Origin of the sequence: Faecalibacterium sp. Marseille-Q4896 (genome assembly GCF_017377615.1) — a bacterium.
In the GTDB taxonomy this organism is placed as follows: Bacteria; Bacillota; Clostridia; order Oscillospirales; family Ruminococcaceae; genus Faecalibacterium; species Faecalibacterium taiwanense.
The window spans coordinates 57,672-115,342 of sequence record NZ_JAFREG010000007.1; the positions used below are offsets into that span (position 1 = coordinate 57,672).

The following is a 57,671-nucleotide window of genomic DNA, read 5'->3' on the forward strand; positions in this document are numbered from 1 at the left end:
AGAGTGCGCTCCATCTTGCCGCTGGAACGGCCGCGCCAGAAGTTGCCACCGCCAACCACGATACCAATCTGCACGCCCAGCTCGTGTGCTTTCTTCACGCCGCCGCAGATCGCGTCCATGGTGGGTTCATCAAAACCCATGCCCTTTTCGCCGCCCAGTGCTTCGCCGCTGATCTTCAGAAGGATACGCTGATATTTCAATGCCATAATCCAAACACCACCTGTTTTTATCTTCCGTCAGGGCATAGGCATACCCTGGCATTTTTTACTATAGCTTATTTTACAATAAAACATCCATAAAGTAAACAGGAAATCTGCGCGGAAATCCGGAAGCTTTTATGAACGGCTGCGCAGACCGCGCAGCAGCTGCTTCATTCCGGGCGGAATGCGGCGGCTTTCCACCGCTTTCTGGATGGCTTTGTTGTGGGTCCACAGATCCAGCCGCTTTTCTGTGAGCCACGGCAGCGCGGCATCCGGCTGCTTTGCCAGTGCTGTGGCAAAATACCATGCCCGCATCATATTGATATAGTATGCCGTGCTGTGCACATCGGCCACCCATTCCAGATATTCCGGCCGGAATGCATCATCCAGATAATAGCGCATCAGCATCTCCATGCCATAGCGCACGGTGTACACCTCGCCCGAATCCAGCCAGCGGCGAATGGGCACCAGCAGTTCCTTCTTGTACTTTGCAAACACTTTGGGGCAAAAGCAGTCGCAGGTGGCCCAGTTGTTGATGTAGGGCAGGAACGCTTCCGTTTCAGCCAGCGCCCTGTCGTAGTCCCGGATAAGTTCGATCAGAAACGCGTGGAGGTTGTTCTCTTCGTAGTATCCATGCGGCAGGGCCTGTAAAAACACTTCTGCCTGCGCTGTGCCTGCGAGCTGTTTTGCCAACTTGCGCAGAGCCGGAACGCGCACGCCGATCACCGTTTCCGGCGGCACGGTGGGCATCAACGCACTGTGAAAGGTGCGGTATGCTTCATCCCGCAGGGCAAGCAGCTGCGCACGAATGATCTCTGCTTCCGGCTCCATCCTCTCTCCCTCCGTTCTTTTCTATTGTAGCAGAGCCGTATGGAAAAGCAAGGCCGTTCCGGCATTCTTTTCCGGTGCTTTAAGGAACATACAAAAATTGGGCTGGACATTTGTGCCGGAACATGCTATAATATCGTTCGTAAATGCGGGCATCGTACATCGGCTAGTATATCAGCCTTCCAAGCTGAGGAGGTGGGTTCGATTCCCATTGCCCGCTCCATGCAAAAAAGCGCCGTGGCCTTTTGGGTCACGGCGCTTTTGTTTTGCTTTATCGGTCCCACTTATCGCACAGGGCATTGATCTGGTCGGCAAACTTGGCAAGGTCTTTGTTTGCGCCGCCCTCGTTGTGCTCGATGACCCGCAGCAGGCGCTTGCCGGCGCTGACCAGCCGCTGGAACACACTGGCCGCACGGCTCTGGCCTTCATTCGCCTTGTGCTCAATGCGGACGCGCATGCCCTCCTGCAGGCATACGGCTCCCTCGGCTCCGATGGCCCACTGTGCGCCGTTGTAGGGTGCGCAGGCAGTGAAGCCCTGTTCCGTCAAGGTCTGCACAAAGTGGTCCTCGGTCTCATCTTCGCCGTGCATCACGAACACACGCTTTGGTTTCTGCTCAAAGGAGTTCACCCACCGCAGCAGACCTTCTCTGTCCGCATGGCCGGACATGCCGGTGAGCTGGCACAGTTCTGCCTGCACCTCAATAGGTTCACCGAACAGTTTTACCGTCGTGGCACCTTCCAGCAGGGTGCGGCCCAGCGTGCCCACCGCCTGATAGCCCACGAACAGAATGGTGCACTCCGGCCGCCACAGATTGTGCTTGAGGTGGTGGCGGATGCGGCCTGCCTCGCACATACCGCTAGCCGAGAGGATGACCTTTGGCACGCGGTCTGCATTGATCATGCGGGATTCATCACTGGTCACCGTGACGCGCAGCCCCGGGAAGGTGATCGGATCAATGCCTTTTTCCAGCAGAGCGCGGGTGTCTGCATCAAAGCAGTCCGGGTCGGTATCTTTAAAGATGCGGGTCGCCTCGATGGCGAGCGGGCTGTCAATGTACACCGGGAAGTTGCCGTGTCCCTTCACAAGGCCCTTTTCCTTGATCTCACGGATAAAGTAGAGCATCTCCTGCGTGCGGCCCACCGCAAAGCTGGGAATGACCACATTGCCGCCCCGGTCAAAGGTGCGCTGCAGGATCTTCGTCAGTTCGCTCACATAGTCCGGCTTCGGGCCGTGGCTGCGGTCGCCGTAGGTAGATTCCATAAAGGCGTAGTCCGCCTCTTTGATGTAAGCAGGATCCTTGATGATGGGCTGATCCAGATTGCCGATATCACCGGAGAATACCAGCTTGGTCGTGGTCTCACCCTCGGTGATCCAAAGCTCTATGCTGGCCGAGCCAAGCAGATGGCCCACATCCACAAAGCGGGCTTCAATGCCCGGTGCAAGCTGGAAGCGCTGCTCATAGGCCTTGCCCACAAACAGCTTCATGGCTGCTTCAGCATCCTGCACAGTATACATCGGTTCCACCGGTTCTGCGCCGGAGCGCTGGCCCTTGCGGTTTTTCCACTCCGCTTCAAATTCCTGAATATGGGCCGAGTCCCGCAGCATGATGCCGCACAGCTCCACCGTGGGGTTCGTGGCATAGATCTTGCCGCGGAAGCCGTTGCGCACCAGCAGCGGCAGCATACCGGTATGGTCGATGTGTGCATGGGTGGCCAGCACCCAGTCGATCTCGCCGGGTGCCACCGGGATGGGCTGGTTCTCGTATACGTCCTTCCCCTGCTCCATGCCGCAGTCGATCAAAAAGCGCTGCCCAGCCGCTTCGATCAAAGTGCAGCTGCCGGTGACCTCATGGTTCGCGCCCAGAAATGTGATCTTCATAAAAACACCTCCGGCTTTATTTCTTCTGTACCCTTAGTATAGCATATTCTAAAGGTACACGCCGCACAAATCGCATGGCTTTTCTCAGGCATTTTGCCGAAAGGTTGAAAAATTTTTTATACAATCTTGACAAACCACCCCTTTCTGTTATAAACTTAAACTTGTATGACGTTCGTTCGTATTTTATGAGTTTTAATAATAGAGAGGTTGAATTTTATGGTTCGTAACGATTTGCGCAACGTTGCCATTATCGCTCACGTTGACCACGGCAAGACCACCCTGGTGGACGCAATGCTGCGTCAGAGCGGCGCATTCCGCGATAATCAGGTCGTGGCTGAGCGCGTCATGGACAGCGGCGATATCGAGCGTGAGCGTGGCATTACCATTCTGGCCAAGAACTGCTCCTGCACCTACAAGGGTGTCAAGATCAATATTGTCGATACTCCGGGCCATGCCGACTTTGGCGGCGAGGTGGAGCGCGTGCTGAAGATGGTCAACGGCGTTCTGCTGCTGGTGGATGCCGCCGAGGGCTGCATGCCCCAGACCCGTTTTGTGTTGCAGAAGGCTCTGCAGCAGAACCTGAGTCTGGTGGTGGCCATCAACAAGATCGACCGCCCCGATGCCCGCATCAAGGAAGTCATCGACGAAGTTCTGTACCTGCTGATGGATCTGGGCGCTACCGATGAGCAGCTGGACTGCCCCATGCTGTTCTGCTGCGGCCGTGATGGCACCGCAAGCCTGGACCCGGATGTGCCCGGCACCGACCTGATCCCCCTGTTCGATACTCTGCTGAGCACCATCAAGCCGCCTGAGGGCGACCCCGAGGCTCCCTTCCAGATGCTGGTGTCCTCTGTGGACTACAACGACTTTGTGGGCCGCATCGGCATTGGCCGCATCCAGAACGGCGTTGCCAAGGTGGGCGAGGAAGTTGTCGTCTGTGACTGGCACAATCAGGATCTGAAGATGCGCGGCCGTCTGACCAAGCTGTACGACTTCCAGGCCAATGGCCGTCAGCCGTGCGATAACATCACCGCCGGCGATATCGTGGCATTCTCCGGCCTGCCCGATGTGACCATCGGCAATACCCTGTGCAGCCCCTCCAATGTGGAGCCGCTGCCCTTCGTGAAGATCAACGATCCTACCGTTGAAATGACCTTCTCCGTCAATGACAGCCCGCTGGCCGGCCGCGAGGGTAAGTATGTTACCAGCCGTCAGATCCGTGACCGTCTGCAGAAGGAGCTGCTGAAGGACGTTGCTCTGAAGGTGGAGGATTCCGCCACTACCGATTCCTTCCGCGTTATGGGCCGTGGTGAGATGCACCTGTCCATCCTGATTGAGACCATGCGCCGTGAAGGTTATGAGCTGCAGGTCTCTCCCCCGCACGTCCTGACCAAGGTCATCGACGGCAAGACCTATGAGCCTATGGAGCATGTCGTCATCGATGTGCCCACCCAGTATCAGGGCGCTGTCATGACCGGTCTGGGCCAGCGCAAGGCTATCCTGCAGCAGATGGAATCTCTGGGCACCGACCGTGTGCGTCTGGAGTTCCGTATGCCCAGCCGCGGCCTGTTCGGCTACCGCAACCAGTTCCTGACCGATACCCATGGCGAAGGCATCATCAACCAGATCTTCGACGGTTACGATGTCTGGGCTGGCATGATTGCCAACCGCTCCACCGGTTCTCTGGTCAGCTTTGAGACCGGCGAGGCTGTCACCTACGGTCTGTTCAATGCTCAGCAGCGCGGCACCCTTCTGGTGGGCGCTGGTGAAAAGGTCTACGAAGGCATGGTCATTGGCTACACCGCTTCCGGCGAGGATGTGGATGTCAACGTCTGCAAGACCAAGCACCTGACCAACACCCGTGCATCCGGCTCCGATGATGCTCTGCGCCTGATCCCCATTAGCAAGCTCAGCCTGGAAGGCTGCCTGGAATTCCTTGCACAGGACGAGCTGCTGGAGGTCACTCCTGAAAATCTGCGCATCCGCAAGCAGATCCTGAACCACGAGCAGCGCATGAAGGCCAAGAGCAAGCTGAAATAAGCCTTTCCTTCTTTTATAATATGTACTTTACCGTCCTGCAGCGTTTCAAAACACTGCAGGACGGTTTTATTTTGCCAAAAATGATTCATTTTTTAAAAAAAGGCTTGCAAAAGGCATTCTTATGCGGTATAATATCTCTCGCAGTCACAAATGTGATTTGCCTCTTTAGCTCAGTCGGTTAGAGCACCTGACTGTTAATCAGGGTGTCGCCTGTTCGAGTCAGGCAAGAGGCGCCAGAAGAAAAGGCAATGTTCCACAGAACATTGCCTTTTTTGTTTGTCCCATACTACACCCTTTTTCTGTACAGCCATGCAGTCGTGTTTCTCCTCTGTTTTTTGGGCTTCTCTGTCCCAAAAACACAGCATCCATGCGAAAAAAGCATCAAGCATAATGATTTCTTAAAATTTGACTACTTGAAGAAGATGTCACATTGTGGTATACTGCTTATAAGCTTTGGGAATTTGTATCTGTTTTTCCAAAGTCCGGCACACAGATCAAAGGGTAGGTGCTCCCTTCTTTTGATAGCAGCCGACCGGTGTTTTGTCATGGTTCTCCGCAGGACAGGACAAAGCACCGGTCTCTGTGCTGTTGTTTCAGGCTCCGGCTCTTTTCACGTTGTCAGATCTGCGGCAGGCCGCTTCTTCAAAACGCCTGCCGCTGTTTGAATAAATTTGTATATGATCAAAGGAAGCATCTATGCGTTATACCTATGTCCGGCAGCACGACACTACTGACTGTGCGGCTGCCTGCCTCGCAATGGTGTGCCTCCATTACAAAAAGGAAGTTACCATCACCCGCCTGCGCGATATGATGGGTACCGACCTGAAAGGCACGAACCTTGTTGGTTTGCAGAAAGCCGCTAATGAGTTGGGTTTCACCACTGCAGCGGTTCGCGTAGACCGTGAAAATTTCCTCAGCGATTTCTCGCTGCCCTGCATTGCGCAGGTCATCACCGATCAGGGTCTGGCCCACTTTGTGGTTGTCTTTAAAAAGACCACCATCAAAGATGACGGTGAGCGTCGTCGGCACATGCTGAAAGAAGCCGAAGCCGCCAAGGAAGATGAGAAGAACGGCAAAAAACACAAGTGCAAGGATTATGTCGTGATCGGCGACCCCGGCAGCGAGCTGAAAAAGATCTCTCTGGATGAGTTCTACAAGAACTTTACCGGTGTTCTGCTGCTGATGAACCCCACCTCGGAGTTCAAGGGCGGTAAGATCGAAAAGGGCGGCATGTTCAAGCGTTACGTTGACCTGTTGCTGCCCCAGAAAAAGCTCTTTGCCTATGCGATCCTGAGTTCTCTGATCGTTACGATCCTGGGCATTGCCTCCTCCATGTTCAACAAGATCCTGATGGACGAGGTCTTGCCATATGGCCTAGACAATCTGCTGGTCACGCTGATCCTTGTGTTCAGCATGGTCAGCATCACCAATACGCTGGTGGGCTTTGTCCGGCAGTGGGTTCTGATCCACCTATCCATCAAGATCGATATTCCGCTGATGCTGGGTTACTTCGGGCATATCTTCCGTCTGCCCATGAAGTTCTTTGCCACCCGCAAGACTGGTGATATCACCACCCGTTATTCGGATGCAAACACCATCAAATCCATCTTTACCAGCATTGCGCTGAGCCTGATCATGGATATCTCGATGGCCATTATCACCGGTATCATCCTGTTCCGCATGAATGCGATGCTCTTCTCGATCTCGCTGTTCATGGCTCTGGTCAGCATTCTGCTGGTGCTGATCTACAAGCAGCCTTACAAAAAGATCAACGAAGAGACCATGGTGCAGTCCGCTGCACTGAACAGCCAGATGATCGAAAGCCTGCGCGGCATTGAGACGGTCAAGTGCAACGCCAACGAGGATACCGAAATGGAGAACCTCGAGCGTGAGTACATCAAGAGCCTGAAGATCAGCCTGCGCTCCAGCAAGATCAGCACCACGCAGGGCCTGATTTCCTCCTTCATTTCCACCGGTTTCAGCATGCTGACCACCTATGTGGGTATCAGTCAGGTTCTGAAAGGTGAGATGACACTGGGTGGATTCATGGCCTTCAGCACGCTGTCCTCTTACTTTACTTCCCCGCTGAGCAACCTGATCGGTCTGCAGATGCAGATTCAGGAGGCCAGCATTTCCATGAAGCGTCTGGGCGAGATCATGGATTATCCCTCCGAGACGGTCGGCGACGAAGACCGCACCGATCTGGACAAGGTGGAGGGCGATATCGAGTTCAAGGATGTCACTTTCCGTTATGGCAACCGTGCCCCTGCACTGGATCACATCAGCTTTACCATTCCGGCCGGTAAAAAGGTCGCGCTGGTGGGCAGCAGCGGCAGCGGCAAATCCACGATCACCAAGCTTCTGCTCAAGTATTATGAGCCGGAAGATGGCGAGATCGACTTGAACGGTGTGAATCTGGCTGAATACACCAATGATTCTGTCCGCCGCGCAATTTCTTATGTGCCGCAGAACGTTGAGCTGTTCAGCAAGACCATTTATGATAACATCCGTGTTTCCCGTATGGACGCTACGATGGACGAAGTTAAGGAAGCTGCCAAGAAGGCAGATGCTCACGACTTTATCCGTCATCTGCCCCTGCAGTATAACACCTATCTGGAAGAAGCGGGCAACGGCCTGTCCGGCGGTGAAAAGCAGCGCATTGCGCTGGCACGCGCTTTCCTGAAAGATTCCAACCTCTACATTCTGGATGAATCCACCAGTAATCTGGACTTTGCTACGGAAAATTTGATCTTCAACATGATCTACGATCAGCTTGCAGATCGTTCCATGCTGATCGTAGCTCACCGCCTGTCCACTGTTCGTGACTGTGATCTGATCCTTGTGATGGATCACGGCAAGATCGTGGAACGCGGCACGCACGATGAGCTGCTTGCCAAGGAAGGCAAGTACTACGAGCTGTGGAACATGCAGCAGGGTATCTACCGCAGCAAAAAGGCAGAGCCCAAGCAGTCTGTCATGCAGGCCGTGGTGGAAGAGGATGACGACGGTGAGTCGATCACCTATTGATGTGTTGCAGCCGGGTGCGTACCCGGTTACATATGAAAGGGAGTCATTCATGATGGATAGCTTGATTTGACATAGTTTTGCTGTGTCAGATAAAAAGAGCTAGAAAGACTTTCTGTTTAGTAGAAGTAGATGGTGTTATCCTGAACAGGCCCCGCCTGCTCAGGTAACTATGCCTCACTATGGTGTGCCCGGAGGCAAAATGCCTCCGGGCACATTTTATTTGCAAGATCCCTATTACTTTTATAAGTAGTAGGCGATCGGGAGCGGAGAGGAAGCTGCTCTCTGCAGCGGTTTTCTCCCCTTTCTCGATTGCCTATTACTGCCTCTTCTGAGGTAAATCTGAAAAGGAACCGAGGTATTCAACATGAAAGAGATCAAAGTAGCCGAGAACAAGACCCTGAAGCTCACCAATGTGCTCTCCCGTGAGATCCATCCGGAAGAGATGGCCAGTCTGCCCGTGGTGCTGACCCAGATGCACAACTTTATCAAGAGCAACAACGCACAGCCCATTGGCCCCATTGTGCAGGCCATGGTGGTTGGTGAGGATCGTCAGATGCACCTGTACATGATGCAGCAGGCTACCCAGTTCATCGGCCAGATGGAGCAGGACTACCATATGGATGCTGTTCTGCGCGTGAAGAACTGCCTGTATGCCCACTACACCGGCCCCATGCCCGAAAGCCAGCTGGCTTCCTACAAGCTGCAGGTCCACGCTTTTGAGAATGAGCAGAAACTGACCGGCACCTCCTATACCATCTATGTCAATCAGGACGAGGATGATGCCGTGGTCGATGTCTTTATGGAGACCAAGTAATTATGACGATTAAAGTTCAGAACCTTTCGGATCTGCAGGACCGCCGCATCATGATGGAAAAAAAGCTGCCGCCTTATGGCTACGCTTTTGTCATTCTGGTGGGCATCTTCATGCTGTTTCTGGTGGTGTGGAGCACCCATACCAACCGCATTTATGTCAGCCAGAACGCAGGCACCGTTCAGGCCAGCAATAAAACCTATATCATGTCCAGTTATTCCGGCTCCATTACCGAGATGTATATTTCGGAGGGCAGCTATGTGAACGAGGGCGACCTCGTGGCCCACATCAAGAGCACGGATATCGACATGCAGCAGGATAACCTGGAAAGCCAGCTCAAGATCTACCAGACCCAGCTGGACCAGTACAACAAACTGCTGCAGTGCGTGCAGGATGATACCAACTACTTCAGCGAGACAAACCCCGAAGATCAGCCCTACTACTATCAGTACGAGACCTACAAGAGCCAGGTCTCTCAGAAGACCTTTGATGCCACGGCCTATCAGGCTGCCGGTTACTCCGATGCTCAGATCAAGACCATGATGGAGCAGAGCCAGAGCGAAGTAGAAGCTCTGTACTACTCCACCATGCAGTCCATCTCCCAGAGCATTACCAGCGCACAGAGCAACGTGGACAACGTTCAGGCTCAGCTCGATGCCTTGAACACCGGTGCCAACGATTACTACATCTACGCCCCCACCTCCGGTGTGATCCACATGGATACTCCTTACAAAGAGGGCATGGTGCTGAGCGCAGGCTCCCCGCTGGCCACTGTTGCCAGCGAGAACGACGATCTGGAGATCGTTGCCATGGTCACCGTGAACGACCGCCCGCTGCTTCATGTGGGTGACCCGTGCAAGATCGCCATTACCGGCCTTTCGGAGTATTCCTATGGCACCCTGACCGGCACTGTAACGGCCATTGACAGTGACGTGACGGCCAGCTCCAACGCTTCCTACTATAAGATGACCATTAAGCCCGATGCCACTTATGTGGTGAGCCGCAGCGGCGACAAGGTGGATCTTTCCAACGGCATGAGCGTTACTGCCCGCGTGGAGTACGATCAGGTCACCTATTTCGAGTACGCAATGGAAGCCCTGGGCGTTCTGTTCCGCTAAACCGGAGCTGTGCTGACTGCCAGCCGCCGTTATATCACCCAAAGAGGTACACTTACTATGAAATCAACCGCAAAAAAACTGGCCGTCTGTGCGGCAGCGCTCTGCCTGCTGGCCTGCGGCACAGCTGTGTCTGCGGCCGCAGCAAGCCCTGTCTCCGGCCTTGCCCTGAGCGGCGTTGCCATGCCGTGGGATCAGGACGTGCCTGCCGAAAGCATTGAGGCCGGCAGCTATACCGCCAACATGCTGCTGGGTTCCTCTCAGCAGCTGTCTCCTGTGGTGCGTCCGCGCAACTCTACCGACTCGGTTGTCTTTATCTCGGACGATACTTCCATTCTGACCGTGAGCAACTCCGGTGTCGTGCAGGCTGTGGGCGTAGGCACCACCCGCATCACCGCTGCCGCAGGCAACCAGATCTGTGCCTACACCATCGTTGTCTCCATGGATTCTTCCATGATCGTTACCGAGATGGACCTTTCCCTTTCCTCCAACACCATCTATGTTGGCAACTCGGTCTCGGCACAGCTGCAGGTGCGGCCTACTTCGGCTTCCAACTATGCCACCGTCGCCCTGACCTCTTCCAATGAGAAGGTCGCCACGGTGAACAATTTCGGCCGTGTTACCGGCATTGCCCCCGGCACCGCCACCATTACCGCTACCTGCGGTTCGGTGACTGCTACCACCAATGTCACGGTCATGAGTATTCCCAACTCCAGCACTGGCACCGCCAGCACTGGTTCTTCCAACAGCGGTCAGGTCGTCACGGTGAATCCTTCCTACGTTGTGCTCAAGCCCGGTGCCACCCGCACCCTGACCGCCAGTGTCAAGCCTTCTTCCGCTTCCCAGAAGTTCACCTATAAGTCCGCCAACAGCAACATTGCCACGGTCAGCCCCAGCGGCGTGATCACGGCTGTGGGCACCGGCGCTACTTCCATTACCGTTTCCAACGGCACTGCATCCGCCATGGTCACGGTCATCGTCAACCGTTCGGCTGCATCTTCTTCCGATAATTCTTCGGACAGCAGCTCCACCGAATCGGATAACGATACTCCCATCGAGATCGATCCCGTTGTGCAGGCCATTCAGGACAGTGAGGACAACGAGATCGTTTTCACACAGGCCGAGGTGCCTACCGTGACCGGTGATATCCTCAATGCGCTGCGTACCACCGGCAAGACCCTGTGCGTGGTGGGCGATGGCTACACCATGCAGATTGCAGGCAGCGGTGTCAAGAGCACCACCAGTGAGCTGGACACCATGCTCATCCTGACTGAGTCCGATCAGGGCATCGAGTTTGAGCTGGACAAGGGCAAGGCTCTTCCCTGCTCGGTGCGCATCGATCTGGATGTGAGCACCTATACCCGCCTGTATCTGTACAACACCGTCTCCAACAAGTGGCAGTATCTGAACAGCTACACCGACGGCATCATCACTGCCGATACTGCAGGCCGTTATCTGCTGACCAACCAGAACCTGAAATTTGCCAATATCAACTGGACCTTCTTCATTGCCGGTGGTGTTGTAGTGGTTCTGATCGGCATTGCATATGTTGTGCTGAAAAAGCGCTACTGGTTCTGGTAATTTTCAAAACCACTCTTTCATGAAACAGTAAGACCCTCTCTGAGTGTGATATGCTCCCCCTAGAGTAGACAGAGTAAAACAAAAACTCTGCGTACTCTGGGGGTATTTTTATATCAAGAAAGAACCATCACTTTTGCACAAAAAATTCGCCGTTTCCTTGTGGAAACGGCGAACAAAAACTTATATTATTTCTCTGTCTACTTGACGGAGCGCACTTCAATGGAACGTCTGGGCTTTGTTTGCATTATGATGTCTGCCTTCGTTACTTTTCAATGGGCTGCGAGGGCTTCCAGTCCTTGTAGTTCTCGTAGCGGCTCTCGCGGATCTTGGTGTGGGACCAGATCTCGTCCGCCGTGGGCTGCCAGTTGGCCGCATAGTTCTTGCACTTCTCGCACAGGTGCTCCACGCTCTCCGGCGACTGCAGGTCGGTGCTGTGGGCACCGGTCTCGTGCACCATCTTCTGCAGCAGTTCGGGGTTTTCCAGCATCGGGCAGGGACGCAGATGGTTCTTGTTGAAGGGCTGGCCGTTGTGATAAGCCATGAACAGCGGGCTGTGCAGAATTTCCAGAATGCTCTGGTCGTGGATATTGGCATTGGAGTAGTGGATGAACACGCACGGCTCTGCGTCACCGGCAGAGTTGATGTGGAAGTAGTTGCGTCCGCCGGCAATGCAGCCGCCCACGAACTCGCCATCGTTCTGGAAATCCATGGGGTAGAACGGGATATCGCACTCTTCCGAGCGCAGATAGCGGATGCGGTCGATCATATATTTGCGCTGCTCCGGGGTAGGCATCAGTTCCGGTGCTGCCTCGTTGCCCACGGGCATGTAGTGGAAGTAGAAGCCGAAGTGTGCACCCTTCTCGCACAGGAAACGCATGAACTCATCGTTGGTAACAGCTTCGATGTTATCGCGGGTGTAGCAGATGGACGTGCCGAACACGATGCCGTGCTCCTTGAGCAGATCCATAGCATGCATAACAGCGGCATAGTGCCCCTCACCGCGGCGGGCATCGTTGGTCTCCGGGGTGCCCTCGATGGACAGCATGAAGGCAATGTTGCCCAGACGCACCACCTCTTTGCAGAACGGCTCATCGATGAGGGTGGAGTTGGTGTAGATGGCAAACTGCACATCGTTGTGCTTCTCGGCCAGCTTCAGGATATCAGCCTTACGCACCAGCGGCTCGCCGCCGGTCAGCATGTACAGGTACACGCCCAGCTCCTTGCCCTCGGTAACGATCTTGTCCATATCCTCAAAGCTGAGGTTGTTCTTGTTGCCATACTCGCCAGCCCAGCAGCCCACGCAATGCATGTTGCAGGCGGAAGTGGGGTCGAACAGGATCAGCCAGGGGATGTTGCACTGATACTTCACGCGGTTCTCGCGGATGGTCTTGGTGCCGCGGAAGAAAGCCTCGTAGCCCAGATTCAGCGCCATGGTGCGGGCCACGTTGGGGTCGGTCTGATCCAGCACACAGTTGATGAGCTTGGACCACTTGCTGTCGGGGTCGGTCAGGGTCTGTCTGGCGTGTTCGTAGGCTTCAGCGCTGAACGAACTGCCATAGAACTGCTTTGCAACATCCACCAGCTGTCCCACGGTTTTCTGACGATCTTTATCGGCATGAGAAAGCACCACGTCCACCATTTTACCAACGGCAGCACGCTGCATTTTATGAGTCAGGCTCTCAACAGAAGTATTCATTATCCTTTTCCTCCAAACGGTATTTTTCGGAAATCTCTTTTTCTATTTCTATGCCATTACTCTACCACTCTATCCCACAAGTTGCCATAAACAGAAAAAGCGCCGTGATAGAAAACCCATCACGGCGCAGATTATGATAAAATTTTGTCGTTCTTCCGGTTCAACCGTCCTGTTCCAGATGGATCTTATTGCTGGCAAGGCGGCATAACGCGCGGCGCAGATCGCCCTGCAGCATCCGTCCCATACGTTCTACCATCACAGCGGGCTCGGTCTTCATATCCCGGCGGATCCATTCCAGCACCACGCCCACCAGCGCATATTTGTAAAAATCCACCACAAACTGCTTGTCATCGTCCTGCACGGTGATGTCGCGGCATTCGCGATCCGCAAATTCCTTCAGCATGGAGTCCAGAAGTTTGTACAGATACTGCTCCACCTGTTCACGACCCACAGAGCGGTATACGTTCAGTACCAGTGCTTTGTTATCCCGGATCTGGTGCAGGATGTCCAGAAATGCTTCGGTCCATGTATCAAAGCTCTGGCGGCCTTCCATCGTCTTGGCCGCATCTTCCATCAGGATCCAGTCCACCAGATCGTAAATATCCTTAAAGTGGTAGTAGAAGGTCATGCGGTTCACGCCGCAGTCCTCGGTGATATCGTTGATTGTGATTTTATTGAGGGGCTTTTCCAGCAGCAACTTTTTCAGCGATGCTTCCAGTGCCCGCTTCGTTGTTTGTGACACAAAAACCTTCCTTTCCCGACCGTAGAAATTTTTCCTGCTGCGTACGGCGATTGGCAGCTTCGTACATTATAATACCGCAAAAGTCGTTCCGATTGCAAGCATTGATTCTGTCCATTTTGTAAACAAAGAATAACTTCCTGCGTTTTCACTCCGGCAGTTTCTCACTTCAAAAGCCGTTTTTCTGCCTCTAAAAGCCCGTTCCGGCGGTGTGCAATGCCTGCAAAAGCGGCTTCTTCCGGCAAAAAAGCGGAAAAGGCCCTTGATTTTATATTCCTCTGCGCTTAGAATGGGATCAGACGGCTGTGATTGAAGTGCCGTTTTGAGGGAGGGTACAAACTATGATGGATACCATTGGTTTTCTGGGCTGCGGCAACATGGGTGGAGCCATCGCCCGTGCCGTTTGCAAAGCTGTTGACCCTAAGAAAGTTTTTCTGGCAAACCGCACTGTGGCCAAGGCACAGGCACTGGCCAAAGAACTGGGCTGCAAAACAGCCACCAATGCCGAGGTGGCCGGTGACTGCGACCTGATCTTTCTGGCGGTAAAGCCCCAGATGATGGAAGCTCTGCTCCAGCCGCTCAAGTTCACCTTTGACGAGCGCCCCAGCCGTTTTGTGCTGTGCAGCATGGCAGCGGGCCTTTCGATCGCCCGTATTCAGGAGATGGCCGGTGAGGACTTTCCTGTGATCCGCATCATGCCTAACACCCCGGCTTCGGTGGGCGAGGGTATGATCCAGTACTGTTCCAGCAATGTCACCGCTGAGGAAGAAGAAGCCTTCCTCAGGATCATGGCTCCTGCGGGCCGTCTGGATGCCGTGCCGGAAAGTCTGATCGATGCCGCCAGCTGCGTTTCCGGCTGCGGCCCGGCATGGGTGTACCAGTTTATTGAGGCTCTGGCTGATGGCGGCGTGGCCTGCGGCCTGCCCCGCGCCAAAGCGCAGGAATATGCCGCGCAGATGGTTCTGGGCAGCGCAAAGCTGGTGCTGGAAAGCGGAAAGCATCCCGGCGAACTCAAGGATGCTGTGTGCAGCCCCGGCGGCAGCACCATTCAGGGCGTGCGCGTGCTGGAAGAGCACGGCTTGCGCGGTGCGGTGATGGATGCCGTGATCGCCTCGTACAATAAGACAAAGGAAATGGGAAAGGGTTAAGGATATCATGCGCATCGTTGTAAAAGTAGGCACTTCTACTCTGGCATACGCCACCGGACGGCTGAACATCCGCCACACGGAACAGCTGGTCAAGGTGCTCAGCGACCTGAAAAACGAGGGCCATGAGGTCATTCTGGTGTCCTCCGGTGCCATTGGCATGGGCGTGGGCAAGCTCTCACTGCCAACCCGCCCAAAGGACACCACCACCAAGCAGGCCTGCGCCGCTGTGGGCCAGTGTGAGCTGATGTACACCTACGACCGGCTGTTCAACGCCTACAATCACACCGTGGCGCAGATCCTGCTCACCGGCGTGGACGTGGAGCACACCGAACGCCGCGTGAACTTTCAGAACACCCTGTCCCGCCTGCTGGAGCTGGGTGCCCTGCCCATCATCAACGAAAACGACACCGTTGCCACCGATGAGATCACCTCCATTGGCGACAACGACACGCTGGCGGCCATCGTGGCCTGCTGCGCCAAGGCTGACATGCTGGTGCTGCTGAGTGACATCGACGGCCTGTACACCGCCAATCCCCACACCCACACGGATGCAAAGCTCATCCCGCTGGTAGAGGAGATCACCCCCGAGGTGATGGCTCTGGCCGATGGTGCCGGTTCGGCCCTTGGCACCGGCGGCATGGCCACCAAGCTGCGCGCTGCCCGCATGGTAACGGGCAGCGGTGCCGATATGGTCATTGCCAACGGCGCACACCCGGAGCTTTTGTACGACATTGCCGCAGGCAGATCCGCAGGCACCCGCTTTGCGGCCCGCAAGGAGGATTGAACACATGACCACACAGGAAATTTTGGAAGCCGCCCGCAGCGCCAAAAGTGCCCTTGCGCTGGCCGATAACACCGCCCGCAACGCGGCCCTGCTGGGCATGGCAGATGCGCTGTGCAGCGCAGACGATCAGGCGGCCATCCTTGCCGCCAACGCTGAGGACATGGCTGCGGCCAAGGGGCACATCAGCGATGTGATGCTGGATCGTTTGGCCCTGACCGCACCGCGCATTGAAGCCATGGCGCAGGGCATCCGCGAGGTTGCCGCTCTGCCCGACCCGGTGGGCCGGGTGCTGAACCGGGTGGAGCGCCCCAACGGGCTTGTCATTGAAAAGACGGCTGTGCCCATGGGCGTGATCGCCATTATCTACGAGAGCCGCCCCAATGTGACCAGCGATGCCGCTGCCCTTGCCATCAAGAGCGGCAATGCCTGTATCCTGCGCTGCGGCAAGGAGGCCTGGCGCAGTGCCAACGCCATCGTCGCAGCCCTGCGGCAGGGCCTGAAAAAGGCCGGTCTGCCCGAGACAGCGGTCTGCCTGATCGAGGATACCACCCACGCTTCTGCCAATGCTCTGATGACCGCTGTAGGCTATGTGGATCTGCTGATCCCGCGCGGCGGTGCCGGGCTGATCCGTGCCTGCGTTCAGAACGCCAAGGTCCCCTGCATCCAGACCGGCACCGGCATCTGCCATGTGTACGTAGACGACACCGCCGATCTGGACAAAGCTCTGGACATCATCGAGAACGCCAAGGCCAGCCGCCCCAGCGTGTGCAACGCCGAGGAAGTGTGCCTTGTGCACTCTTCCATTGCCGGGCAGTTTCTGCCCCGTCTGGCCCAGCGGCTTGGCCCGGACCGCGCGGCAAAGGGCCTGCACCCGGTGGAGCTGCGGCTGGATAAGCGCGCAGCCGCCATCATCTCCGGCACCCCTGCCGGAGAAAAGGACTTTGACACCGAATTTCTGGACTACATCCTCGCGGTCAAGGTCGTGGACAGCGTAGAGGAGGCCATCGGGCATATTGCTGAGCACTCCACCGGCCACAGCGAGGCCATCCTGACCCAGACACAGGCCCATGCCGACCTGTTCACTGCCGCAGTGGACAGCGCCGCCGTGTACGTGAACTGTTCCACTCGCTTTACGGATGGCGGTGAATTCGGCCTTGGGTGCGAAATGGGCATTTCCACCCAGAAACTCCACGCCCGCGGCCCCATGGGACTGGCCGAGCTGTGCAGCTACAAGTATATCATCCACGGCAATGGTCAGATCCGCTAAAGCCCGCTGAACCTACCTTTCCAGTGCGGAAATCGGGAGTGAGCGTTTTCTCCATAATATTCATAATTTAGAAACGAAACTGAAAAGCTTTTTCCGAAACAGGCTGGTGCGATTTGCGCCAGCCTGTATTTTTGTTTTATTCCCATGAAATGTTCTTTCAGTAAAGACAAAAGCTGAATTATGTTTTCAATCTGCCTTTCCTGTTCGCTCACTGATATAGATGATTGTATCCCAGTTTTCTCCAATTCTCACAAAGATATAGTCTTACTTTCTCCATTTTGTTTTGTAAAAAGTACAAGAACCCCCTTGACAGCCCCTGTTTCGATGCGGTAAAACTATATTGGAAAACTTGATAACGATTTCACTTCATTTCACTTTCCAATGAGAAAGTTGTTCGTCACACACAACACTATACTTGGAACAAAGGAGAGAGCAATATGACGATCGCCATTCTTGCACACGATTCCCGCAAAGAGCTTGCACTGCAGTTCTGCACTGCTTACAGCGCCATTTTGTCCAAAAACACAGTCATTGCTACCGGCACCACCGGACGGATGCTGGCGCAGACTACCGGCCTGCCCGTGCACTGTTATCTCTCCGGGCGCTTGGGCGGTGTGCAGCAGATCACTTCCCGCATTGCGTGCGACGAAGTGGATCTGGTGTTGTTCTTCCGTGACCCGCTGAAAGCGGATGCCGCCAGCATCACCGAGCAGAATCTGCTCCGCCTGTGCGATATGCACAGCGTACCCATTGCCACCAACATTGCCACCGCCGAGGTCTTGCTGCGCGGTATGGATCAGGGCGATCTGGACTACCGCGAGGGGATGCATCCCGCTCTTGTGGAGCCAATGCCCACCGTGCAGCGCCACGCCGTGTGATGAATCGTGTATAGAGTATCGGGAAAGAGACAGCGCCGCAGGAAACTTCCTGCGGCGCTGTTGTTTTTGTTTTGCTTTTATTTCAGTAAATCCTGCAGCTTTTCCAGCCGGCGGACGGCTTCGTCCAGCACATCGGTGCCGCGGGCAAAGTGCATCCGGATCAGATGATTCACCGGCTCCCGGAAGAAGCTGGAGCCAGGCACAGCGGCCACGCCCACTTCCCGGATCATCCACTCACAGAACTGCAGGTCGGTCCAGCCCTTGAACTGAGGCAGCGCCAGAAAATCGGAAATATCGATCATCACAAAATAGGTGCCCTGCGGAACATTGTGCTTCAGCCCCACACGGTCCAGTCCGGCCAGAAAATGATCACGCTTTTCGGTGTAAAAGGCCTGCAGCTCTTCGTAATAGCTGGCGGGCATCTCCAAACCGGCCACAGCGGCCTCCTGCAGGGGTGCAGCCGCACCCACAGTGAGGAAGTCGTGCACCTTGCGCGCGCCCTCAATGACCTCTGCGGGTCCGATCAGATAGCCCAGACGCCAGCCCGTGATGGAGTAAGTCTTGGAGAGCGAGTTGCAGGTGATGGTGTGCTCAAACATGCCGGGCAGGCTTGCCATGCAGATATGCTCTGCCGGCGCATAGATGATATGCTCGTACACCTCATCCGTCACCACAAAGGCATCGTACTGGATGGCCAGCTTTGCAATGGCTTCCAGCTCGTCGCGGCGGAACACCTTGCCGCAGGGATTGGAGGGGTTGCACAGGATCAGCGCCTTGGCACCCTCGGCAAAGCCCTTTTCGATCAGGCTGATGTCAAACTCATAGGTGGGCGGCACCAGCGGGATATAGATGGGTTCCGCGCCCGAAAGAATGGCATCGGCACCGTAGTTCTCGTAGAACGGTGAGAAAATCATCACCTTGTCGCCGGGGTTGCAGATGGTCATCATGGCTGCCATCATGGCCTCAGTGCCGCCGCAGGTCACGCAGATCTCGGTGTTGGGGTCTACTTCGTGGTGCAGGGCAGGGCTGGTCTTTTTTGCCAGCGCCTCGCGGAAGTTTTGCGCGCCAAAGGTCACAGCGTACTGGTGCGGGCCTTTGTAAGCTGTTTCGGCCAGAGCGTCCAGCAGCTGCTTCGGCGGGTCAAAATCCGGGAAGCCCTGCGAAAGGTTGATGGAGTTATGCTGATTGTTGATGCGGGTCATGCGGCGGATGACAGAATCCGTGAAGGTACCCACACGGTCACTTAAAGCAGGCATGCGCTCTCCCCTTTTCAGTCCTTAAAATAAGCCTTCTGGATGGCCAGCAGCACGCCTGCACGGCTGGCAGCAAAGTTCAGACCGCCCTGCAGGTAGCAGGTGTACGGCTCACGCAGCGGGCCGTCGCAGGAAAGCTCGATGGTGCTGCCCTGTGTAAAGCTGCCGCTTGCCATGACCACCTCATCGGTATAGCCCGGCTCCGGAGAAGGTTCCGGGGCGGCATAGCTGTCCACGGGGCTTGCAGCCTGAATACCCTGACAGAAGCCGATGAGCGCATCTGCAGTGCCTGCATCAAAGCAGGTGACGATGTCGTTGTGGTCGTCGCAGTAGCGCGGCACTGGATTCTTGCCCAGCAGCTCCAGCATACACTGGGCGTAAATGGCGGTCTTGATGGCCTCGCACACCACGCCGGGCGCATAGTAGAAGCCCAGATACATATCACGGGGCGTTTCCAGCGTGCAGCCCAGATCTTTGCCGAGACCGGGCGCATTCAGGCGGTAAGCGCACAGCTCCACAAGGTCTTTGCGGCCCGCAATGTAGCCGCCGGTGGGAGCGATGCCGCCGCCGGGGTTCTTGATCAGGCTGCCCACCACAAGGTCTGCGCCCATCTGACAGGGTTCCTGCGTCTGGGTGAACTCGCCGTAGCAGTTATCCACAAAAATAATGATGTCCGGGTTTGCGGCGCGGGCGGTATCCGCAATTTTTCGGATCGTTTCCAGATCAAAGGCATTGCGCTGCAGATAGCCGCGGCTGCGCTGGATGTGGCACACCTTTGCACCGGGGGCCTTTTGGGCGATCAGGTCATAATCCGGGGTGAAGTCGGCTTTCAGCGGAGCTTCATCGTACCGGATGCCGTAATCCATCAGGGTGCCGGTGCCCCTGCCCTTGCCGTCCAGACCGATCACGCCTTCCAGCGTATCGTAGGGACGGCCGGTGGCAGCCAGCAGGGTGTCCCCTGCCCGCAGCAGGCCGAACAGCGCCACAGCCAGCGTGTGGGTGCCGCTCTGGAACTGGCTGCGCACGAGGGCGTCCTCTGCGCCCATCACCTCGGCAAAGATCTGCTCCAGCTTTGCGCGGCCGGTATCCCACAGGCCGTAGCCGGTGGTGCCCAGCATATCGGTGGAGGACATCTGGGTATCCGCAAAGGCTTTCAGCATTTTGAGCTGGTTAAAATCGCGGATCTCCTCCATATGGCGGAAGTAGGGCTGGCACAGCTCCATAGCCTTTTCGTCCAGCGCCAGAACTTCGGGTTTGTAATTGAAAAAGTGGTTCAGCATTGACATTATAATGGTTCCTTAATTTATGATTTGGGATAAAGCTTACATGAATTGACGCGTCGGCAGCTTTCTCCTCGGACACGATTCGGGCCATTCCATCGCCCGTCCTATTGCCCTGCGGGCAACAGGGTCCCACCCCAGCGGACGGTCCTCAGAGAAACTTCCGACGTGTCAGCCGACAAACTACGATGGCACATAACGAATATACTCCGCAAGCTTTTCAAAGCCAAGCCGGGTATAAAAGTGCACCCGCTCCGGGCTGCAGAGAAACACCGGGTGCTCCCCCTTGGCGGCAAGCTCGTTCGCCATCTGCACAATGAGCCGCCCGCCGATGCCCTTGCCCCGCAAAGGCCGGGCTGTCTGCCCGCAGGCCATGTAGGCCTGCCTGTTCGCAAGGGCATAGGCCCCTACCGTGCAGATCGTTTCACTCCCCTGCCGCAGCGCCCACACAAGGGCTTTGCCGCGGGTGCGCTTTGTGCAAAGCTCGGAGTAAAAGTCCTCCTGCTTTGCCGTATCCGCCGGGTAGAGCGCCCGTGCCACATCCATGGCAGAGGGTTCTCTGTCAAGGGTCAGTCCGGCCCAGAGCGTCTCGTCTGCAGCGGGCAGCGGCAGAGCCTTGCCGGGTGCAAGGCCGAATACAGTCAGCGTTTCAGCTTTGCACCACCCGGCAGGCGGTGGGCATTCGTTTTCGTCTAAAATGATGCTCTCACACCCGCAGAAAGCCAGAAAGCTGGCCATCTCTTCCGGGTTTGCGTGCCCTGCTGCCCATGCGGTACTGCCGCTGAGTTCCAGCGCCAGTGTAGGTCCTGCGTAGAATCGCCACGGCTGGCTTTTGCTAAAAAGGGCAAGATCCAGCGGCAGGGTCGCCCCCAGCACCCATTTCCCCCGGCAGGCATTTAAAAAGCGGGCGCGGTGGGCTTTTGTGCTGACCTGCGCGATCACTTCAGCTCGTTGACGATCTTCTTGAACTCGCGGCCGCGCACCTCAAAGTTGGGGTACAGATCAAACGATGCGCTGGCCGGGGACAGGATGATGATGTCACCGGGCTTTGCGCAGGCACGGGCCAGCTCCACAGCGTGCTGCATGTTGTCGGCATGCTGGATGGGCAGCTCTGCTTCGTTGAAGTTCGGGTCCTCGCGCACAGCCTTTTCGATGCGGGGGCCGGTGGCACCCATCAGCACAAGGTTCTTCACGTGGGCCACCACTTCCGGTGCCAGCGGCTCATAGGGAATGTGCTTGTCGTAGCCGCCAGCGATCAGAATGACCTTCTGGTTAAAGCTGCGCAGACCGGCAATGGTGCGCGTCGGGCTGGTGCCGATGGAGTCGTTGTAGTACAGCACGCCGTCCAGCGTGCGCACCGGCTCAATACGGTGCTCCACACCGGTAAAGGTGCTGCCCACCTTCTGGATGGCTTCCACGGGCACCTCGCCCCACACGGCAGCGGCAGCGGCCAGCAGGTTTTCAATGTTGTGCAGGCCGCGCAGCTTCACGTCCTTCTGGGCCAGGAAGGGGGTCACAACGCCATCCTCGGCCATGCAGAGCATGTTGTCCTCCTTGCGCAGGAAGGCACCGTTGTCGGTATCGTGCAGGCGGGTGAACCACACCTGCTTGCCCTTGCAGTCGGACTGCATGGAACGGCTGATCTCGTTCTCATAGCCCAGCACAGCGCGGCAGGGCTGCTTCTGGTACAGCAGGATGTTGCGCTTGGCATCAATGTACTCCTGCATGTCCTTGTGGTGGTCCAGATGGTTGGGGGTGACATTGGTCACCACGGCAATGTTGGGGCTGGAATGCATGCTGATGAGCTGGAAGCTGGAAAGCTCCACCACAGCCACATCCTCGGGAGCTACCTCGGGCAGCATGGGCAGCAGAGCTGCGCCGATGTTGCCGCCCAGATGCACCTTGCGGCCTGCGGCCTCGTAGAACTTGGAGATCAGGGTGGTGGTGGTGGTCTTGCCGTCGGAGCCGGTCACGGCTACGATCTCGCAGGGGCAGAAGTCGAAGAACAGCTCCACCTCACTGGTGACCATGGTGCCTGCGGCCATGGCATCCTGCAGGGGCTTTTCAAAGTAGCCCACAAAGCCCGGGGTGCGCATGATGATATCCTGACCCTTGAAGCCATCCAGATAGTTTTCGCCCAGACTCAGGTCGATGCCCAGCTCCTTGATGGTTGCAGCGTAATCGCCAAAGTCCTCCACGCTCTTTTTCTGGTCGCACAGGGTCACATGGGCACCCATCTCCACAAACTCCTTGATCAGGGTCTTGTGGCTGACACCGGCACCAATGAAGGCCACTTTTTTGCCTTTGATGAGTTCAATCAGTTTCTGCTGATCCTTCTGCATAAAAACAGTTCCTCCTCCATAATATCGTATTCAGAACGCACCTCAAAACGGGTGCAGAGATGTTTCGCTGTACCATTATAGTCCATTTAGCCGCAATTGGCAACGGAAAAACGCCCTTTTTGCCCCAAAAAGCAAGGTAAATTCACAATTCTGCAATTGTATTTTGCCGCTGTTTCTGCTACACTTGTCGAAGCAGAGTGCTTTTTGTATACAAAAAGCCTTTTTTCGCAAATACCATAGAATGAGGTCATCCCCTTGAAACAGTTCTTCCGTATTACCGCAGCATTGCTTGCTGCTGCGTTCCTGCTTGCGCTCACCGGCTGCGGCAGCAGTTCCAGTGCGCCAAGCTTTACATGGTTCGTGGATACCATTCCCGCAAACCTCGACCCGCAGGTGGCTTCTGCTGCCCCGGACGTGATCGCCTGCGAGAACCTTTACAGCGGGCTTGTCCGCAAAAAAGCGGATGGCGAGATCGTGCCCGATCTGTCCGAGAGCTGGACGGTCTCCTCCGATGGCAAGACCTACACCTTCCAGATCAAGGACGGCCTGACCTACAAGGCCGTTAAGGGCGCTTCCACGGATCACACCATCACTGCCGAGGACTTTGTGTTTGCATTTCGGCGTATATTCCAGCCGCAGACAAATTCCCCTTATGCCGTGGAGTTTGCCGCCCTTGAGAACAGTGCTGCCGTGCTGGCTGGCACAGCCGATGCCAGCACGCTGGGCGTTTCGGCCGCCGGCCCGCTGACGCTGGTGTTCCGCCTGAGTGAAAAGGACGACAACTTCCTTGCCAAGCTCACCCTACCCGGTGCCATGCCCTGCGATGAAGCATTTTTTGAGAGCACCCGCGGCACCTACGGTCTGACCGCCAAGACCACCCTTTCCAGCGGCAGCTTCTATCTTTACAACTGGACGGCCAGCGGCCTGTTCCTGCACCGGGATGTCTCCTCCCCCATGATCGGTAGCCTGCGTCTGGTGCAGAACACCGGCAGCACCGGAAAGAGCGCCGCCCAGCTCATTGCAGACGAAAAATGCTCCGCCGCGCTGGACGACACCGGCGAGGATACCTCGCTGCAGTCGGTGGATTACTCCGACACCACCTGGGCACTGCTGTTCAACAGCGCCGAAGATTCTGTGTTTGCCGATCAGGAACTGCGGCAGGCGCTTGCCGGCATCGCCCGGGAGAATGTGGATGTGCCCTCTTCCGGTCTGTACACCGCTGCCGAGGGTCTTGTGCCCACCGGCCTTTCCGTGGACGGCATCGATTACCGCAAGTCTGCCAGGAACCCGCTGCCCACCATCACCGACCCCCGTACATTGTACCTGAATGCACGGCAGGGCATGGCCAGCTCGGATTTTTCCGGCGTGACCATCCTGCTGCCGAAGGAAGCCGGCCTGACCGAACTGGCCGAGCAGATCAACGGCGCATGGCAGAAGGACTGCTCCCTTTTCTTCTCGGTGGAAGAGGTTCCGCAGGAGGAGTTCGACAAACGCCTTGCAGCAGGCAGTTACACCATTGCGCTGGCTCCCATCCGCGCCGAAGGCGGCAGCGTATACCAGATGCTGCAGCAGTTCACGGCCGAGGGCGGCGGCCTGACCGGCTGGTCCGACCCCATCTACTCTCAGCGTCTGGCCGAGAGCGCCCAGCAGACCGGCAGCGCCCGCTGTGCCCTGCTGGCCGATTGTGAACGCCAACTGCTGGAAGGCTGCGCCGTGGTGCCGCTGCTGGGCCAGAACAGACGTCTGCTGGTGGCGGACGGCATCACCGGCCTTGTGTTCGACCCCTTCACGCCGGTGCTGGACCTGACCGATGCCCAGAAAAACTGACATTCTCCGGCCCTTGACAATCCCGTCCCACTTTGCTACAATAAATGAGCAACTTGCAGGGTTAGCTCATCCGGTAGAGCGGCTGCTTCCCAAGCAGCAGGCGGCGGGTTCGGGTCCCGTACCCTGCTCCAAAAACAAACGGCAAACCGTGGAATATCGGTTTGCCGTTTTTGCTTACAGCCGCTCCCTGCAAAATACGAAAGGACTCTGCCATGATCTTTGTTCCCCTGCTGCATTACTTCAAATGCAAAAATTCCTACAGCGGCAACGAATACGGCCTGCGATACCGGATGATCCCCGGCAAGCGCACCGTGCCGGACCCGGACGGCGGCGAGGGTGCCACAAAAGAGGAAAGCATCCTCACCGTGGACTACTGGCCGGACCCCTGGACCATTGAAAAGACCGACCCTGCCCTGCGGGTGCAGAAGGTGTTTCCGCTCACCGACGAGGGCCGGGAGGCCACAGCCGCTTTTTTGCAGGACGCGTTCAATGCCGATCCTGACCGCTGGAAAAACTGCCCCAGCATGATGGACAGTGACCCGTGGGAGCCGCCTGCCGCCGAAGCCGAGCCGGACAAGCCGAAGGAATAAAACATGATCTATCGTTTAAAAGAACTCAAGGGCGATACCATTGCAGTGCCGCAGCTGGTGTTTTCCAAACTGGGCATCGCCGAAGAATACAATGTGCGCGTGGCTCTGTATGTGCTGGCGACCGGCATCACCGACCCGGACAAGATCTGTGCCGACCTCAAGCTGCGCAGCCGCATCAGCGCCGAGAGCGCCCTCTCCTTCTGGGCAGGCGCTGGCCTGCTGGAGCGGTATGAAGAGAACGCTGCACCGGGCGAGGAACCCAGCGCCCCCGCACCCATGACCTGGGCCGAGATCGCTGCGGCCAGCCGCACCGACCCCATGATCTCCAGCCTGATCGACTGCGCACAGACCGGCTTTGCCCGTCCGCTGACCCACAGGGAGATGGAAAAGCTGGTCAACCTTTATATGCAGGAGGGCTTTGCGCCGGAGACCGTGATGCTGTGCACCGCCTATGTTGCCAGCACCGGCCGCAGCACCATGGCCGCCGTAGCGCATGAGCTGAAGGTGTGGCGCACCGAGGGCGTGGAGACCGGTGAGCAGGCCGATGCCCACCTCAAACTGCTGGCACTGCGCCAGAGCCGCGAGCAGTATGTCAGCGGCCTTCTGAACATCCCGGAAAGCGAGCTGACCCTTGGCGGGCGCAAGGCCATTGCACGCTGGTACGAGGTTTACGGCTACGACGATGCCATGGTGCAGGAAGCTGCCGTGCAGGCCGGGGCCAAGCGCGACCTGTGGTACTGGAACAGTATCCTCAAAACATGGAACGCCAAGGGCCTGCGCACCGTGCACGATGTGCGCAGCCCGGTGGCTGCTGCAGGCGCAAGCCGGAACCTCCGGGTAGACCGTGAAGCCCCCAGCGGCAACGATTTCCTCAAGAACGCTGCCCGCCGCCGTCCGTTGAAAAAGAAACCGGAATAAGGAGGAGCCATGCGTACCAAAAACGAACTGTATCAGGAAGCCATGCGCACCGTGGCCGCCCGGCGGCAGGTGGCCAGAGCCAGAGCCGAGGATGCCCGCGCCGAAGCCGAAGCCGCCATTCCCGCCCTGCGCCATGCAGAAGAAGAGGTGCGGGTGCGGGGCATCCGCTGCGCACTGGCCGGTGCTGCGGGCAAGGACCGCACCGAAGCTGCCGCCGCCCTTGCCGATGCAAAGCAGAAGCTGACCGCCCTGCTGGCACAAAGCGGACGGCCCGCTGATGCACTGGAGCCGCGCTTTGTCTGCCCCAAATGTCAGGACACCGGCAGCGTGAATGGCCGCACCTGTGAGTGCGTGCACAAGGTGATGCAGCAGCTGCGCCGCAAGGAGATCGAGGCGCTGTCCAGCCTGTCCATTGCAAGCTTTGACACCATGGAGCTGCGCTATTACCCGAACCGTGCCGATGAAAAGGTGGGCGGTGCCATCCGCCCTTACATGGCCGATATGCTGGCAGACCTGCGCAGCTACGCGGAAGAGTTTGACCACCACAGCGAGAGCCTGATGCTGTTTGGCAATGCGGGCCTTGGCAAGACCCACGCGGCCCTTGCCATTGCGGGCATCGTGCTGGAAAAGGGCTACGATGTGATCTATGTTTCCAGCCCGGACTTTTTCTCCAAGCTGGAAGGGCTGCACTTTGGTGCAGACCCGGCAGGCGAGGAGGAAACGCTGATGCAGACCGCTGCCGGGGCCGACCTGCTCATTCTGGATGATCTTGGCTCGGAGTTCAACTCTGCCTTCCTCATCAGCAGCCTGTACAGTCTGCTCAACAACCGGCTGGGTGCAAAGCTGCCCACCATCGTCACCACCAACATCACTGACGGTGCTCTGCTGGAAAAGCTGTATACCGAAAAAATTTCCAGCCGCCTTTCTGCCTTTGTCCCCTGCCTTTTTGCAGGCGATGACATCCGCACACAGAAAGCAGCTGAATAAAACAAACGGCAATGCAAATGCATTGCCGTTTGTTTTATTTAAAACTCTAATACCGGACTCATTTCGTTGCGGCGCTGTGCCTGCACGATGCAGTCCTTCTCCGGCACAACGCCCGCCGCGCCCAGCGTGTTGAACACGGTCTGCAGGGCAAGCGCAGGCGTGTTGTTCTCCTGCGAAAGATGGCACAGCGCAAACTTTTTGCACCCTTCCTGAATGAGTTCCAGCAGCTTTGCCGAGCACTCGTCGTTGGAAAGGTGGCCCCGGGTGCTTTCAATGCGTGCCCGTAAGTAATAGGGATACGGCCCGCTGCGCAGCATGTGCAGGTCGTAGTTGCTCTCCAGTGCCACAAGGTCGCAGCCGGAAAGCGCCTCGTGCACCGGCGGCGTGAGCATGCCAAGGTCGGTTGCAATGGTCATGGTCTTGCCGTCCGGGGTGTGGATGCGGTAGCCCACACAGGGCACATCGTGGCTGGTGGGAAAGCTCTGCACGCCAAACGCGCCCACGTCCTCTTCCCTGCCTTCCAGCTCGTGCAGCTCACAGCTGGCCGGTACGATGCCGTTGCTGTCCAGAAAATCCAGCGTTTCCGCTGCACCGTACACCGGCAGCGTGTTCTTTTTGAGGAAGGTGGAAAGCCCCTTCACATGGTCGCTGTGCTCGTGGGTGACAAGGATGCCGTCGCAGTCACTGGCGGCAAGGCCCAGCGCCTTGAGCGCCGCCGAGGTAGTGCGCACGCCCTTGCCCATATCTACAATGAGATACCGCTGCCCGCAGCGCACCACACTGCTGTTGCCGGAGGAACCCGAATATAACGAGATGAATTCTGCCATGAAAAACCTCTGATACACTCAAAAACAGCCCGCCGCATATGCAGCAGGCTGTTTGCTTTTTATAAGTTACAGTGCCTGATCCAGTGCAGCGGGCATACGCTCCACCTTGCTGATGTCTGCACCCAGACCGCGCAGCTTTTCCACGATATTCTCGTAGCCGCGCTCGATGTGGCCGATTTCCTCGATCTCACTGGTGCCGTCTGCCATCAGCGCAGCCACCACCATGGCAGCGCCTGCACGCAGATCCAGTGCGCGCAGCGGTGCAGGGGTGAGCTTATCCACGCCCTCAAACACAGCCACCTGACCGTCCACCTGCACGTTGGCACCCATCTTGCGCAGCTCGTCCACATAGCGGAAGCGGTTGTCCCACACGCTCTCGGTCACGGTGCTGGTGCCCTTGGCCACGCTCAGCAGCACGCCCATCAGGGGCTGCATGTCGGTGGGAAAGCCGGGATGCGGCATCGTGTTGATCTTCAGCGGCAGAATATCGCCGGTGCGGCGCACACGCACAGCATCGTCAAATTCTTCCACCTCCACGCCTGCACGGCGCAGCTTTTCGGTAATGGGTTCCAGATGCTTGGGGGTGACGTTCTTCACCAGAACATCGCCGCCGGTGGCAGCAGCAGCCACCATGTAGCTGCCAGCCTCGATCTGATCCGGGATGATGCTGTAGGTGCAGCCGTGCATCTTTTCCACGCCGCGCACCTTGATCACATCGGTGCCTGCGCCGCGGATGTTCGCACCGCACATATTCAGGAAGTTTGCCAGATCCACCACATGGGGTTCCTTGGCACAGTTTTCCAGAATGGTCTGGCCCTTGGCCATTACAGCGGAGAGCATACCGTTCATGGTAGCGCCCACGCTGACCTTATCAAAGAAGATGTGTGCACCGTTCATCTCCTTGGCGCGCACGCTGATCATGCCGTAGTCCACGCTGTCCTCTGCGCCCAGAGCACTGAACACCTTCAGGTGCTGGTCAATGGGGCGGGGGCCGAGGTTGCAGCCGCCGGGCATGGCCACCTGAGCCTTGCCAAAACGGGACAGCAGTGCGCCCAGAAAGTAGTAGCTGGCGCGCATCTGGCGGGACAGGTCGTCCGGGACGTTGGTGCCGGTCAGATGGGTGGTGTCGATCTCGTAGGTGTTGCGGTTGATCATTTTGATCTGTGCGCCCAGAACGCTGAGGATCTTCAGGCTCACCGCCACATCACTGATATCCGGCAGATTCTCGATCACACAGACATCCGCTGCCAGAATGGTTGCAGGCAGGACGCCCACCGCCGCATTTTTGGCACCCGAAATGGTAACTTCGCCGTGCAGGGGCTTGCCGCCCGTAATAACAAATTTCTCCAATTTTATGATCTCCTTGTCGGAGGCCCGCAGCCGCGGGCCTGTTAAGGTTCCTGAAAGCATTTTCCATAAAAGCTGCCTGATGTGCATGGGCCATAAGGCCGTACACGTACAGCTATCTTATTATACACAACTTTCACAAAAAAGCAAAGCCCCGTTTGGTGTTGTTTTATTATTTTCTGTTTTGCCCATTTTCGCGCAGGATATTCCAAAATTTTGATTTCTTTTTCAGGTATTTTACAAAAACCAGATACATTGCTGTTGCGCTTTCTTTACCAGATGTGGTCTTCGCACCGAGTCTCAGTGATCCAGCCCAGCTGGTAGGCAGCCACCAGCTGCTTGAGGTCGTGCACACGCTCCCGCAGCACCTCGCCCTCGTCGGTGTCCTCCACGAGAATGCGATGATTTTCGGTTTCCAGAATGTTTTTCTGGGAAATGATATCCAGATTATCCTTCACCGCTTTCTCGGCACTTTCAAAGGGCTGATGAGTGCGCAGGGACATGGTGCGGCTGGAATACACCAGCGTGTAGCCCGCAATGCCGGTCTTTTCGTGGTAGGCACGGCAGAAACCGCCGTCGATCACCACCAGCCGTCCGCCGCCCTTGATGGGGCTTTCGCCGTTCTTTTCCCGCACCGGCACGTGGCCGTTGACGATGTGGCTGGCACCGGGCAGGCCAAACTCGGCCAGAATGCGGCGGCAGACAGCCTCATCGTTATACCATGTATAATAGGGGTCCTTCACCTCGGTGTGGGTGGAAGCGTCCTCTATATAGAGCCGCTCAAAGGTGGTCATGGCACTGCGGCCAAACAGCGGCGAAAGCTTGCCGCACCACAGATACCACAAAAAATCCTGTCCGCTCTGGCGGGCAGCGCTGCCTTCCGGTGCATAGTAGCCCCGGCGGGCGCGGGCATCGCAGTAGTCCATCAGTGCGCGGCCGGAGTAGTAGCGGCCCTCAAAGCGCTCCATGGCAAAGGTGCCGCGGCTGGTCATGGGCACAGCCCCATGGTAGAGCAGGTTGCCGTTCTCAATGTGGTACACGCTGCCCTTTGCATAGAGAAATTCAACATGCTGCTGCAGTTTTTCGCTCTGGCGGAAGGACTGCACCAGCTTGCGCAGCACCAGCTGTTCATCCGGGTGCAGTGCGGCCGGGTCGGCGGGGTCCACCGTGGGGAACGAGGTATCCCGCAGCGGATACTCCTTTTCGCCGATCTTTACCGTGTGCTTTTCCCAGTCGATGCGGCGCAGATAATCTCGCTCCTGCATCTGGAAGTCCGGGTTGCGGTCGATGACATGGCACTCCAGCTTGAACATCAGAATGCTGATGGCCTTGTGCATCACGGCACAGCGGTGCAGCATTCCCCTGGTGTAGGGGCCGCGGGCCGCATCGGTATGAGGCATCCAGATGGAAAGATCATCATTGCCGTAGAACTGCTCGGCCATGCGCTGCAGATGGCGCAGGTTGATGCCGTAGCAGTCCTCCAGCATTCCGTGGTTATGATAAGCCAGCGTGGTCTTGAGCACCGTGCAGATGCAGATGGGGCTGCCCGCAGCGGCACCCATCCATACTACATCGTGGTTGCCCCACTGGATATCCACATTGTGGTGGCGCATGAGCAGATCGAGGATGATATCCGGGCGTGGGCCGCGGTCGAACAGGTCGCCCACGATGTGCAGCTTGTCCACTGCCAGATGCTTGATCAGCTCGCACAGCCGCACGATAAAGTGGTCGGCACGGCCATTTTCAATGATGCTGCCCACGATCTGGCCGTAGTACAGATCCTTGTCGTGATCCTCAAAATGGGCGTGGAGCAGCTCGTCCAGAATGTAGCCGCAGCTGGCAGGCAGGCATCTGCGCACATGGTCGCGGGTATGCTTGGAGGACACCAGACGGCAGATATCAATGAGACTCAGCAGCGTTTCGGTGTACCACTGATCCAGCGCTTCCTCACTGGTACAGCGTGCCTTGAGCTGGGGCAGCTTTTCGTTGGGGTAATAGATCAGCGTTGCCAGCTCGGCGCGGGTATGCTTCGGCACGGTATCGCCCAGCACCTGATCCACTTTTTCGCGAATGACACCGGAAGCGGAATTCAGAATATGCACAAAAGCTTCATTCTCGCCGTGCAGGTCGCTCATGAAGTGCTCGGTACCCTTGGGCAGCTTGAGCAGTGCCTGCGTGCTGATGATCTCGCTGGCTGCCGCCGCCTGCGAAGGATAATCCCGCGAGAGCAGGGTCAGGTACTTGAGATTATCGCGGATCTCATCGGTTTCGGTGCGCATGGTCTCCTCCATCACAACGTTCTCTCCGCCGCAGTCCGCCACACGGACCTTGCAAAGATGTTGCTTTCCATATGTATTATTTTTTCCTTATCTTATAGTATAGCACGTCCGGGGCGAAAAGTGGTATACTGGGGCTGACAAACTTTCAGCAAAGGACTTTGGATATTATGCCGAAAAGCGATTTCGTCTCCGTTCCCTCTTCCTGCACCCTCTGCCCGCGCCGGTGCGGGGCCGACCGTGCTGCCGGGCGCACCGGTTTCTGCGGCGCGGGTGGCGCCTTAAAAGCAGCCCGCGCTGCCCTGCACTACTGGGAGGAGCCATGCATCAGCGGCACAAAGGGCAGCGGCACGGTGTTCTTTTCCGGCTGCACCCTCAAATGCTGCTTCTGCCAGAACTATCCCATCAGCGCCGAGGGCCTTGGCAAGGAGATCAGCGTGGAACATCTGGCAGAGATTTTCCTGAATCTGCAGGAGCAGGGTGCCAACAACATCAATCTGGTCACACCCGGCCAGTGGCGGCCCTGGATCATTGCCGCGCTGGATATTGCCCGGGCTAAGGGCCTGCATCTGCCCATCGTATGCAACACCGGCGGCTACGAAACGGTGGAAAGCGTGGAAGCATGGCGCGGATACATCGACATCTGGCTGGCCGACCTGAAATACGTCTCCTCCGCCCTCTCGGCAGAGCTTTCCTCTGCACCGGACTATTTTGCGCAGGCAAAGCCCGCCATTGAAGCCATGATGGCACAGGCCGGGCACCCGGTGTTCAATGCAGAGGGCATCCTGCAAAAGGGGGTCATTCTGCGGCACCTTGCCCTGCCCGGCCATGTTGACGACAGCTTTGCGGTGCTTGACCAGATGGCCGCGTGGAACGATGCAGACCCCGGATGCTTCATCCCCAGCGTCATGAGCCAGTACACACCGTTTTATAAAGCCACAGAGCACGGCATCGGACGGCGCATTACCACCTATGAATACCGCCGGGTGGTCAACTATGCCATGGACAAGGGACTGGCGCAGGGCTACATGCAGCAGAAGAGCAGCGCGAAGGAAGAGTATACGCCTTCTTTCGATTTGACAGGGGTATGAATTCGTCAAATCTCCCAAAAAAGGCCGATTATTTTCTCTTGCATCCCCGCGGAAGTGCTTGCAATCCCATCCGGGCCGGATTATAATGGATACAACGATGTGTTAACAGAACTCTGATGAGCTGTAAATATCAGGAGGAGCGTTATGGAACATTTTAACCCGATCCTTGGCAACGATACCACCGGCCAGAAATTCATCACCTGCGGCGAGATCATGCTGCGCCTGACCCCGCCGAACTACGAGAAGATCCGTATGGCATCCGGCTTTGAGGCCAGCTACGGCGGCAGCGAGGCCAACATTGCACTGGCACTGGCTAACCTTGGTGTGGACAGCACCTTCTTCAGCGTGGTGCCCAACAACAGTCTGGGCAAGAGCGCCGTGCGCTGGCTGCGTTCCAACGACGTGCACTGCACCCCTATGATCCTGACCGAGCCGAACGAGACTCCTTCCAACCGTCTGGGTACTTATTATCTGGAGACCGGCTACGGCATCCGCCCGTCCAAGGTCATCTATGACCGCAAGCACAGTGCCATTACCGAGTACGATTTCTCGCAGGTGGATCTGGATGCTTTGCTGGACGGCTACGACTGGCTGCACCTGAGCGGCATCACCCCGGCACTGGCACCCAACTGCCGCACCCTCATTCTGGATATGCTCAAGGTCGCCAAAAACAAGGGCCTGACCGTCAGCTTCGACGGCAATTTCCGCTCCACCCTGTGGAGCTGGGAAGAAGCCCGCGATTTCTGCACCGAGTGCCTGCCCTATGTGGATGTGCTGCTTGGCATTGAGCCGTACCACCTGTGGAAGGATGAGAACGACCACTCCAAGGGCGACTGGAAGGACGGCGTTCCTCTGCAGCCCAGCTATGAGCAGCAGGACGAGATTTTCCAGCACTTCATCGAGCGGTATCCCAACCTCAAGTGCATTGCCCGCCATGTGCGTTATGCGCACAGCGGCAGCGAGAACAGCCTGAAGGCTTTCATGTGGTACGACGGCCACACCTTCGAGAGCAAGCTGTTCACCTTTAATATCCTTGACCGCGTGGGTGGCGGCGATGCCTTTGCCAGCGGCCTGATCTACGCCATGCTGCACAACTACAGAGCCATGGATATGATCAACTTTGCGGTGGCAAGCAGTGCCATCAAGCACACCATCCACGGCGATGCCAACATCACCGATGATGTGAGCACTATCCGCAACCTGATGAACATGAACTACGATATCAAGCGGTAAGTTTTATCGCCGTACAGAGAACGCCCGCCGGGTCTCCCCGGCGGGCGTTGCTTTTTCTATCAGATATACCGCCCGGTGATGCTCTCCGGGTTCTGTCTTACCTGTTCCGGCGTACCTACCGCCACGATGCGTCCGCCGGCATCGCCGCCGCCCGGCCCCATATCCACAAGGTAATCCGCATTGCGGATCACATCCAGATCATGCTCAATGACCACCACGGTGGCACCGTTCCCGATCAGCTTCTGGAACACGCCCAGCAGGGTCTGTACATCCAGCGGATGCAGGCCGATGGTGGGTTCATCGAACACGAACACACTGTCTGCCTGCCCCTTGCCCATCTCGCTGGCAAGCTTCAGCCGCTGGGCTTCGCCGCCGGAAAGGCTTGGTGTCTCCTCGCCAAGGGTCAGGTAGCCAAGGCCCAATTCTTTCAGTACCTGCAGGCGCTGGCGCACAAGCTTGCAGTCCGCACAGGCTTCCAATGCAGTGGACACATCCATGTCCATCAGGTCGGCCATGGAGGCTGGCTCGCCGTTCGCCGTGGGCAGCTTCACTGCCGCCGCTTCCCGGCTGTAACGCGAACCGCCGCAGTCCGGGCAGGGCACTTCTACATCCGGCAAAAACTGCACATCCAAACTGATGACACCGGTGCCGTCACAGGTGGGGCACCGCAGCTTACCGGTGTTGTAGGAGAAATCGCCCGCCTTATAGCCGTGGTCTTTGGCATCCTGCGTTTTGGCAAACAGCTTGCGCAGCTCATCGTGCACATTGGCATAGGTGGCCACGGTGGAGCGCACATTGATGCCGATGGGCGTTGCATCGATCAGCTTCACCTGCGCGATTTCCTCGGCCTCCACGCTTTTCACATGCGCTGGCAGGGCTGTGCCATTCACCTTTGCCTGCAAGGCCGGGACCAGGCTTTCCAAAATCAGGGTGGTCTTGCCGCTGCCGGACACACCCGTAACCACGGTCAGCCGCCCCTTGGGCAGTTCCAGTTCCAGCGGCTTCACAGTATGGATGGCCGAGGTTGCCAGATGGATGCGGCCCTGTGCAAACAGTTCATTTTCCGGCACATGAGGCCGGGCGTTCACCCCCGCCCTGCCTGCAAGAAACGGGCCGATCTGAGAAGCCGCGTTCTGTTCAATTTTCGGAATGCTGCCCTGCGCGATCACATGTCCACCCTTTGCACCGGCTTCCGGCCCCATCTCGATCAGCCAGTCAGCTTCCTTTAAAATTTGGGTATCGTGATCCACCAGCACCACCGAGTTGCCGTCGGCCACAAGGTCGTGCATCACATCGGTCAGGCCTTCAATGTTAGAAGGATGCAGGCCGATGGACGGCTCGTCCAGCACATAGAGCACACCGGTGGTACGGTTGCGCACCGCACGGGCCAGCTGCATCCGCTGGCGCTCACCGGTGGAAAGAGTGGAAGCGGAGCGGTCCAGCGTCAGGTAGCCAAGGCCCAGCGAGAGCAGCCGTGCCGCTGCCGTCTGGAAGGATTCGCAGATATTGCGGGCCATGGGCCGCATCTCTTCCGGCAGACTGTCCGGCACACCCGCCACCCAATCGGTAAGCTGCACAAGAGTCATCTGACAAGCCTTGTCCAGCGTGATGCCCCGCAGCTTTGGGGTACGAGCCGCATTACACAGCCGGGTGCCGCCGCAGTCCGGGCAGATGCCTTGCCGCAGGAACTTTTCCACCCGCTTCATGCCCTTTTCATCCTTGACCTTGGAGAGGGCGTTCTCCACGGTATAGGTGGCATTGAAATAGGTAAAATCCAGCTCCCCGGCCTGATTGGAATTTTTGTTATGATAAAAAATGTGCTTTTTCTCCGCCGGGCCATGGAAAACGATATCCTTTTCCCGGTCGGTCAGGTCGCGGAAGGGCACATCGGTGCGCACGCCCATTTCCCGGCAGATATCCACCATCAGCGACCACATCAGGCTCTTCCACGGGGCCACGGCACCTTCGTCGATCGTAAGAGAATCGTCCGGCACAAGGGTGCTCTCGTCCACGGTCATCACCATGCCGGTACCGCTGCAGGTGCGGCAGGCACCCTGACTGTTGAAGGCAAATTCTTCAGCGGAAAGCGCGCGCACGCTGGCACCGCACTGCGGGCAGAGCAGCGGCTTTTCTGCCGCCACGGCAAGGCTGGGTTCCAGCCAGTGGCCGCACTGCGGGCAGGGATAGCTGGAAAGACGGGAGAACATCAGGCGCAGAATGTTCAGCAGTTCCGTGCCGGTACCAAAGGTGCTGCGGATGCCCGGCACAGCGGGCCGCTGATGCAGTGCCAGTGCAGCCGGAACATACAGCACTTCGTCCACCGATGCCTTTGCCGCCTGCGTCATGCGGCGGCGCGTATAGGTGGAAAGTGCGTCCAGATACCGGCGGGAGCCTTCGGCGTAAAGCACGCCCAGCGCAAGGCTGGACTTGCCCGAACCGGACACACCCGCCACACCCACGATTTTGCCCAGCGGCACATCCACATTCACGTTTTTCAGGTTGTGCACCCGCGCGCCGCGGATCCTGATATGGTCGACCATCTTCTTTTCCCCCTGCCGTCACCGCTTCTTTTTTAAATAGTATCCAATGCCAATGGCATCTGCCAGCGCCCAGCCGATGGGCACGCTGAGCCAGATGCCGGTAACACCCAGCGGCGTGGCCGAAAGCAGATAGGCCAGCATCAGCGGCAGAGCAAACAGCAAAATGCTGCCGGTGATGGGGCCTTTGGTCAAACTACGCTGCATTGTTTCCGATTCTCCTTTTTATAACGCTGTTTCAGCCGGTGCACTGGCTCTGCCGTCGTCCCGCCTTGAAAGAGACTGCTCTCTTCCTGCAAACTTCTGACGGTACTCTCTGGGCGTGCAGTGCTTGATTTCCCGGAAGGTCTTTGTAAAGTAGCTGGTATCCGAAAAGCCGCAGTCGGCACCGATCTCGCCGATCTTCATGCTGGTGGAAAGCAGCAGCTCGGCGGCCTTTTCAATGCGGTACTGCTTGACATACTGGATGGGTGTGATCCCCAGCAGTTGCCGGAAGCTGCGCAGGCAGGCGCTCTCACTCAGGGCCACGCAGTCGGAAATGCGCTCCACGTTCAGTTCCTCAGCATAATGCTCTTCCACAAAACGCAGCATCTGTTTCATGCGCTGGGCCGCGATCTGCTCCTGCTGAGAGACCTTTGTTTTTCCACCCTCGCACTGCATTCCCAGCAGATGCACCGCCGCCGAAAGATGGTACCGCGCCTGATTCTCATAGTCAAAGACCTCTTGGGCCACTGCGTCCCAGACTTCCCGCAAATGGCAGAGCACGACCTTCTGCCCGTCGTCTGCCTCGTCCAGCAGAAAGAACGCCGGTGCTCCCGGCTGAAGCAGCGGGTGTACGAGCTTTTGCCAGAAGATGGTATCCATGCCGCCGATCAGGCGCGGATGGAATACCCCGGAATGCAGCAGGGCATCCCCGGTCTCAGCCTGCTCCACCGCATGGAACACTCCGGAATTGACAAACACGCCCTGCCCGGTCTGCAAAACCAGCCGGGCTTTGCTCACGTCCACCGCCAGCGGGCCTTTTACGGCAAGGATGTATTCAAACTCTTCATGCCAATGCCATGCTACCGAGTAGCTTTTGAGGTCCTCTTCATAGCAGGCAATAGGAAACAGTGCGCTGCCGTGCTGCACCAGTTCCCTGCCCTCGTCATCCGCCACAACATCCGGCAGGCAGTTGAGCCCGCCCGCTGCTGCACAGCTGGTGTGAAATGCCACGATCAGCCATCTCCTTTCCGTCAAGGTGCACATCCGCATCCGCGCCGGTTTTGTTGTATCAATCGGGCGTTTTTATCCTAATATTCCGCTCCGATGTGTGATATTATTACATCAGCAAAGTACAAGATGCATTGCAAGTATAACACGCTTCCCGGAGGAACTCAAGATTTATGGTACAGCTTCTGCTTCCGATCATTTACATCTCGTTCATCAGTCTGGGCCTGCCGGATTCCCTGCTGGAGTCGGCGTGGCCCTCCATGTATCCGGCGCTCGGTGTGCCGGTGTCCTATGCGGGGCTGATCTCCATGATCATCTCCTTTGGCACCATTGTTTCCAGCCTGAACAGCGACCGGCTCACCCGTGCGCTGGGTACCGGAAAAGTGACCGCCCTCAGTGTGGCCATGACAGCTGCCGCGCTGTTCGGCTTTTCGGTCTCCACACAGTTCTGGATGCTCTGCCTGTGGGCCGTGCCCTATGGGCTGGGTGCAGGCAGCGTGGACGCGGCCCTGAACAACTATGTTGCCTTACATTATAAAAGCCGCCACATGAGCTGGCTGCACTGCATGTGGGGCATCGGCACCATGATCAGCCCCATGGTCATGGGCCGGGTGCTGGCAGGCGGCGGGCCGTGGACATCCGGCTACCGGTACATTGCCCTGTTCCAGATCCTGCTGAGCGCAGTGCTCTTTTTCAGTTTGCCGCTATGGCAGAGCCGTACTGCAGGCACCGACACCGAAACTGCTTCGACGCATGCGTTGAGCCTTGGACAGGTATTCCGTCTGCCGGGTGCCAGAGAGGTGATGCTGTGCTTCTTCTGCTACTGTGCATTGGAGACCACGGCCGGTCTATGGGCCAGCAGCTACCTCACACTGACGAAAGGCGTTGCCGCCGGCACTGCCGCCAGCTTTGCCAGCCTGTTCTACATCGGCATCACTGCCGGGCGCGCCGCCTGCGGCTTTTTGACCCTGAAATTCAACGATACGCAGATGATCCGCATGGGTCAGTGCATTCTGGCCGCAGGGGTGCTGGCTCTGCTGTTGCCCGGGCCGCAGATCCTTGCCCTGAACGGTCTTGTTCTGGTAGGGCTGGGCTGTGCGCCCATCTATCCCAGTATCATCCACTCCACGCCGGAACACTTCGGCGCGGACAGATCGCAGGCGGTCATCGGCATCCAGATGGCAAGCGCCTATTTGGGCAATCTGGCCATGCCGCCGCTGTTCGGCCTGCTGGCAAACAACATCACTCCGGCACTGTTCCCTTTTTACCTGCTGGCACTGCTGGTGCTCATGGTATTCATGCACGAACAGCTGGTGCGCAAAACAAGCCGCTGCTAATTCTGCCATTCTCCTATTTCATATACAGCAAAAGGCTCCCTGTCCGGTCTCGGGCGGGGAGCCTGCTGTTTTAAAGGAGTTATTTACAGGATGCACCGGCTGATGGCGTTGGCGACCGCAAACAGTTCCTGCTGGCCGATAAAGCCGAACTTTGCCTCGTGTGCGTCCGCAAAGCAGACGGTCAGCTGCGATGCCTGCACCGGGTCGCCAAAGCCTGCCGTCTGGATCCCGAAGTGCAGCACCTTGCGGTACGGCAGCACAAAGATCTGCTGCCGGGTTCCGGTAACGCCCTGCATATCCACCATGATGATGCGGTGGGTGGTAAAGATCACCTGATCGCGCACCGTCTTGTAGGCACCCACGATGCTCTCACCGTCCAGCAGCAGTGCGCGGGCATTTTTGCAGATGTCCTTTTCCTGAAGGCGGATGAGGTTTTCCATTGGCTTATCACGGAATTCCATGGTTTTTGTCCCCTTTCCTGCGTGGTTTTCTGCCCTTATTGTAGCATTCCTGCAGGCGGTTTACAAGATGTGCTCTCGCCTTTTGGGCCGGGCTGTGCTATACTGTATGCCAAAGAGATTCTTATAAAAACGAGGTAACTCCCATGGAGATCATCATTCATCAGGCCATTCTGCACGTGCTGGACACCACCATGGATGCGCCTGTACTCAGCGGCAGCGGCATGGAAATGACCGCCGAAAAGACCGCCTATTTCCAGTACCACATCGAAAAGCTGCTTGCCAGCGACGATATCCGCCAGTGCCGCCCGCTGCCGGATTCCGCCTTTAAAAACGAGCTGGAGCACAACCACGATTTTGTGGACCTCTCCTGCCGCATCGCGGGCGTTCTGTTCGACTACATGCACGCGCACACCACCATTCCGGGGGCAGACCTTGCCGTGGTGGATTTTACCCGCGATGGCGAGCCGTGGCTGGGCATCCTGAAGCTGAACTACAAAAACGGCTACACCCACTACACCGAGAATGTGGAGGGTGCCCCGGTGAACTCCATCATACAGCAGCGGGCCTGCCTGCCCAGCCAGAGCGGCAAGGTGGAGGAAGGTGCCCTTGTCAATCTGACCGACTACTCCATGAAGCTGCTGGAAAAAAAGTTCGACATCGACGGCCACAAGGATTTTTACCTTTCCACGGTAGTGTTCCAGTACACCACCGCCCAGCCGGAAAAGAAAAAGCTGCAGGCCATTCAGGAAGCCGCCGTGCAGGCCGTGCAGGAAAACTACGCAGATCAGCCCCACGTAGAGGCTCAGGTCGCGATGCTGATCGCCAATCAGGCCGCAGACAACGACAATCAGGTATCCATCCAGCAGGTGCGTCAGCAGTTGGAAGAGGAATATCCCCTTGCCGCCGTGCCCTTTGATGATTATGTGGAAAAGAGTGATGTGCTGGAAGCGCCTGAGCAGCCCGTGACCGTGACCCCTGCGCGCATCCGCCGCATGGAGAGCCGCAGCATCCACACCGCCAACGGCATTGAGGTGAAGATTCCCACCGAACTGCTCAACTCGGACAACGAGGTGGAATTTCTGCACAGCGACGACGGCAGCATTTCGCTGCTCATTAAAAATGTGATCCTGTAAGAAACGATTTAAAATTGTCTCCGCGCACGGATTGCGCTCCGACAATATCAGCGGAATCATTATTTTCATATTTGCAAAAGCCGAAAAATCTGCGGATTTTCCGGCTTTTCTTTTTTCACAGGAAGGAGCCGTAACGAGAAACAACAAAAAAGCCATCGTTTTTGCATTTCTGCATCAACGATGGCTTCGTATTGGAGCGGCCGACGAGGCTCGAACTCGCTACCTCCACCTTGGCAAGGTGGCGCTCTACCAGATGAGCTACGGCCGCATATTGGAAACCCTGCTGGATTTCCTTAGCTGGTGCCTCCGATCGGAATCGAACCAATGACACGGGGATTTTCAGTCCCCTGCTCTACCGACTGAGCTACAGAGGCATAAGCGGTGCAATTATCCCTGCACCCTCCCGAGCGATTCTCGCGAATTTCGGGGCCCCCGCGAAAGCTTGCGAAGCAAGATTTTGTGGGGAAGAGGAGGAATTTCAGAGTTTGTTACGGCGGTCTTACTTGTAAGACTGCCAGACAAACGACTGACATTCCGACGAAGCGACCCGGATCGGGCTCGAACCGACGACCCCCAGCGTGACAGGCTGGTGCTCTAACCAACTGAGCTACCGGGCCAAATGGTGGAAGTTAACGGGCTCGAACCGCTGACCCTCTGCTTGTAAGGCAGATGCTCTCCCAGCTGAGCTAAACTTCCACAAAATGGAGCGGCCGACGAGGCTCGAACTCGCTACCTCCACCTTGGCAAGGTGGCGCTCTACCAGATGAGCTACGGCCGCACATTCCATGTGTTTGTGCCGGGCTGTTTACCGGCGACGCTGATTATTATACCGTACCGCCCGGCAATTGTCAACCACAAATTTGCATTTTCTGCAAAAAAGTTGGAAACCCACCTGTCTGTGTTCAAAAGGCTTCACTTTTGCGGGCTTCACCTGTGTCATCATTCAAGTTTGTCACGGCATACACGAAGAAAATTGATTTGCTTTCCCTTTTGTAAACTATTATAATGGAAAGTGTCATTTTGTCGCCTGTAAGAGCTGCGTCTGTTATGCCGCTGAGGGCATACAGGCGCGTTTTCGTGCGCAGAAATAGGAAAAGCCAGCATAAAGGAGCAAACACAATGTATAAGATCACTGAAAAAGTCGCGCTGAATCCCACCGTGACGAAGATGGTCATTGAAGCCCCGCTGATCGCCAAAAAGGCAAAGCCGGGCCAGTTTATCATTGTGCGCCCGTTTGAGGACAGCGAGCGCATCCCCCTGACCGTGGCCGGTTACGACCGCGAAAAGGGCACTGTGGATATCATTTTCCAGATCGTGGGCGGTACCACGATGGAGCTGAACAGCCTGCAGGTGGGCCAGAGTGTCCACGACTTTGTAGGCCCGCTGGGCCGCGCCACCGAGGTGGAAGGCCTGAAGAAGGTATGTGTCGTGGGCGGCGGCGTAGGCTGCGCCATCGCTCTGCCCATTGCCCGTGAACTGCACGAGCAGGGCTGTGTGGTGCACAGCGTGGTGGGCTTCCGCAATAAGGACCTGCTGATCCTTGAGGACGAGTTCAAAGCCTGCAGCGACGAGCTGCGCATTATGACCGACGACGGCAGCTATGGCACCAAGGGTGTTGTTACCGCTGCACTGGACGAGCTGGTGGCCGCCGGCAACCAGTACGATCTGGTCATCACCATTGGCCCGCTGATCATGATGAAGTTCGTGGTCAAGACCTGCCAGAAGCATGGCCTGAAGAGCATCGTTTCCATGAACCCCATCATGATCGACGGCACCGGCATGTGCGGCGGCTGCCGCCTGACCGTTGGCGGCGAGACCAAGTTCGCCTGCGTGGACGGCCCCGACTTTGACGGCGATCTGGTGGATTTTGATGAGGCAATGGCCCGCGGCACCATGTACCGCCCGTTTGAGGCACACGCCCGTGAAGCGGCATGCAATCTGCTCAATCAGGAGGTAAAATAAGATGGCTTTCAATATGGACCCGAAGAAGTGCCCCATGCCCACGCAGGACCCCAATGTGCGCAACAAGAACTTTAAGGAAGTTGCACTTGGCTACACCGAAGAAATGGCCGTGAACGAAGCAAAGCGCTGCGTGCACTGCAAGAACAAACCCTGCCAGACCGGCTGCCCTGTGGGCATCGATATCCCCGAGTTCATCGGCCATGTGGCCGAGGGCGACTTTGAAGCCGCTTATCAGGTGATCAACCGTTCCTCTTCCCTGCCCGCTGTCTGCGGCCGTGTATGCCCGCAGGAGAGCCAGTGCGAGGGCAAGTGCACCCGCGGCATCAAGAACGAGCCGGTGGGCATCGGCCGCCTGGAGCGCTTTGTTGCCGACTGGCACCGCGAGAATGTGCACACCGCCCCCATCGTGCCCGAATGGAACGGCCACAAGGTGGCCATCATCGGCGCAGGCCCTGCCGGCCTGACCGCCGCAGGCGATCTGGCAAAGCTTGGCTACAAGGTCACCGTTTACGAGGCCCTGCATGTGGCCGGCGGCGTGCTGATGTACGGCATCCCTGAGTTCCGTCTGCCCAAGGCCATCGTGCAGCAGGAAATCGACGGCCTGAAGAAGATGGGCGTTGATTTTGAGTGCAATATGGTCATTGGCAAGGTGCTCACCATCGACGAGCTGATGGACGAGTACGGCTACGAGGCCGTGTTCGTAGGCTCCGGTGCCGGTCTGCCCCGCTTCATGGGCATCCCCGGCGAGAGCCTGAAGGGCGTCTACTCTGCCAACGAGTTCCTGACCCGCTCCAACCTGATGAAGGCTTATCTGCCCACCAGCAAGACCCCCATCCGCACCGGCAAAAAGGTCGCCGTTGTGGGCGGCGGCAACGTGGCTATGGACGCTGCCCGCAGCGCCCTGCGTCTGGGTGCCGAGACCGTGTACATCGTCTACCGCCGCGGCATGGCCGAGCTGCCTGCCCGTAAGGAAGAGGTGGAGCACGCCGAGGAAGAGGGCATCATCTTCAAGACCCTGTGCAACCCTGTGGAGATCCACGCCAACGACGAGGGCTTTGTCAAGTCCATCACCTGCATTGAGATGGAGCTGGGCGAGCCGGATGCTTCCGGCCGCCGCCGCCCCATCGAAAAGAAGGGCAGCGAGTTCGAGCTGGATGTGGACACGGTCATTATGAGTCTGGGCACCAGCCCCAACCCGCTGATTCGCTCCACCACCCCGGGTCTGGAAACCAACAAGCACGGCTGCATCGTTACCGACGGCGACGACGGCAAAACCAGCCGCGATGGTGTGTACGCCGGCGGCGATGCCGTGACCGGCGCGGCCACCGTTATCAAGGCCATGGGCGCAGGCAAGGCTGCTGCAAAGGCCATTGACGAGTACATTCAGAGCAAGTAATCCCCTGTGAAGGTGGGCACCGCCCACTGAATACCGGATATGAAAAATCCCCTGTGCACTGGCACAGGGGATTTTTTGCATCTTATTCTGCGGTCTCCGTTGTGAGCGCCGGGTAGCCCGTCCGCACGCACCGCACAGCGCACCGGGCGCTGCCGCCGGTGGTGCAGGTAAAGAGGGTCAGATCCCATTCATCGGACTCCTCCGTCTTTTCGGTCATTTCCTCAATTTGTGTGGGCTGCAGGTTTTCTACATAAGAGACCTCGTAGGTCCAGCGCATACCGTCCATATCCGTAAAATAGACCTGCGCGCCCTCGGTCAACCACTTGATGGGGCTGAAATGCTTTGCATAGTTGTGGGCGCAGACCACCATGTTATCCGCATAGGTGGAACCGGAGTAACGGCCCGGTGCGATTTTCAGACCCGCATAGCTCCACTGGCTCATCACCGGCAGTTCCAGCCCGATGGACGGAATGGACAGATAGCCGATGTAATCCCAGCCGTTCAGTTCGGTCACGGTCATTTCCTGCGTGGGGTCCAGCTCCGGCTGCAGCGCCACGGTATCCGATTTTGCTTTTTCCTCAATGGCAGCGTTCAGGGTCTGCTCCAGCTCGCCCAGCACCTCCTGCGAGGCCTTGTCTGCACGGGATGCATCCCACTTGTTATAGGCCAGCAGGGCTGCTGCCGCAAGGATCAGCAGCGCGCCCAGCACCATACACATTCTTCCGATTTTCTGTCGCATAGCAATGTTTCCTTTTTGTTTCGCAGTAGGTTTCATCCCTTTCAGTATATGCGCAATTGGTATGTTTGTCCAGTAAAAACTTACCGCACTGCCCGGTCCGGCACAAGGCGGCACACAAACCGCACCATCAGCGGGGTCAGCGGCAGCCACACCAGCGTGCACACCACATTGAACAAGGTGTGCGCATTCGCGATCTGCCGGGCGATCACGGCAAGCTCCGGCCCTTTGGGCGAAAGTGCAGCCGTCAGCCGCACATACAACGGCAGACCGGCGCAGAACACCGCCGCGCCGGTCAGATTGAACACTGCATGGGCCGCAGCCACCCGCTTTGCGTCCCGGCTTGCGCTCAAGGATGCCAGCACTGCCGTGATGGTGGTGCCGATATTATCGCCCAGCAGCACTGGCAGCGCACCCGCAAGACCCAGCAGACTGCTGCCGTCCAGCCCGGGGCGGGCTGCAAAGTTCTGCAGCAGGGCAATGGTAGCCGAGCTGCTCTGCACTGTCAGGGTCATGCCAAGCCCCGCCAGCAGCCCCAGCCATGGGTGCTGCCGCACCCGACCCAGCCAGTGCACAAACACCGGGCTTTGCGCCAGCGGTTCCATAGCAGTGCCCATATCGGCAATGCCCTCGAACAGCAGGCCAAAGGCGAACACCGCCCGGCCAATGGCCCGGGCCTTCCGCCCCGCACAGGCAAAGCAGAGCAGCAGCCCGGCCAGCAGCACAAGGCCGCGCATATCTTCCAGCCGGAAAGCCAGCAGCTGTGCGGTAACGGTGGTTCCGATGTTGCAGCCAAAGATCACCGGGACCGCCTGCCGCAGGGTCAGCAGGCCCGCACTTACAAAGCCCAGCACCATTACCGTGACTGCCGAGCTGCTTTGCAGCACCGCCGTGACCGCAGCCCCCGCCAGCACGCCCCGCACCGGGCTGCCGGTCACAGCGGCCAGCAGGCTTTTCAGGCGGCTGCCTGCCGCTGTTTCCAGACTGTGGCTGAGCGCATCCATGCCGTATAAAAACAGTGCCAAGCCGCCAAAAAGTGTAAAAATTCTTGTCAGGTTCTGTTCCACTGCCGCCGCCCCTCCCGCAGAAACGTTTCTTATTCTATTTATGCAGCTGCCGGGCGGTTCAGGCTTTCTGCCGTTCTCCCCTTTTTGTGAACTTTTTTAAAATTATCCTAAACTGCCCTTGCATTCTGGGTGCCGGAGGAATATTATTGTCAGGCGTTAATAGTTAACAGCTGTTAAGCATTTTGCAATGAGGAGGGATAGAATGTTGAACGAGACCGAAGCCGCCGCGAGCTTTCACGGTCTGTGCCATTTTTTTGGACGGCTGAGCAAGGCATCCCGGGCCGGCATGAAGGCGGCTCTGCGGGGCTGTCCCAAATGCCACTTTCCCATGCTGGAGGGTCTGGCTCACACGATCAGTACCCGCGGGCAGAACGGAGCGGTGTATGTTTCCGATTTTGCCCGGGAGGCACACCAGCCGCTGCCGGCCATCAGCCGCAGCCTGCGCCAGCTGGAACAGGACGGCCTTGTTCTGCGCGAAGCGGACCCGGCTGACCGGCGCAAAACGCTGGTGCGCATCACGCCGGAGGGCTACGCCGCCTGTGCCCGGTGTGAGGATGCACTCAGCGATTATTTTGCCTGCGTGATGGCCCGGCTGACACCGGAGCAGGTGCAGCAGATGAATACTTTGCGCGGCGCACTGATGGACGCCATCCTTGCGGAAAACGCTTCCCGTGAAGCAAAAAACAACGAAGGGAGAACCGAACTATGACGAAAATTTTCAAGCAGCTGGCCCGGCACTGGGCCGTCTGTCTTGTGGTGTTCGCGCTGCTGTTCGTGCAGGCGTACTGCGATCTTTCGCTGCCGGACTACACCAGCAGGATCGTGGACACCGGCATCCAGCAGGGCGGCATTGAAAGCCCCCTGCCGGAAACGATACGCCAGAGCACGCTGGATGCCCTCACGCTTTTGATGAGCGAAGAGGACGCCGATGCGCTCCAGAACGCCTACGGGTATTATCTTCAGGACGACGGCGTGCTGAAGCTGCGCACCGACCTGACCGATGACGAGCGCACCGCGCTGGAGGATGCCGTCACCACGCCGGACATCGTGCTGTATATGGCCGCCGCGCAGGCAGCGAACGCCCCCGCCGGGCAGGACACCATGGGCATGACCGGCCTTGCTGACATGCAGGCGGCATCCTCTGAGAGCACCACCACGGATAGCGAGACCGTCACCCCCACTGCCGAAGATCTGGACACCGTATGCGCCCAGTTTGCCGCTATGAGCCAGATGCCCGGCTTCACCCGCGAAGCTGTCCAGCAGCAGCTGGCCGGTGCTTTTGCCAGTCTGGATGATACCCTGATGGAGAACCTCAAAAGCCAGTCCATGCTTCTGGTGCAGCTGGAATACGAGGCTCAGGGCATTGCCCACGATGTGCAGATGCGCTATCTTTACCGCGTAGGCGGCCAGATGCTGGGCCTGACTTTGCTGATGGTGGCTGTGTCCATTGCGGTGGGCTTCCTCGCCTCTCGTGTGTCCGCCGCCATTGGCCGCGACCTGCGCCGGGAGACCTTTGCCAGCGTCATCGGGTTCTCCAATGCAGAGATCGAGAATTTTTCCACCGCATCTCTCATCACCCGCACCACCAACGACATCCAGCAGGTGCAGTTCGTCTGCGTCATGCTGCTGCGCATGGTGGCCTATGCGCCCATTCTGGGCATTGGCGGCGTGCTGCATGTGCTGAACAGCAGCACCGGCCTTTCCTGGATCATCGTGCTGGATGTGGCCGTTCTGCTGCTGCTCATCCTCTTCCTGATGAGTGTGGCCATGCCCAAGTTCAAGATCATGCAGAAGCTGGTGGACCGGTTGAACCTCGTCAGCCGCGAGATTCTGACCGGCATCATGCCGGTGCGTGCCTTCAGCCGTGAAAAGTTTGAGGAGGAGCGCTTCGACAAGGCCAACAAAGACCTGATGAGCACCCAGCTGTTCACCAACCATGCCATGGTTGCCATGATGCCCTTTATGACCCTCATCATGAACGGCACCAGCCTGCTGATCGTCTGGTTCGGCGGCAAGGCCATGGACAACGGCACCATGCAGGTGGGCGAGATGATCGCATTCATCACCTACACCATGCAGATCGTCATGTCCTTCCTGATGCTGGCCATGGTGGCCGTCATGCTGCCCCGCGCCGGTGTGGCTGCGGAGCGCATCGACGAGGTGATCCGCACCAAAGCCACCATCAACGACCCGGACGAAGCTGTTGCAAAGCCCGCGCAGGAGCACGAAAACTGGCAGGGTGAGGTAGAGTTCCACGATGTGAGCTTCCGCTTCCCGGGTGCGGACAGCGATGCGCTGGAGCACATCAGCTTTACCGCAAAGCCCGGCGAGACCACCGCCATCATCGGCTCTACCGGCTGCGGCAAATCCACCCTGCTCAACCTCATCCCCCGCTTTTATGATGTCACCGGCGGCAGCGTGACCGTGGATGGCATCGATGTGCGCAATATGCCGCAGGCACAGCTGCACGACCTGCTGGGCTATGTGCCCCAGAAGGGCGTGCTGTTCAGCGGCACCATCGACTCGAACCTGAAGTTCGGCGGGGAGCACATCACCGATGCCGATGTAAAAAAGGCTGCTGCCATTGCGCAGGCCACCGAGTTCATCGACGCAAAGCCCGAGGGCTACCAAAGCCCCATTGCACAGGGCGGCTCCAATGTGTCCGGCGGACAGAAGCAGCGCCTTTCCATTGCACGCGCCATTGCCAAGGACCCCAAAATTTATCTGTTCGACGACAGCTTTTCTGCCCTCGACTTTAAGACCGATGTTGCCCTGCGCCGTGCACTGAAAGCCCAGACCGATAACGCTACCGTTATCATTGTGGCACAGCGCATCTCCACTGTGCTGCACGCAAACCAGATCCTGGTTCTGGACGAAGGCCGTCTGGTGGGCAAGGGCACCCATGCCCAGCTGATGGCTTCCTGCCCGGAGTATCAGGAGATCGCCCGCAGCCAGCTGAGCCAGAAGGAGCTGGACCTCAAATCTCTGAATACCGAAAAGGAGGGTGAGTGATATGCCAAGACCCGGACGCATGACGACCGAACGCGCCAAGGACTTCAAGGGCACCCTGCTGCAGCTTGTGCGCACCCTTGGCCGCTACCGCCTTTCGCTCGTTACCGCCATTGTATTTGCCATTCTTTCTACCATCTTCAACATTGCAGGCCCCAAGGTGCTGGCAAAGGCCACCACGGCTCTTGCCACCGGCTGGATCGCCAAGCTGCGCGGCACCGGCAGCATCGACTTTGTGTATATCGGCCGCATCCTGCTGTTTTTGCTGGGCATGTACCTGCTGAGCAGCGCCTTCAGCTTTATTCAGGGCTGGCTCATGACCGGCCTTTCCCAGAAAGTCTGCTACGACTTCCGCAAGCAGATCAGCGAAAAGATCAACCACCTGCCCCTTGCCTACTTTGAAAAGCGCACCGTGGGCGAGGTGCTGTCCCGCATCACCAACGATGTGGACACGCTGGGCCAGAGCCTGAACCAGAGCATCACCCAGCTCATCACCAGTGTGACCACCATGATCGGCGTGCTGGTCATGATGCTGTCCATCAGCCCGAAGATGACCCTGATCGCCCTGCTGATCCTGCCGGTCTCGCTGGTGCTGGTGCTCATCGTGGTCAAGTTCAGCCAGAAATACTTCAAGGCACAGCAGGCCATTCTGGGCGTCGTGAACGGTCAGGTGGAAGAAGTCTACTCCGGCCACAACGTGGTCAAAGCCTTCAACCGCGAGGCCGTGGTGCTGAACGACTTCAACGCCGCCAACGATAAGCTGTACGAATCCGCATGGAAGAGCCAGTTTCTCTCCGGCCTGATGATGCCCATTATGAACTTTGTGGGCAATCTGGGCTATGTGGCAGTGGCCATCGTGGGCAGCATTTTTGCGTCAAACGGCACCATTACCATCGGTGACATTCAGGCCTTCATCCAGTACGTCAAGAACTTCACCCAGCCCATCCAGCAGCTTTCTCAGGTGTCCAACATGCTGCAGAGCATGGCCGCTGCCGCTGAGCGGGTGTTCGAGTTTCTGAACGAGCCGGAAGAGGATCAGCAGGCAGACCCAGCCCGCCGGGCCGACCCCGGCTGCATCAACGGTCAGGTGACATTCAGTCATGTCCGCTTCGGCTACACCCCGGACAAGACCGTCATCCACGATTTCAGCTGCGAGGTCAAGCCCGGCCAGAAGGTGGCTATCGTCGGCCCTACCGGCGCGGGCAAAACTACCATGGTCAAGCTGCTCATGCGCTTCTATGATGTGGATTCCGGTTCCATCACCCTGAATGGCCACGATGTGCGTGACTTTGACCGCAGCGCCCTGCGCGAGGGCTTCGGCATGGTGCTGCAGGACACATGGCTGTTCAAGGGCACCATCATGGAGAACATCCGCTATGGCCGTCTGGATGCTACCGACGAAGAAGTGATTGCCGCCGCCAAGGCTGCCAATGCCGACCACTTTATCCGCACCCTGCCCGGCGGCTACCAGATGGAGCTGAACGAGGACGCTTCCAACGTGAGTCAGGGCCAGAAGCAGCTGCTCACCATCGCCCGCACCATTCTGGCAGATAACCGCATCCTGATTTTGGACGAGGCCACCAGCAGTGTGGATACCCGCACCGAACAGCGCATCCAGACCGCCATGGACCGCCTGATGGAGGGCCGCACCAGCTTTGTGATCGCACACCGTCTTTCCACCATCCGGGACGCCGACCTCATCCTTGTGATGCGAGATGGCGACATCGTGGAGCAGGGTACCCACGACCAGCTGATCGAAGCAGGCGGCTTCTACGCCGACCTGTACAACAGCCAGTTCGAGGACGTGGTGGAGTAAGCTGCCCGTCATCGCAGTATAAGCACAAAAAGAGCACCTGCTGCCTTCGGAAAGGAAGGCAGCAGGTGCTCTTTGTTTACCCTCTCAGTCATCGCTACGCGATGCCAGCTCCCCCGAGAGGGGGAGCTTTTCAGCAGTTACCGGTCAGCTGCAATAGAGCTCTCCCTTCGGGAGAGCTGGCGCGAATGCGCCTGAGAGGGTTTTCTTTTTTCTTTATTCCTCCACCGCTTCCAGCTTCAGGCCGAACAGCTTTTCCGAGAGGGACGGCAGCAGCTGCTGCAAAGCGCGGACATAGGCCATTACCACCGGGTCCTCGCGCTTTTGTCCCAGCACGACGCCGAACCGGTGTCCCCTGCCCCAGTCCAGCACCCGCGCAAAGCTGAGATCCGGTCTGCGGTAATAGACTGCAGGAACCATCTTGAGCGCAGGATCCCCATAGGATGCGCTGCGGATGCCGCCCACCGGCGTAAAGTTCACTCCGCGCTCCAGCCCCTCCTGCAGCAGGCTGGTCTCGTAGACGGTCTGGTACATCTCTTTGACGGGCAGCCAGCGGTATTGCAGCGCCTGCTCCAGACTCAGCCTGCCCACCGGCATATCGGCGGGCGGGTGGATGGGAATGCACAGCTCCGGCACATAAAGCAGCGGGATAAAAGCGAACCCCTGCGCGTAAAATTCCGCACTTTCCAGCTGGAAAGAAAGGTCCGCGTCCCCTTTTTTCAGGCTGCGCCAGACCTCGCTGCGGCTGGCGCACTGCATCATAATAGACGTGTATTGCAGACACAGCTCGTTCGTCAGAGAAAACAGGTCGTATCCGAACATCCGCATGGCCTCATGGCTCCATGCAATGACCAGATGCCGTTCCGGCGGATTTTCCTGCTGCTGTACCGCACGGGCATGGCGCACTGCCTCCTGATACAAGGCCGTCAGCTGCTTTGCCTTGGGGTAAAAGTCCCGGCCTGCCGGGGTCAGGATCACCCGGCGCGGTACATGCTGAAACAGTTCAAACTGCAATTGCCCTTCCAGCGTGCGGATCTGCTGCGAAAGCGCCGACTGCGAAAGATACAGTGCCTCTGCTGCTGCCGAAAAACTGTCCATCTCTACGATCTTCACAAATCCTTCCAGTGCACTCTGGTTCATCTGCGCATCCTTGCTTTCTTATATTAGTATTTCCTAAATTATAATATAACATAATTGAATTGTAAAGTGCGTCACTCTACGCTACAATTGTTAAAGATTCAGCAAAGTGGTTTTTACCTTGCTGCGCGATGAGAAGAAAAACAAGAAGAGAAAAGAGAAAGAGAGCGTACCTATGAACAAGATCTCCCGCAAGGGCTTTCTGAAAATCGCCGCTGCCGCCGCCATGAGCGGTGTGACCGCCGGCGCACTGGCTGCTTGCAATTCTGCCTCCAGCTCCACTGCCTCCGGTGCCGCCGGTCAGTACATTCCCGGCACCTACGAGGGCACCGCCGAGGGCATCTCCTCCACCGTCAAGGTCACCATGACCTTCTCCGACAGTGCTGTCACCGACGTGGTGGTGGACACCTCCGGCGAGACCGCTTCTTTCGGCGCTGCCGCTGCCGATGAGCTGCGTGAGCAGCTGCTGGCTGCTGGTTCTGCCGAGATCGACGGTGTTTCCGGCTCCACCATCACCTCCGATGCTGTGATGAAGGCTGCCAAGAGCTGCTACGCACAGGCAAAGGGTGAGGCCGTGGTGTCCAGCGTGCAGCTGCCCACAGGCGACGCAAACGACTGGCTGGGCAAAGAGCCTGATATCGACGAGACTGCCATCACTGAGACCGTGGACACCGACATCCTCATTGTGGGTGCAGGCAACGGCGGTATGTTTGCTGCCGCCTATGCAGCTGCGAACGGCCTGAATTTCCGCGTTATTGAGCAGAACGCCAACGTACAGGACACCCGCCACTGGTACGGCGCTATCGACTCCGCTGCCGCCAAGGAGGCCGGTGAAAAGCCCGCCGACCGCGCCAAGCTGCTGAGCGAGATCTCCCGCTACGCCTCCGGTAAGTGTGACCAGCGCGTCGTCAAGACCTGGATCAATGAGTCTGCCGCTATGCACGACTTCATGCGCAGCATTCTGGAAGATAAGTACGGCTGGGTGTGCGATTTCACCTCCGGCAGCGAGGCTGCATGGCCCACAGAGAATGCTGAGCACAATACCGACTACCTCTTCCCTGTGCAGGAGCATAACTACATGGCCAGCGAAAGCGCATCTGGTCTGGCCCGCAACGAGCTGCTGCTGCAGTACATTCAGGAGCTGGGCTACGATGTGGACTTCAAGACCAGTCTGGCCAAGCTGGAAAAGAACAGCGAGGGCCGCATTACCGGCATCATCGCCCAGAGCACCGAAGATGACCACTTTATCCGCTACAACGCCAACAAGGGCGTGCTGCTGGCCTGCGGCGGTTTCCCCGGCAACCCCTACATGATGGAGCAGCTGGACCCGCTTGGCACCAGCGTGACCACCGCCTGCTCCTACTCCCCCGCCGACAAGGGCTACGGCATCCGCGCTGCTGTATGGGCCGGTGCCAATCTGGACAAGGAAGCCGCTCCCATGCTGTTTGACCGCGGCGTTGTTGCCCCCGGCGTGGATGGCGGCTATGTGGATAGCGACACTGCCTTTGGCGGCAAGGCCTTCCCCGGCAAGATCCGCCAGTACAACCCCGGTACCCAGCCCTTCCTGAAGGTGAACCGCAACGGCGAGCGCTTTGCCAACGAGAGCTGCCCCTACAACGATATCGTCTACGCTGCCGCCCACCAGCCGGGCCGCGTCTACGCACAGATCTGCGATGCCAACATTCTGGAGGACGCAAAGCGTTTCCACACCATCGGCTGCTCTGCCCAGACCCGCAACGGCGGCGAGAAGTACATTCAGGGTAAGATGGACGAGGCTATTGAGGCCGGTGCATTGTTCAAGTGCGATACGCTGGACGAGCTGGCTGACAAGATGGGCTTTACCGGTGCTGCCAAGGACACCTTCCTTGCTACCGTGGAGCGCTACAATGAGCTGTACGACAAGCAGAACGATGAGGATTTCGGCAAGCCCGCTTACCGCCTGAGTGCCATCCGCACTGCGCCCTTCTATGGCTGCTGGCTGGGTGCCTCTCTGCTGACCACCGAGCAGGGCATTGCCATCAACGAAAAGGGTCAGGCGCTGGACAACAACAACCAGCCCATGGAGGGCCTGTATATCACCGGTGATATGTCCGGCAGCTTCTTTGCCAACAACTACCCCTGCCTGATGGCTGGTGTGGCCATGGGCCGCACCCTGACCTTCGCCATGAAGGCCGTCAAGCAGATGTCGGGTCTGGATAACGCCTGATCCAGCGCGGTTTTCCGGCACAACTTAAGCGTTTTTCCATTTCTTCTTTCTTCATGAAGAGAGGCGGTCCCTGTTTGGGGCCGCCTCTCTTTGCCATTTTTTCGCCACGTGCCCCCTACACAAATCCCCACGATTGTGCTATGATAAAGCTGAACAGCCGGTTTGTGCCAGACAACCGGCAAAATCGAGGTGTTTGTACAAATGTCTGATCTCCTTGAAACTCTGCAGCAGGAAGGGGTAGACCCCGCTCTGCTGGAAGCAGTCCAACAGTACCGCGCTGCCCATGCCCTGCCGGACGCACTGCGCCCGCGCATCCCTTCCCCTGCCTTTACCTACTACGGCAAACAGGTGTGGGAGCAGGCGCTGGCGGCGCTGCTCTGCGGCGAAAACCTGCTGCTGGCAGGCGGAAAAGCCACCGGCAAAAACGTGCTGGCCGAAAACCTTGCCGCCGCCTTTGGCCGTCCTGCGTGGGACATCTCCTTCCATGTGAACATGGATGCAGCATCCCTCATTGGCATGGACACTTTTGCGGACGGTCAGGTGGTGTTCCGGCCCGGCCCGGTATACCGCTGCGCCCAGTGCGGCGGCTTTGGTGTGCTGGATGAGATCAACATGGCCAAAAACGAAGCGCTGGCCGTGCTGCACGCGGTGCTGGACTTCCGCCGTGCCATCGATGTTCCCGGCTACGACCGCATCCCGCTGGCGGAGGAGACCCGCTTTATTGCCACCATGAACTACGGTTATGCCGGCACTCGTGAGCTGAACGAGGCCCTCACCTCCCGTTTCGTGGTCATCCAGATGCCCACCATTACGCAGGACGATCTGGAAAAGCTGCTGCGGACGCAGTTCCCCGATCTTGCTTCCAAGTATGTGCGCCAGTTTGCACTGCTGTTCCTTGACCTGCAGAAAAAGTGCGACAGTGCAGAAATTTCCACCAAGGCGCTGGATCTGCGCGGTATGCTGGATGCCCTGCGGCTGATCCGGCGCGGCATCCCGGCAGGCGCGGCACTGGATATGGGCATCACCAACAAAGCCTTTGACTCCTATGAGCAGGGCCTGATCCGTGATGTGATCGCAGCGCGCATTCCGGCCAAGCTGGATGCCGCCAAGCTCTTTGGCTGATGGACGCCCAGAGCTACACCGCGCAGGAGCGGCGTGCGGCCAATCAGGTCTGGGCTGCTGCAGGAGCCTATGGCTTTGAGCCGCTGTTTCTGGCCCGCTATACCGACGGCACCACCGATTTTTACATGAACACTGTCGTGGGCCTCATCCACAAATATTACGGTGACGCGCTGATCCGCAGCGTCTTTGACGCATGGGACGGTGATCTGCGGCAGACCATGCTGGACGACATGACATGGCTGTATCTGGAAAACGCCGCCTATCGGCTGGAGCTGCCCCGCCGCCCGGTTCTGGAAGCGCTGCGCCATGCCCATGCAGATTACTTTTTTGCGATTCAATACAAGCTTTCGCGGCAGGAGTGGATGGCAAAAAATCAGCTGGTGTACACCATGCAGGCTGCACGCTGGCGGCGTGTGCTGGGCCGTGCCGACCCGGTGATGACCCCTTATGAGTCCGGCCTTGCTGCGGCTCTTTCCCCGGAAAAAGCGCCGGCAGCGGAACAGCTGAAAGCCGAAATTTTATCGATCTACGCAAAATTCAACCTGTTCGACGGCACTGTGCACCAGAGAGCAGCTTTGCATCTGCATCTGGACGGCCTGCTGGCAAAGCTTGCCACCAAAGCCATGCCCACCCAGATGATCAAAACGGACCGCGTGACCGTGGAACACTCAAGCTCCGTGGATGCTGTGGGCGGCGGGCTGGCGGTGGACAAGCGCCGGGCCCACATCACCCTGAAGCAGAATGCCGCGCAGGACAGAGCCTACATCGAAAGCTGCTTCGGCCGCTCTCTCTACCCGCCGGAACGGCTGCGCAAGGCTGAGCAGGAGCTTTGCGTGGGCGACCATCTGGGGTGCCATTTGTGGTTCAGTGCCGGTGTGCCCAGCCCGGAGCAGGCTCCCACACCGGAAGCAAAGCATCTGGCTGAACAGGCTGAGCTGCAGGCCGACCGCAACCGCGCTTATTACGCCAAAAATCGGGAACTGCACCGCAGTGTGGTGCTGCGGCTTACCGAGCAGATCCGCAACTGCATCCTTGTGCACCAGCAGCCCAACGCCCGTGTTGCCCGCAGCGGCAACCTGAACGCTGGGCGCATCTGGCGCGCACCACTTTTGAACGATGACCGGGTGTTTTTGTGTGCCGAGGAAGAGAACCAGCCCTCTTTTACGGTAGACCTTTTATTGGACGCATCCGCTTCCCGCCTGCACTGTCAGGAAGTGATCGCGGCTCAAGGATCCATTTTGGCCCAGAGCCTTGCGGCCTGCGGTATCCCGGTGCGGGTGTCCAGCTTCAGCAGCCTGCGGGGCTACACCGTACTGCGTGTGCTCAAAGGCTTTGCAGACAAAAACCTGCAAAACATCAACCGATATTTTGCTTCCGGCTGGAACCGTGACGGCCTTGCCCTGCGGGCAGCAGGCGACCTTTTGCGGTTTGCGCCCGGTCCTGCGCCGCGGCATCTGCTCATCGTGCTGACGGACGCTTCGCCCAACGACAGCCGCCGCATCCCGCCCAGTGCAGAAAACCCGCTGGGCTGCGGTTACGAGGACGCTGCCGGTGTGGCTGACACTGCCGCGCAGGTGCGTGCGCTGCAGCGCATGGGCATCCGGGTGTCGGCTGTGTTCATGGGTGAGGACAGCTCTGCCGGTGCCGCTGCACAGATCTACGGCAAAAACATGGCCCGTATCCGCGGCATGGACCAACTGGCCCGCGCGGCCGGGCGGCTGATTCAGAACGAGATCCGTGAACTGGGCGATTGAACCATATTTTACCAGAACAGCCCACAGATGGGAGGCTTTGGCCTTGCCGTCTGTGGGCTGTTTTTGATACAGAACACAACTGATTCGCTCTTGCAACAACCATGTTTCGGGTCGTTGTTGCAGGATGCGCGGAAATATTTTGTTTTTCTACAAACTTATAGTTGTTTTTCGTTGTGAAGTATGCTATACTATGTTCAGTCAATAAAACATTCCTGCGTAAGCCGCCTGCTGTGCACCGGGTCGTTTGGCGCAGTGCCCATCCGTTATACAACGAACTGCTGTGTTATAGTTTCAGGAGGGAACCGATCATGGATGCCAACCGTTATTTTGATGCCATGCACAACGCTATGTCAGCTCAGCACCCCGGTGCGCAGCTGCTTTTAACGGTAAAGCTGCAGGACACCTGCGGCAACGATGCCTGCCTGGAGCTGAAGCAGCTGCCCGGTGAGAGCACCTCCATTCTGTGCTACTCCACCATGGGTCGCCGCTGCCTGAACTTCCAGCTGTTCCGCAAGGGCTGGCAGCTGTGCCACAACGCCGATGGCCAGCTGGTAGGCCGCTTCCCTTCCAGCGCCGACGGCCTGATCGACGAGACCGATTTCCGCGCCTACTGCCGGGAAGACCGGCTGGATCTGGCCCGCACCCAGCGCATCACTGCCGAGCTTCGCCAGTGCGCCGGTATCGATTATCAGGGCAGCATCCCGCAGAACGCCCGCACCGGTGCCGTTATTACCGTGGAGAGTTTTGTAGGGGCCGGTGCTCGCTGGACCTACTGGAGTCAGGATGTTCTGCCCAGCCTGCCGCTGGGTGCCATCCTCTACTGGC

The 57,671-nt window shown here is 57.8% G+C and carries 45 protein-coding genes and 8 tRNA genes (2 of these 53 cut by a window edge); 29 read left to right on the forward strand and 24 right to left on the reverse strand.

Features of this window, described 5'->3' with window-relative positions; genetic code table 11:
• Positions 1-206: the 5' portion of a UMP kinase gene (pyrH, locus tag J3348_RS11025; protein WP_207698987.1), read on the reverse strand. It extends 505 nt beyond the left edge of the window; only the first 206 of its 711 coding nucleotides appear in the window; its start codon is at positions 204-206; its stop codon lies off the left edge, out of view.
• A 129-nt stretch (positions 207-335) separates the two neighbouring features.
• Positions 336-1,031, reverse strand: coding sequence for a DNA alkylation repair protein (locus J3348_RS11030; RefSeq protein WP_207698988.1), 696 nt, complete (start codon positions 1,029-1,031; stop codon positions 336-338).
• 145 nt (positions 1,032-1,176) lie between these two features.
• Here J3348_RS11030 and J3348_RS11035 point away from each other — a divergent pair.
• Positions 1,177-1,251, forward strand: a tRNA-Gly gene (locus tag J3348_RS11035).
• A gap of 48 nt (positions 1,252-1,299) precedes the next feature.
• On the opposite strand, the gene J3348_RS11040 is transcribed toward J3348_RS11035, so the two are convergent.
• A complete protein-coding gene (locus J3348_RS11040) occupies positions 1,300-2,907 on the reverse strand; it encodes an MBL fold metallo-hydrolase (protein WP_097775360.1) in 1,608 nt (535 codons plus the stop codon).
• Positions 2,908-3,123: 216 nt separating this feature from the next.
• On the opposite strand from J3348_RS11040, the gene typA reads away from it, so the two are divergent.
• From typA to J3348_RS11070, 6 genes are all read left to right on the forward strand, one after another.
• Positions 3,124-4,947, forward strand: coding sequence for a translational GTPase TypA (gene typA, locus J3348_RS11045; RefSeq protein ID WP_005945857.1), 1,824 nt, complete (start codon positions 3,124-3,126; stop codon positions 4,945-4,947).
• 159 nt (positions 4,948-5,106) lie between these two features.
• Positions 5,107-5,183 (forward strand) — tRNA-Asn (locus J3348_RS11050).
• 460 nt (positions 5,184-5,643) lie between these two features.
• Positions 5,644-7,974: a peptidase domain-containing ABC transporter gene (locus tag J3348_RS11055; protein ID WP_005945852.1), complete on the forward strand. Its 2,331-nt coding sequence runs from the start codon at positions 5,644-5,646 to the stop codon at positions 7,972-7,974.
• Positions 7,975-8,338: 364 nt separating this feature from the next.
• Positions 8,339-8,788: a hypothetical protein gene (locus J3348_RS11060; RefSeq protein ID WP_005945849.1), complete on the forward strand. Its 450-nt coding sequence runs from the start codon at positions 8,339-8,341 to the stop codon at positions 8,786-8,788.
• 2 nt (positions 8,789-8,790) lie between these two features.
• Complete coding sequence (locus J3348_RS11065; protein WP_005945848.1) at positions 8,791-9,903, forward strand: HlyD family efflux transporter periplasmic adaptor subunit; 1,113 nt, start codon at positions 8,791-8,793, stop codon at positions 9,901-9,903.
• A gap of 57 nt (positions 9,904-9,960) precedes the next feature.
• A complete protein-coding gene (locus J3348_RS11070) occupies positions 9,961-11,481 on the forward strand; it encodes an Ig-like domain-containing protein (protein ID WP_207698989.1) in 1,521 nt (506 codons plus the stop codon).
• Between the two features lie 262 nt (positions 11,482-11,743).
• Here J3348_RS11070 and J3348_RS11075 read toward each other — a convergent pair whose 3' ends face one another.
• Positions 11,744-13,177, reverse strand: a complete 1,434-nt coding sequence (locus J3348_RS11075) for a radical SAM protein (RefSeq protein WP_207698990.1) — start codon at positions 13,175-13,177, stop codon at positions 11,744-11,746.
• 160 nt (positions 13,178-13,337) lie between these two features.
• Positions 13,338-13,919 (reverse strand): TetR-like C-terminal domain-containing protein, encoded by a 582-nt coding sequence (locus J3348_RS11080; RefSeq protein WP_097777606.1) that lies wholly within the window; start codon positions 13,917-13,919, stop codon positions 13,338-13,340.
• Between the two features lie 338 nt (positions 13,920-14,257).
• On the opposite strand from J3348_RS11080, the gene proC reads away from it, so the two are divergent.
• The 4 genes from proC (at position 14,258) to J3348_RS11100 (ending at position 17,993) form a co-directional block, all read left to right on the forward strand.
• Positions 14,258-15,064 carry a pyrroline-5-carboxylate reductase gene (proC, locus tag J3348_RS11085; RefSeq protein ID WP_120020281.1) on the forward strand — a complete coding sequence of 269 codons (807 nt, stop codon included), beginning with the start codon at positions 14,258-14,260 and terminating at the stop codon, positions 15,062-15,064.
• 7 nt (positions 15,065-15,071) lie between these two features.
• Positions 15,072-15,848, forward strand: coding sequence for a glutamate 5-kinase (proB, locus tag J3348_RS11090; protein WP_097775355.1), 777 nt, complete (start codon positions 15,072-15,074; stop codon positions 15,846-15,848).
• Positions 15,849-15,852: 4 nt separating this feature from the next.
• Positions 15,853-17,115: a glutamate-5-semialdehyde dehydrogenase gene (locus J3348_RS11095; RefSeq protein ID WP_207698991.1), complete on the forward strand. Its 1,263-nt coding sequence runs from the start codon at positions 15,853-15,855 to the stop codon at positions 17,113-17,115.
• Between the two features lie 437 nt (positions 17,116-17,552).
• Positions 17,553-17,993 carry a methylglyoxal synthase gene (locus J3348_RS11100; RefSeq protein ID WP_005945815.1) on the forward strand — a complete coding sequence of 147 codons (441 nt, stop codon included), beginning with the start codon at positions 17,553-17,555 and terminating at the stop codon, positions 17,991-17,993.
• A gap of 77 nt (positions 17,994-18,070) precedes the next feature.
• Here the strand turns inward: J3348_RS11100 and J3348_RS11105 are convergent, their stop codons facing one another.
• The 4 genes from J3348_RS11105 to murD all read right to left on the reverse strand — a co-directional run bounded on the left by J3348_RS11105 (position 18,071) and on the right by murD (position 22,868).
• Entirely contained in the window at positions 18,071-19,249 is a 1,179-nt protein-coding gene (locus J3348_RS11105; RefSeq protein WP_207698992.1) for a pyridoxal phosphate-dependent aminotransferase, read from the reverse strand.
• Positions 19,250-19,263: 14 nt separating this feature from the next.
• Complete coding sequence (locus tag J3348_RS11110) at positions 19,264-20,526, reverse strand: methionine gamma-lyase family protein (RefSeq protein WP_005945812.1); 1,263 nt, start codon at positions 20,524-20,526, stop codon at positions 19,264-19,266.
• Between the two features lie 183 nt (positions 20,527-20,709).
• A complete protein-coding gene (locus J3348_RS14475; protein WP_207698993.1) occupies positions 20,710-21,468 on the reverse strand; it encodes a GNAT family N-acetyltransferase in 759 nt (252 codons plus the stop codon).
• The gene (gene murD, locus J3348_RS11120; protein ID WP_120080220.1) at positions 21,465-22,868 is read right to left on the reverse strand and encodes a UDP-N-acetylmuramoyl-L-alanine--D-glutamate ligase; all 1,404 of its coding nucleotides are present in this window, start codon (positions 22,866-22,868) and stop codon (positions 21,465-21,467) included. The genes J3348_RS14475 and murD overlap by 4 nt, the downstream gene beginning before the upstream one ends.
• Positions 22,869-23,123: 255 nt before the next feature.
• On the opposite strand from murD, the gene J3348_RS11125 reads away from it, so the two are divergent.
• The 5 genes from J3348_RS11125 (at position 23,124) to J3348_RS11145 (ending at position 27,190) form a co-directional block, all read left to right on the forward strand.
• Positions 23,124-24,695, forward strand: a complete 1,572-nt coding sequence (locus J3348_RS11125) for a peptide ABC transporter substrate-binding protein (protein WP_207698994.1) — start codon at positions 23,124-23,126, stop codon at positions 24,693-24,695.
• Between the two features lie 55 nt (positions 24,696-24,750).
• Positions 24,751-24,826 (forward strand) — tRNA-Gly (locus tag J3348_RS11130).
• Between the two features lie 81 nt (positions 24,827-24,907).
• Positions 24,908-25,285 (forward strand): hypothetical protein, encoded by a 378-nt coding sequence (locus J3348_RS11135; RefSeq protein WP_005945802.1) that lies wholly within the window; start codon positions 24,908-24,910, stop codon positions 25,283-25,285.
• Positions 25,286-25,288: 3 nt separating this feature from the next.
• Positions 25,289-26,203 carry a DnaD domain protein gene (locus J3348_RS11140; RefSeq protein WP_005945800.1) on the forward strand — a complete coding sequence of 305 codons (915 nt, stop codon included), beginning with the start codon at positions 25,289-25,291 and terminating at the stop codon, positions 26,201-26,203.
• A gap of 9 nt (positions 26,204-26,212) precedes the next feature.
• On the forward strand, positions 26,213-27,190 hold the full coding sequence (locus J3348_RS11145) for an ATP-binding protein (protein ID WP_154260476.1): 978 nt from the start codon (positions 26,213-26,215) through the stop codon (positions 27,188-27,190).
• A 38-nt stretch (positions 27,191-27,228) separates the two neighbouring features.
• Here J3348_RS11145 and J3348_RS11150 read toward each other — a convergent pair whose 3' ends face one another.
• The 3 genes from J3348_RS11150 to J3348_RS11160 form a co-directional block, all read right to left on the reverse strand.
• Positions 27,229-28,017 carry an MBL fold metallo-hydrolase gene (locus tag J3348_RS11150; protein ID WP_207698995.1) on the reverse strand — a complete coding sequence of 263 codons (789 nt, stop codon included), beginning with the start codon at positions 28,015-28,017 and terminating at the stop codon, positions 27,229-27,231.
• 66 nt (positions 28,018-28,083) lie between these two features.
• Positions 28,084-29,367 carry a UDP-N-acetylglucosamine 1-carboxyvinyltransferase gene (locus J3348_RS11155; RefSeq protein ID WP_242702968.1) on the reverse strand — a complete coding sequence of 428 codons (1,284 nt, stop codon included), beginning with the start codon at positions 29,365-29,367 and terminating at the stop codon, positions 28,084-28,086.
• A 269-nt stretch (positions 29,368-29,636) separates the two neighbouring features.
• Complete coding sequence (locus J3348_RS11160) at positions 29,637-31,655, reverse strand: fructose-1,6-bisphosphatase (protein ID WP_207698997.1); 2,019 nt, start codon at positions 31,653-31,655, stop codon at positions 29,637-29,639.
• Between the two features lie 155 nt (positions 31,656-31,810).
• Between J3348_RS11160 and J3348_RS11165 the strand changes: the two genes are divergently transcribed.
• A complete protein-coding gene (locus J3348_RS11165) occupies positions 31,811-32,731 on the forward strand; it encodes a radical SAM protein (protein WP_207698998.1) in 921 nt (306 codons plus the stop codon).
• A 144-nt stretch (positions 32,732-32,875) separates the two neighbouring features.
• Entirely contained in the window at positions 32,876-33,964 is a 1,089-nt protein-coding gene (locus J3348_RS11170; RefSeq protein ID WP_154260472.1) for a sugar kinase, read from the forward strand.
• 59 nt (positions 33,965-34,023) lie between these two features.
• Here J3348_RS11170 and J3348_RS11175 read toward each other — a convergent pair whose 3' ends face one another.
• From J3348_RS11175 to J3348_RS11185, 3 genes are read right to left on the reverse strand one after another with little or no spacing between them, the layout of a single operon-like run.
• A complete protein-coding gene (locus J3348_RS11175; RefSeq protein ID WP_207698999.1) occupies positions 34,024-36,504 on the reverse strand; it encodes an excinuclease ABC subunit UvrA in 2,481 nt (826 codons plus the stop codon).
• Positions 36,505-36,522: 18 nt separating this feature from the next.
• On the reverse strand, positions 36,523-36,708 hold the full coding sequence (locus J3348_RS11180; RefSeq protein ID WP_207699026.1) for a hypothetical protein: 186 nt from the start codon (positions 36,706-36,708) through the stop codon (positions 36,523-36,525).
• Between the two features lie 18 nt (positions 36,709-36,726).
• Complete coding sequence (locus J3348_RS11185; RefSeq protein ID WP_347565385.1) at positions 36,727-37,716, reverse strand: AraC family transcriptional regulator; 990 nt, start codon at positions 37,714-37,716, stop codon at positions 36,727-36,729.
• Positions 37,717-37,886: 170 nt separating this feature from the next.
• On the opposite strand from J3348_RS11185, the gene J3348_RS11190 reads away from it, so the two are divergent.
• On the forward strand, positions 37,887-39,050 hold the full coding sequence (locus tag J3348_RS11190; protein WP_207699001.1) for an MFS transporter: 1,164 nt from the start codon (positions 37,887-37,889) through the stop codon (positions 39,048-39,050).
• Positions 39,051-39,133: 83 nt separating this feature from the next.
• Here the strand turns inward: J3348_RS11190 and J3348_RS11195 are convergent, their stop codons facing one another.
• Positions 39,134-39,511: a PH domain-containing protein gene (locus tag J3348_RS11195; protein ID WP_097775338.1), complete on the reverse strand. Its 378-nt coding sequence runs from the start codon at positions 39,509-39,511 to the stop codon at positions 39,134-39,136.
• Positions 39,512-39,654: 143 nt separating this feature from the next.
• Between J3348_RS11195 and J3348_RS11200 the strand changes: the two genes are divergently transcribed.
• Positions 39,655-40,644 (forward strand): nucleoid-associated protein, encoded by a 990-nt coding sequence (locus tag J3348_RS11200; RefSeq protein WP_005945773.1) that lies wholly within the window; start codon positions 39,655-39,657, stop codon positions 40,642-40,644.
• Between the two features lie 192 nt (positions 40,645-40,836).
• Here the strand turns inward: J3348_RS11200 and J3348_RS11205 are convergent.
• From J3348_RS11205 to J3348_RS11225, 5 genes are all read right to left on the reverse strand, one after another.
• Positions 40,837-40,912 (reverse strand) — tRNA-Gly (locus tag J3348_RS11205).
• Positions 40,913-40,942: 30 nt separating this feature from the next.
• Positions 40,943-41,018 (reverse strand) — tRNA-Phe (locus tag J3348_RS11210).
• Positions 41,019-41,187: 169 nt separating this feature from the next.
• Positions 41,188-41,261: transfer RNA gene (locus J3348_RS11215), tRNA-Asp, on the reverse strand.
• A 3-nt stretch (positions 41,262-41,264) separates the two neighbouring features.
• Positions 41,265-41,340: transfer RNA gene (locus J3348_RS11220), tRNA-Val, on the reverse strand.
• A gap of 6 nt (positions 41,341-41,346) precedes the next feature.
• Positions 41,347-41,422, reverse strand: a tRNA-Gly gene (locus tag J3348_RS11225).
• Positions 41,423-41,763: 341 nt separating this feature from the next.
• On the opposite strand from J3348_RS11225, the gene J3348_RS11230 reads away from it, so the two are divergent.
• Together J3348_RS11230 and gltA are read left to right on the forward strand one after the other, a co-directional pair.
• Entirely contained in the window at positions 41,764-42,606 is an 843-nt protein-coding gene (locus J3348_RS11230) for a sulfide/dihydroorotate dehydrogenase-like FAD/NAD-binding protein (RefSeq protein WP_044954207.1), read from the forward strand.
• 1 nt (position 42,607) lies between these two features.
• Positions 42,608-44,002 carry an NADPH-dependent glutamate synthase gene (gene gltA, locus J3348_RS11235; protein ID WP_005945766.1) on the forward strand — a complete coding sequence of 465 codons (1,395 nt, stop codon included), beginning with the start codon at positions 42,608-42,610 and terminating at the stop codon, positions 44,000-44,002.
• 82 nt (positions 44,003-44,084) lie between these two features.
• Here the strand turns inward: gltA and J3348_RS11240 are convergent, their stop codons facing one another.
• Positions 44,085-44,741 carry a sortase gene (locus tag J3348_RS11240; RefSeq protein WP_207699002.1) on the reverse strand — a complete coding sequence of 219 codons (657 nt, stop codon included), beginning with the start codon at positions 44,739-44,741 and terminating at the stop codon, positions 44,085-44,087.
• An 80-nt stretch (positions 44,742-44,821) separates the two neighbouring features.
• Positions 44,822-45,805, reverse strand: coding sequence for a Na/Pi symporter (locus tag J3348_RS11245; protein WP_207699003.1), 984 nt, complete (start codon positions 45,803-45,805; stop codon positions 44,822-44,824).
• Between the two features lie 202 nt (positions 45,806-46,007).
• Here J3348_RS11245 and J3348_RS11250 point away from each other — a divergent pair, with 202 nt between their 5' ends.
• The 3 genes from J3348_RS11250 to J3348_RS11260 are packed head-to-tail and all read left to right on the forward strand — an operon-like array spanning position 46,008 to position 50,630.
• Positions 46,008-46,514: a MarR family transcriptional regulator gene (locus J3348_RS11250; RefSeq protein WP_242702969.1), complete on the forward strand. Its 507-nt coding sequence runs from the start codon at positions 46,008-46,010 to the stop codon at positions 46,512-46,514.
• Positions 46,511-48,817, forward strand: coding sequence for an ABC transporter ATP-binding protein (locus J3348_RS11255; RefSeq protein WP_097775333.1), 2,307 nt, complete (start codon positions 46,511-46,513; stop codon positions 48,815-48,817). The genes J3348_RS11250 and J3348_RS11255 overlap by 4 nt, the downstream gene beginning before the upstream one ends.
• Position 48,818: 1 nt before the next feature.
• The gene (locus tag J3348_RS11260; RefSeq protein WP_120080204.1) at positions 48,819-50,630 is read left to right on the forward strand and encodes an ABC transporter ATP-binding protein; all 1,812 of its coding nucleotides are present in this window, start codon (positions 48,819-48,821) and stop codon (positions 50,628-50,630) included.
• Positions 50,631-50,843: 213 nt separating this feature from the next.
• Here the strand turns inward: J3348_RS11260 and J3348_RS11265 are convergent, their stop codons facing one another.
• On the reverse strand, positions 50,844-51,767 hold the full coding sequence (locus J3348_RS11265; protein WP_207699004.1) for a LysR family transcriptional regulator: 924 nt from the start codon (positions 51,765-51,767) through the stop codon (positions 50,844-50,846).
• Between the two features lie 172 nt (positions 51,768-51,939).
• Between J3348_RS11265 and J3348_RS11270 the strand changes: the two genes are divergently transcribed.
• From J3348_RS11270 to J3348_RS11285, 4 genes are all read left to right on the forward strand, one after another.
• Complete coding sequence (locus J3348_RS11270; RefSeq protein WP_207699005.1) at positions 51,940-53,970, forward strand: FAD-binding protein; 2,031 nt, start codon at positions 51,940-51,942, stop codon at positions 53,968-53,970.
• A gap of 201 nt (positions 53,971-54,171) precedes the next feature.
• Positions 54,172-55,092 carry a MoxR family ATPase gene (locus J3348_RS11275; protein WP_207699006.1) on the forward strand — a complete coding sequence of 307 codons (921 nt, stop codon included), beginning with the start codon at positions 54,172-54,174 and terminating at the stop codon, positions 55,090-55,092.
• Complete coding sequence (locus J3348_RS11280) at positions 55,092-56,846, forward strand: hypothetical protein (RefSeq protein WP_207699007.1); 1,755 nt, start codon at positions 55,092-55,094, stop codon at positions 56,844-56,846. The genes J3348_RS11275 and J3348_RS11280 overlap by 1 nt, the downstream gene beginning before the upstream one ends.
• A gap of 308 nt (positions 56,847-57,154) precedes the next feature.
• Positions 57,155-57,671, forward strand: partial view of a hypothetical protein gene (locus J3348_RS11285; protein ID WP_207699008.1) — the 5' portion only. The gene runs 236 nt beyond the window's last position; only the first 517 of its 753 coding nucleotides appear in the window; it begins with the start codon at positions 57,155-57,157; its stop codon lies beyond the right edge, outside the window.

Excerpts from the sequence above, each read along its gene's own strand:
- J3348_RS11030 (WP_207698988.1), bottom strand. The coding sequence starts at position 1,031 with ATGGAGCCGGAAGCAGAGATCATTCGTGCGCAGCTGCTTGCCCTGCGG.
- J3348_RS11040 (WP_097775360.1), bottom strand. The coding sequence starts at position 2,907 with ATGAAGATCACATTTCTGGGCGCGAACCATGAGGTCACCGGCAGCTGC.
- typA (WP_005945857.1), top strand. The coding sequence starts at position 3,124 with ATGGTTCGTAACGATTTGCGCAACGTTGCCATTATCGCTCACGTTGAC.
- J3348_RS11055 (WP_005945852.1), top strand. The coding sequence starts at position 5,644 with ATGCGTTATACCTATGTCCGGCAGCACGACACTACTGACTGTGCGGCT.
- J3348_RS11060 (WP_005945849.1), top strand. The coding sequence starts at position 8,339 with ATGAAAGAGATCAAAGTAGCCGAGAACAAGACCCTGAAGCTCACCAAT.
- J3348_RS11065 (WP_005945848.1), top strand. The coding sequence starts at position 8,791 with ATGACGATTAAAGTTCAGAACCTTTCGGATCTGCAGGACCGCCGCATC.
- J3348_RS11070 (WP_207698989.1), top strand. The coding sequence starts at position 9,961 with ATGAAATCAACCGCAAAAAAACTGGCCGTCTGTGCGGCAGCGCTCTGC.
- J3348_RS11075 (WP_207698990.1), bottom strand. The coding sequence starts at position 13,177 with ATGAATACTTCTGTTGAGAGCCTGACTCATAAAATGCAGCGTGCTGCC.
- proC (WP_120020281.1), top strand. The coding sequence starts at position 14,258 with ATGATGGATACCATTGGTTTTCTGGGCTGCGGCAACATGGGTGGAGCC.
- proB (WP_097775355.1), top strand. The coding sequence starts at position 15,072 with ATGCGCATCGTTGTAAAAGTAGGCACTTCTACTCTGGCATACGCCACC.
- J3348_RS11095 (WP_207698991.1), top strand. The coding sequence starts at position 15,853 with ATGACCACACAGGAAATTTTGGAAGCCGCCCGCAGCGCCAAAAGTGCC.
- J3348_RS11100 (WP_005945815.1), top strand. The coding sequence starts at position 17,553 with ATGACGATCGCCATTCTTGCACACGATTCCCGCAAAGAGCTTGCACTG.
- J3348_RS11105 (WP_207698992.1), bottom strand. The coding sequence starts at position 19,249 with ATGCCTGCTTTAAGTGACCGTGTGGGTACCTTCACGGATTCTGTCATC.
- J3348_RS11110 (WP_005945812.1), bottom strand. The coding sequence starts at position 20,526 with ATGCTGAACCACTTTTTCAATTACAAACCCGAAGTTCTGGCGCTGGAC.
- murD (WP_120080220.1), bottom strand. The coding sequence starts at position 22,868 with ATGCAGAAGGATCAGCAGAAACTGATTGAACTCATCAAAGGCAAAAAA.
- J3348_RS11135 (WP_005945802.1), top strand. The coding sequence starts at position 24,908 with ATGATCTTTGTTCCCCTGCTGCATTACTTCAAATGCAAAAATTCCTAC.
- J3348_RS11140 (WP_005945800.1), top strand. The coding sequence starts at position 25,289 with ATGATCTATCGTTTAAAAGAACTCAAGGGCGATACCATTGCAGTGCCG.
- J3348_RS11145 (WP_154260476.1), top strand. The coding sequence starts at position 26,213 with ATGCGTACCAAAAACGAACTGTATCAGGAAGCCATGCGCACCGTGGCC.
- J3348_RS11150 (WP_207698995.1), bottom strand. The coding sequence starts at position 28,017 with ATGGCAGAATTCATCTCGTTATATTCGGGTTCCTCCGGCAACAGCAGT.
- J3348_RS11160 (WP_207698997.1), bottom strand. The coding sequence starts at position 31,655 with ATGGAGGAGACCATGCGCACCGAAACCGATGAGATCCGCGATAATCTC.
- J3348_RS11165 (WP_207698998.1), top strand. The coding sequence starts at position 31,811 with ATGCCGAAAAGCGATTTCGTCTCCGTTCCCTCTTCCTGCACCCTCTGC.
- J3348_RS11170 (WP_154260472.1), top strand. The coding sequence starts at position 32,876 with ATGGAACATTTTAACCCGATCCTTGGCAACGATACCACCGGCCAGAAA.
- J3348_RS11175 (WP_207698999.1), bottom strand. The coding sequence starts at position 36,504 with ATGGTCGACCATATCAGGATCCGCGGCGCGCGGGTGCACAACCTGAAA.
- J3348_RS11180 (WP_207699026.1), bottom strand. The coding sequence starts at position 36,708 with ATGCAGCGTAGTTTGACCAAAGGCCCCATCACCGGCAGCATTTTGCTG.
- J3348_RS11190 (WP_207699001.1), top strand. The coding sequence starts at position 37,887 with ATGGTACAGCTTCTGCTTCCGATCATTTACATCTCGTTCATCAGTCTG.
- J3348_RS11195 (WP_097775338.1), bottom strand. The coding sequence starts at position 39,511 with ATGGAATTCCGTGATAAGCCAATGGAAAACCTCATCCGCCTTCAGGAA.
- J3348_RS11200 (WP_005945773.1), top strand. The coding sequence starts at position 39,655 with ATGGAGATCATCATTCATCAGGCCATTCTGCACGTGCTGGACACCACC.
- J3348_RS11230 (WP_044954207.1), top strand. The coding sequence starts at position 41,764 with ATGTATAAGATCACTGAAAAAGTCGCGCTGAATCCCACCGTGACGAAG.
- gltA (WP_005945766.1), top strand. The coding sequence starts at position 42,608 with ATGGCTTTCAATATGGACCCGAAGAAGTGCCCCATGCCCACGCAGGAC.
- J3348_RS11240 (WP_207699002.1), bottom strand. The coding sequence starts at position 44,741 with ATGCGACAGAAAATCGGAAGAATGTGTATGGTGCTGGGCGCGCTGCTG.
- J3348_RS11250 (WP_242702969.1), top strand. The coding sequence starts at position 46,008 with ATGTTGAACGAGACCGAAGCCGCCGCGAGCTTTCACGGTCTGTGCCAT.
- J3348_RS11255 (WP_097775333.1), top strand. The coding sequence starts at position 46,511 with ATGACGAAAATTTTCAAGCAGCTGGCCCGGCACTGGGCCGTCTGTCTT.
- J3348_RS11260 (WP_120080204.1), top strand. The coding sequence starts at position 48,819 with ATGCCAAGACCCGGACGCATGACGACCGAACGCGCCAAGGACTTCAAG.
- J3348_RS11265 (WP_207699004.1), bottom strand. The coding sequence starts at position 51,767 with ATGAACCAGAGTGCACTGGAAGGATTTGTGAAGATCGTAGAGATGGAC.
- J3348_RS11270 (WP_207699005.1), top strand. The coding sequence starts at position 51,940 with ATGAACAAGATCTCCCGCAAGGGCTTTCTGAAAATCGCCGCTGCCGCC.
- J3348_RS11275 (WP_207699006.1), top strand. The coding sequence starts at position 54,172 with ATGTCTGATCTCCTTGAAACTCTGCAGCAGGAAGGGGTAGACCCCGCT.
- J3348_RS11280 (WP_207699007.1), top strand. The coding sequence starts at position 55,092 with ATGGACGCCCAGAGCTACACCGCGCAGGAGCGGCGTGCGGCCAATCAG.